At 62.8% G+C, this 57671-nt stretch carries 40 protein-coding genes, 1 tRNA gene and 1 riboswitch (2 of these 42 running past the window's edge); of the genes, 15 read left to right on the plus strand and 26 right to left on the minus strand.

The window, feature by feature from the left end:
- The 4 genes from PCS43_RS04630 to PCS43_RS04645 form a co-directional block, all read right to left on the minus strand.
- A protein-coding gene (locus PCS43_RS04630) for a M20 family metallopeptidase (protein ID WP_054188093.1) crosses the window boundary here: on the minus strand, nt 1–307 show its start. It extends 788 nt beyond the left edge of the window; 307 of the gene's 1095 nt are visible here — the first part of the coding sequence; the start codon lies at nt 305–307; its stop codon lies off the left edge, out of view.
- A gap of 143 nt (nt 308–450) precedes the next feature.
- Nucleotides 451–1308, minus strand: a complete 858-nt coding sequence (locus PCS43_RS04635) for a tryptophan 2,3-dioxygenase (protein ID WP_003945883.1) — start codon at nt 1306–1308, stop codon at nt 451–453.
- Between the two features lie 14 nt (nt 1309–1322).
- The gene (locus tag PCS43_RS04640) at nt 1323–2603 is read right to left on the minus strand and encodes an MFS transporter (protein ID WP_007734373.1); all 1281 of its coding nucleotides are present in this window, start codon (nt 2601–2603) and stop codon (nt 1323–1325) included.
- Nucleotides 2604–2811: 208 nt separating this feature from the next.
- Nucleotides 2812–3657 carry a M55 family metallopeptidase gene (locus PCS43_RS04645; protein WP_007734371.1) on the minus strand — a complete coding sequence of 282 codons (846 nt, stop codon included), beginning with the start codon at nt 3655–3657 and terminating at the stop codon, nt 2812–2814.
- A 203-nt stretch (nt 3658–3860) separates the two neighbouring features.
- On the opposite strand from PCS43_RS04645, the gene PCS43_RS04650 reads away from it, so the two are divergent.
- The gene (locus PCS43_RS04650; protein WP_209911431.1) at nt 3861–5336 is read left to right on the plus strand and encodes an amidohydrolase family protein; all 1476 of its coding nucleotides are present in this window, start codon (nt 3861–3863) and stop codon (nt 5334–5336) included.
- A gap of 47 nt (nt 5337–5383) precedes the next feature.
- Entirely contained in the window at nt 5384–6694 is a 1311-nt protein-coding gene (locus PCS43_RS04655) for an alanine racemase (protein WP_209911428.1), read from the plus strand.
- A gap of 25 nt (nt 6695–6719) precedes the next feature.
- On the opposite strand, the gene PCS43_RS04660 is transcribed toward PCS43_RS04655, so the two are convergent.
- Nucleotides 6720–8171 carry a sensor histidine kinase gene (locus tag PCS43_RS04660; RefSeq protein WP_003945873.1) on the minus strand — a complete coding sequence of 484 codons (1452 nt, stop codon included), beginning with the start codon at nt 8169–8171 and terminating at the stop codon, nt 6720–6722.
- On the minus strand, nt 8168–8884 hold the full coding sequence (locus PCS43_RS04665) for a response regulator transcription factor (RefSeq protein ID WP_007734368.1): 717 nt from the start codon (nt 8882–8884) through the stop codon (nt 8168–8170). Before PCS43_RS04665 ends, PCS43_RS04660 begins: the two co-directional genes overlap by 4 nt.
- A 167-nt stretch (nt 8885–9051) precedes the next feature.
- Here PCS43_RS04665 and PCS43_RS04670 point away from each other — a divergent pair, with 167 nt between their 5' ends.
- The 5 genes from PCS43_RS04670 to PCS43_RS04690 all read left to right on the plus strand — a co-directional run bounded on the left by PCS43_RS04670 (nt 9052) and on the right by PCS43_RS04690 (nt 13105).
- Nucleotides 9052–9270: a hypothetical protein gene (locus tag PCS43_RS04670; RefSeq protein ID WP_198531520.1), complete on the plus strand. Its 219-nt coding sequence runs from the start codon at nt 9052–9054 to the stop codon at nt 9268–9270.
- Nucleotides 9257–10528, plus strand: a complete 1272-nt coding sequence (locus tag PCS43_RS04675; RefSeq protein ID WP_042920408.1) for a hypothetical protein — start codon at nt 9257–9259, stop codon at nt 10526–10528. Before PCS43_RS04670 ends, PCS43_RS04675 begins: the two co-directional genes overlap by 14 nt.
- A 43-nt stretch (nt 10529–10571) precedes the next feature.
- Nucleotides 10572–10637: riboswitch (guanidine-III (ykkC-III) riboswitch) on the plus strand.
- A 14-nt stretch (nt 10638–10651) separates the two neighbouring features.
- Nucleotides 10652–10966 carry a DMT family transporter gene (locus PCS43_RS04680; RefSeq protein WP_007734365.1) on the plus strand — a complete coding sequence of 105 codons (315 nt, stop codon included), beginning with the start codon at nt 10652–10654 and terminating at the stop codon, nt 10964–10966.
- A 47-nt stretch (nt 10967–11013) separates the two neighbouring features.
- Nucleotides 11014–11829 carry an ABC transporter gene (locus PCS43_RS04685; protein ID WP_158170179.1) on the plus strand — a complete coding sequence of 272 codons (816 nt, stop codon included), beginning with the start codon at nt 11014–11016 and terminating at the stop codon, nt 11827–11829.
- 478 nt (nt 11830–12307) lie between these two features.
- On the plus strand, nt 12308–13105 hold the full coding sequence (locus PCS43_RS04690; protein ID WP_003945473.1) for a GAF and ANTAR domain-containing protein: 798 nt from the start codon (nt 12308–12310) through the stop codon (nt 13103–13105).
- Between the two features lie 70 nt (nt 13106–13175).
- Here PCS43_RS04690 and PCS43_RS04695 read toward each other — a convergent pair.
- Nucleotides 13176–13247, minus strand: a tRNA-Thr gene (locus PCS43_RS04695).
- 122 nt (nt 13248–13369) lie between these two features.
- Here PCS43_RS04695 and PCS43_RS04700 point away from each other — a divergent pair.
- Nucleotides 13370–14797 carry a threonine/serine ThrE exporter family protein gene (locus PCS43_RS04700; RefSeq protein ID WP_007734361.1) on the plus strand — a complete coding sequence of 476 codons (1428 nt, stop codon included), beginning with the start codon at nt 13370–13372 and terminating at the stop codon, nt 14795–14797.
- 91 nt (nt 14798–14888) lie between these two features.
- Here the strand turns inward: PCS43_RS04700 and PCS43_RS04705 are convergent, their stop codons facing one another.
- The 4 genes from PCS43_RS04705 to PCS43_RS04720 form a co-directional block, all read right to left on the minus strand.
- A complete protein-coding gene (locus tag PCS43_RS04705) occupies nt 14889–15137 on the minus strand; it encodes an MbtH family protein (RefSeq protein WP_003945538.1) in 249 nt (82 codons plus the stop codon).
- On the minus strand, nt 15134–16480 hold the full coding sequence (locus tag PCS43_RS04710; RefSeq protein WP_007734359.1) for a lysine N(6)-hydroxylase/L-ornithine N(5)-oxygenase family protein: 1347 nt from the start codon (nt 16478–16480) through the stop codon (nt 15134–15136). Before PCS43_RS04710 ends, PCS43_RS04705 begins: the two co-directional genes overlap by 4 nt.
- A gap of 150 nt (nt 16481–16630) precedes the next feature.
- Nucleotides 16631–33340 carry a non-ribosomal peptide synthetase gene (locus tag PCS43_RS04715; protein ID WP_209911425.1) on the minus strand — a complete coding sequence of 5570 codons (16710 nt, stop codon included), beginning with the start codon at nt 33338–33340 and terminating at the stop codon, nt 16631–16633.
- A gap of 85 nt (nt 33341–33425) precedes the next feature.
- On the minus strand, nt 33426–34010 hold the full coding sequence (locus PCS43_RS04720) for a class I SAM-dependent methyltransferase (RefSeq protein WP_003945672.1): 585 nt from the start codon (nt 34008–34010) through the stop codon (nt 33426–33428).
- Between the two features lie 142 nt (nt 34011–34152).
- Here PCS43_RS04720 and PCS43_RS04725 point away from each other — a divergent pair, with 142 nt between their 5' ends.
- The 3 genes from PCS43_RS04725 to PCS43_RS04735 all read left to right on the plus strand — a co-directional run bounded on the left by PCS43_RS04725 (nt 34153) and on the right by PCS43_RS04735 (nt 37174).
- The gene (locus tag PCS43_RS04725; RefSeq protein ID WP_128637857.1) at nt 34153–36300 is read left to right on the plus strand and encodes an MMPL family transporter; all 2148 of its coding nucleotides are present in this window, start codon (nt 34153–34155) and stop codon (nt 36298–36300) included.
- A gap of 103 nt (nt 36301–36403) precedes the next feature.
- Nucleotides 36404–36814 (plus strand): DUF302 domain-containing protein, encoded by a 411-nt coding sequence (locus tag PCS43_RS04730; protein ID WP_125050330.1) that lies wholly within the window; start codon nt 36404–36406, stop codon nt 36812–36814.
- Nucleotides 36815–36904: 90 nt separating this feature from the next.
- Nucleotides 36905–37174 (plus strand): metal-sensitive transcriptional regulator, encoded by a 270-nt coding sequence (locus PCS43_RS04735; RefSeq protein ID WP_007734349.1) that lies wholly within the window; start codon nt 36905–36907, stop codon nt 37172–37174.
- Between the two features lie 60 nt (nt 37175–37234).
- Here PCS43_RS04735 and PCS43_RS04740 read toward each other — a convergent pair whose 3' ends face one another.
- Nucleotides 37235–38038 carry an alpha/beta fold hydrolase gene (locus PCS43_RS04740; protein WP_003945829.1) on the minus strand — a complete coding sequence of 268 codons (804 nt, stop codon included), beginning with the start codon at nt 38036–38038 and terminating at the stop codon, nt 37235–37237.
- A gap of 110 nt (nt 38039–38148) precedes the next feature.
- Between PCS43_RS04740 and PCS43_RS04745 the strand changes: the two genes are divergently transcribed.
- A complete protein-coding gene (locus PCS43_RS04745) occupies nt 38149–39084 on the plus strand; it encodes a methionyl-tRNA formyltransferase (protein ID WP_007734348.1) in 936 nt (311 codons plus the stop codon).
- Between the two features lie 44 nt (nt 39085–39128).
- Here PCS43_RS04745 and PCS43_RS04750 read toward each other — a convergent pair whose 3' ends face one another.
- A complete protein-coding gene (locus tag PCS43_RS04750; protein ID WP_374192588.1) occupies nt 39129–40916 on the minus strand; it encodes an ABC transporter ATP-binding protein in 1788 nt (595 codons plus the stop codon).
- Nucleotides 40917–40927: 11 nt separating this feature from the next.
- Nucleotides 40928–42682, minus strand: a complete 1755-nt coding sequence (locus PCS43_RS04755; protein WP_161120925.1) for an ABC transporter ATP-binding protein — start codon at nt 42680–42682, stop codon at nt 40928–40930.
- Between the two features lie 156 nt (nt 42683–42838).
- Here PCS43_RS04755 and PCS43_RS04760 point away from each other — a divergent pair, with 156 nt between their 5' ends.
- Nucleotides 42839–43012, plus strand: coding sequence for a hypothetical protein (locus PCS43_RS04760; protein ID WP_164490548.1), 174 nt, complete (start codon nt 42839–42841; stop codon nt 43010–43012).
- 103 nt (nt 43013–43115) lie between these two features.
- Nucleotides 43116–44579 (plus strand): alpha,alpha-trehalose-phosphate synthase (UDP-forming), encoded by a 1464-nt coding sequence (locus PCS43_RS04765; RefSeq protein WP_085989962.1) that lies wholly within the window; start codon nt 43116–43118, stop codon nt 44577–44579.
- A gap of 88 nt (nt 44580–44667) precedes the next feature.
- Here PCS43_RS04765 and PCS43_RS04770 read toward each other — a convergent pair whose 3' ends face one another.
- The 12 genes from PCS43_RS04770 to PCS43_RS04825 all read right to left on the minus strand — a co-directional run bounded on the left by PCS43_RS04770 (nt 44668) and on the right by PCS43_RS04825 (nt 56611).
- The gene (locus PCS43_RS04770) at nt 44668–45216 is read right to left on the minus strand and encodes a twin-arginine translocation pathway signal (protein ID WP_209911421.1); all 549 of its coding nucleotides are present in this window, start codon (nt 45214–45216) and stop codon (nt 44668–44670) included.
- Entirely contained in the window at nt 45213–46001 is a 789-nt protein-coding gene (locus tag PCS43_RS04775; RefSeq protein WP_209911418.1) for a hypothetical protein, read from the minus strand. The genes PCS43_RS04770 and PCS43_RS04775 overlap by 4 nt, the downstream gene beginning before the upstream one ends.
- Nucleotides 46001–47395 carry an MCE family protein gene (locus tag PCS43_RS04780; RefSeq protein WP_019747002.1) on the minus strand — a complete coding sequence of 465 codons (1395 nt, stop codon included), beginning with the start codon at nt 47393–47395 and terminating at the stop codon, nt 46001–46003. The genes PCS43_RS04775 and PCS43_RS04780 overlap by 1 nt, the downstream gene beginning before the upstream one ends.
- Nucleotides 47392–48639 carry an MCE family protein gene (locus tag PCS43_RS04785; protein ID WP_007734342.1) on the minus strand — a complete coding sequence of 416 codons (1248 nt, stop codon included), beginning with the start codon at nt 48637–48639 and terminating at the stop codon, nt 47392–47394. The genes PCS43_RS04780 and PCS43_RS04785 overlap by 4 nt, the downstream gene beginning before the upstream one ends.
- Entirely contained in the window at nt 48639–49943 is a 1305-nt protein-coding gene (locus PCS43_RS04790; RefSeq protein ID WP_007734341.1) for an MCE family protein, read from the minus strand. The genes PCS43_RS04785 and PCS43_RS04790 overlap by 1 nt, the downstream gene beginning before the upstream one ends.
- Nucleotides 49940–50998 carry an MCE family protein gene (locus PCS43_RS04795; protein ID WP_021342936.1) on the minus strand — a complete coding sequence of 353 codons (1059 nt, stop codon included), beginning with the start codon at nt 50996–50998 and terminating at the stop codon, nt 49940–49942. Before PCS43_RS04795 ends, PCS43_RS04790 begins: the two co-directional genes overlap by 4 nt.
- Entirely contained in the window at nt 50995–52014 is a 1020-nt protein-coding gene (locus PCS43_RS04800; protein WP_007734337.1) for an MCE family protein, read from the minus strand. The genes PCS43_RS04795 and PCS43_RS04800 overlap by 4 nt, the downstream gene beginning before the upstream one ends.
- Nucleotides 52014–53198: an MCE family protein gene (locus PCS43_RS04805; RefSeq protein ID WP_042449518.1), complete on the minus strand. Its 1185-nt coding sequence runs from the start codon at nt 53196–53198 to the stop codon at nt 52014–52016. The genes PCS43_RS04800 and PCS43_RS04805 overlap by 1 nt, the downstream gene beginning before the upstream one ends.
- Nucleotides 53199–53209: 11 nt before the next feature.
- A complete protein-coding gene (locus PCS43_RS04810) occupies nt 53210–54061 on the minus strand; it encodes an MlaE family ABC transporter permease (protein ID WP_003945759.1) in 852 nt (283 codons plus the stop codon).
- A gap of 64 nt (nt 54062–54125) precedes the next feature.
- Complete coding sequence (locus PCS43_RS04815) at nt 54126–54890, minus strand: MlaE family ABC transporter permease (protein ID WP_209911416.1); 765 nt, start codon at nt 54888–54890, stop codon at nt 54126–54128.
- Between the two features lie 502 nt (nt 54891–55392).
- Nucleotides 55393–56310, minus strand: coding sequence for a 3-oxoacyl-ACP reductase (locus PCS43_RS04820; RefSeq protein ID WP_007734334.1), 918 nt, complete (start codon nt 56308–56310; stop codon nt 55393–55395).
- 109 nt (nt 56311–56419) lie between these two features.
- Entirely contained in the window at nt 56420–56611 is a 192-nt protein-coding gene (locus PCS43_RS04825; RefSeq protein WP_007734330.1) for a ferredoxin, read from the minus strand.
- 265 nt (nt 56612–56876) lie between these two features.
- On the opposite strand from PCS43_RS04825, the gene PCS43_RS04830 reads away from it, so the two are divergent.
- Nucleotides 56877–57671: the 5' portion of an acyl-CoA dehydrogenase family protein gene (locus tag PCS43_RS04830; protein ID WP_003945878.1), read on the plus strand. The gene runs 387 nt beyond the window's last position; the window shows 795 of its 1182 coding nt (coding positions 1–795); the start codon lies at nt 56877–56879; its stop codon lies off the right edge, out of view.

The raw sequence follows: 57671 nt of genomic DNA on the forward strand, positions 1-57671 counted from the left end.
CCTTCATGTCGAAGACTCCGGGTCCGGTGGCGATGTTGTCGGTGACAGACCAGGGCAACTCCGCGAGCGTTCCGAGCGGCCAGACGGTGTCGAAATGGCCCAGGAGCATCACCTTCGGCTCCGCGCCGAACGACCAACGCAAGTGCTGGCGCCCGTCGATGCGGATACGTTCGGGGGTGCTTCCGAGGTGGCGTTCGCCGATTTCGGCCACCACGTCCGCACATGCATCGACTGCGCCGAGATCGGAACTGGGCGACTCGGCGGTTACCAACGCCGCCAGGTCTGCCACCATTGATTTCTTGTCCACTCCGACGCTCTCCTGTCACCGACTTGCAACTTCGCAGTCAAGCTTGGTCGAAGCGACCCTGTCGGATCTTGTCCAAGACTCCTGTCCTTCGGGCTCGGATTCGTCGTGTGTCACGAACAGCTGGGTGTCATCAAGCAGGTGTGTCAGGTACCGATCTCTGTTCGGGCGGCAAACAGCTCGGGAAAGAAGCTCAACTCCAGCGCACGTTGCAGGAAGCCGGCACCACCACTCGAACCGCCGGTCCCCTTCTTCATGCCGATCACCCGCAGCACGGTCCGAAGGTGCCGGAACCGCCACAGCTGAAAGCTCTCCTCGAGGTCGACCAACTCCTCGAACGCCTCGTACGCCGTCCAGTGCTGTTCGACGTTCTCGTAGATTGCCTTGACCAGCGGAATCAGCTCGTCGTTTCGCACGTAGGGCGCGCTGACGTCTCGTTCGAGAGCCGACGCCGGAACGTCGTACCCCTGCCTGGACAGGTACCGCCAGAACTCGTCGTACAGTGTCGGCTCCCCGAGCAGGGTCTCCAACAATCGATGGGCGGACGGATCCGATTCGAACACCTTCAGCATGCCCGCGTTCTTGTTTCCGAGCACGAATTCCACGGCGCGGTACTGGTACGACTGGAACCCCGATGAGTTGCCGAGAACGCCCCTGAACTCCGCATACTCCGCCGGCGTCAGTGTCGCCAACACCGACCACTGCTCGGTCAAGGTGGCCTGAATATGTTTGACACGTGCGATCCGCTTGAACGCAACCCGAATATCGTCGGCAGCGATCGCTGCTCTGGCCGCCCGAATCTCGTGGAGAAACAGCTTGAGCCACAACTCGCTGGTCTGGTGCTGAATGATGAACAAGAGTTCGTCGTGGTGTTCCGGCTCGCTCACCGGGTGCTGCGAATCCAGGAGGGTGTCGAGTCCGAGGTAGGCCCCGTAACTCATCTTCCCGGAAAAATCGGTGACGACGTCGTCTTCGATCTTTCGTGTGCCGTCCGTTGCCGACATCTTCGGTCTCCTTGTCAGAATTTCGCCGGGGTCTGAGGAACGATCATGGCCACCAATGCGGCAGCGCTCGTCGCTCCGACCAGGACTCCGAATGCAGCCATGTACGAGAACTGGTCCACCATCCATCCCATCACGAGCGGGGTGATGAAACCGGCGAACTGACCACAACCGTTGATCAAACCCATTCCGGAACCGAGGAATTCGGCCGGAAGTGCCCGCAACGGCATCGCGAAGATCGACATCGAACACAGACCGCTGATGCCTAGAGCCAACGTCTCGTAGAACGTGAACATCGCGACGGTGTCAGCGGTGGTCATCAGGAACAAAAGGACTGCCGACGTGGCCATACACGGAACCAGAAGGATCCTGGCCCGGTCGTGGAAGTACTTGTCCACCAACCGCCCGCCCACAATCGTGGCCAGCGCCGTGACGATGAAGGGGATTGCGGCAAAGATTCCCGTGTCGATCAGCGAGAGTCCCTTGTCGTTGAGCAGATAACTCGGCACCCAGGTCATCAGCCCGTACGCGGACATGTTGGCCAGGCAGAACAGAATCGCGAACTTCCACACCGACGCGGACTTGAACACCGCGGCGCGAGAGTGCTCGCTCGCCAGAGGTTGCAAGGCTGCCTCGGGATCTTCCGAGATTTCCGTGTCCAGCGGTGCGGGCAGCACCAACCACACCACCGTGCCGATCACTGCGCCGACGATCGCCACCAGCCAGAACGCGTCACGCCACCCCACGGCCATGAGGACCGGCGCGATGATCAGCGGTGCGATGCCGGGGCCGAGGTTGTTGGCGCCGAGCATGAAACCCATCGCGGTCGCCCTGGTTTTCGGACGCGTCCGCTCAGCCAAAGCCTTGAACGACGCCGCTGGAAAGAGCCCCTGGCTGATGCCGAACATCGCACGCATGACCATCAGCGAGACGAGACCCCACGCGAACCCTGTCAACGCTGTGAACACCGACCACAGGATCAAAGCAACGATCAACAGGGGCCTGGGTCCGAAGCGGTCGGCCAACATTCCGCCGGGGACCTGCCCGAGCATGTAGAAGATCGCGAATACCGAGACCACGCCACCCAACTGCGTACTGCTGAGCGAGAATTCGTCGCCGATCATCGGAAGCGCAAGCCCGATCATGACGCGATCCACCATGTCGATCAACCAGATGGTACTGAGCAGCCCCACCGTAACGGTGGTCGTACGACGAATCGACTTGTTGTCCATCATTTTTCGAACCGAACCGTCGCTCGCCCGCGACGGCGCTTCCACTGTGACGCGTTCCGCCTTCATCAAGCCTCCCGAATTGTCTTGTGCCGCATGGACTGAAACATTGAAAAGACTGATGAAGTGTGACAGCGAACACGTTTACCGCATTGGTCCGTTTCACCAATAGCCGAAGCAACGTTTGGTCGGTCGGAACATGTTCTGCCCCAAGAGATGACAAATGCCGCCGACACACAAGGCGTCGACGGCATTTCGCGATGGAGTCGCTACTTCATCACGTGCGATTGGCGACTGCCACGATCGTCGAGACGCCTGCGGCTGCAAGCCGGGCATTGACAGTGATCAGACCGAGAATGTCGTCGACGCTGCCGAGTGTGTGCGAAATCGTACGATCCGAAATCCGTCGCGAGCCGGGAACAGCCTCGGCGAGTTCAGCTCCCGTGGTGGTGGGGTGAACGATCTCGAGGGTCCATTCGTCACGCAGCTCGACCGGCTTCAGTGTGTCGGCCTTACGCACTGCGCGCTCGGCTCCTGCTCGGATCTGCTCGCACGCCAGCGACGGCGGCAGCGAATTGGTTGCCGACCATCCATGTGCCTTCTTGACCTCGACGGTCTCGGTTGTCGGCGAGGCCGCGTCGACCAAGCCGCAGATGATGTCGTCACCCGTCACCAGGCCGACGGGAACGCCCTGGGTGGCAGCGTAGAGGGTGTTGACGTCGGTCTCCGAGACGGACTTGCCGTCGAGGCGGACGTCGGCGAACAAGCTCGAGAACGTGTGCGCCAGGACGCCGGGCCCACCGGCTGGTGCGTGATAGCCGACAAACAGAGCGACGTCGTGATCGGACGTCAGTCCCTCCGCCATGCACTGCATCTTCGGTGTTCCGAAGATCAGACGCGCCCGTGGATCCAGGTCGGCGTGAAGCAGATTGTCCATCGTTCCGTGGCTGTCGTTGACCAGGACGCTCGTCGCACCGGCGTCGAACGCACCGGCGATCGCGGCATTGGTCTCGGCGGTCATGAGCATCTGCGCACGGTGGTAGCCGCCACCGCCGCGGATCGTCTGATCGAGCGTCGCGATACCCGCGATACCCTCCATGTCCACCGAAATATAGACGTGCATTCCTGTCCTCCATCGATCTCAATCGGCTGAATTGATAACTTCGCTTTCACCTTCACACTCGAGCGCATCCGTTTCTTGTCCGCTCGAACGGTGAGTCGGCCTCCATTTGGGACGTTCACACCAGAATCCGATACCCGAGCCGTGAAACCATCGGGACATTCGCCGGGCCAGGCGGTTCGACCAACGACAGGAGTGCAGCGCTGATGCAGGTCCACGACATCGTGTTCACCGGCGGCCGTGTCGTCGATCCCGCATCGGGGACCGACGAGGTTCGGGGCATCGCGATCACCGACGGCAAGGTCTCGGCGTGGGGTCGCGACGCGATCGAAGCCCGGCAGACGATCGACGTGACCGGTCAGGTCATCTGCCCCGGATTCATCGACCTGCACAGCCACGGACAGGAAATCGCCGAGCAGCGACTTCAGGCATTGGACGGAGTCACGACGGCCCTCGAACTGGAAGCCGGCGTCATTCCTGTTGCAAAGGCATATGCCCGGGCCGGCGCCGAGGGCCGCCCGATCAACTACGGCTACGCGACGTCGTGGGCGCACGCCCGAATGATCGAACTCTCAGGGGCCGATCCCGACGGCGACATCAGAACGCTCCTGCACCATCTCGGTTCCCCGAGCTGGCAGGGCGAGCCCACCGCCTCCCAGCGCGCCCACATTCTCGAACTCCTCGAAAACGATCTGGCCGCAGGCGCTCTCGGCATCGGCGTGGTGGTCGGGTACGCGCCGAAATCCGATCCGGTGGAGTACCTACAGGTGGCGGATCTCGCGGCCCGAGCCAGCGTTCCCACCTATACCCATGCGCGCCCTCTCATCTCGGCCGATCCGTCGAGCCCGGTGGATGGTGCCGTCGAAATCGCCCGTGCAGCAGCCGAAACCGGCGCACACATGCACTACTGCCACGTCAACAGCACCTCGGGAATGCACGTCGACCACGCGCTGTCGGTGGTGGCGCAGGTTCAGGCAGCCGGATCGCGCGTCACGACGGAGGCGTATCCGTACGGTTCCGGGTCGACGGCCGTCGGAGCTGCGTTTCTCGATCCCGACAAGCTGCACCTGATGAATCTGACACCACGGTCGCTGACATTCGTACCCACCGGTGAACGTATCGCGGACCGCAAGCAGCTGGAACATCTTCGGGCCACCGACCCCGGTGGGTTGGTGCTGGTGGAGTTCCTCGACGAGAACGACACCGTGCAGCGCGAATTCCTCGAACGGGCGATGACTTTCGATCGCGCCGCCATCGCGAGCGACGCGATGCCACTGACCTGGCCCGGCCGTTCGCCTGCCGACTCATTGCAGTGGCCACTGCCGGAGAAGGCACTCGGCCACCCCCGCGGCGCCGGCACCTATGCACGTGCGATTCGTACGCTGTACCGCGAGCGTCGGCTGCTGTCGCTGTCGGAGATCATCGCGCGCTGCTCGTTGATCCCTGCGCAGATTCTGGAGGAGTCGGTTCCCTCGATGGCGACGAAAGGCCGGATCAGCCCCGGTAGCGACGCGGACATCCTCGTTTTCGACCCCGAGCGAATCACCGACAACGCCACGTACATCGACGGCACCCGCCCCTCCACCGGTATCAGCCGCGTGCTGGTCGGCGGAGTACCCGTCGTCGAAGACGGTGTCGTGGTCCAGGACGCGTTGCCTGGTCGCCCGGTACGCCGCTCGTAGCCGGATCTCATTCTGACCTGCATAGTTCTGACAGAAAGTCACCACACATGAACACATCGTCTGCAATCAACGGCACAATCGATGCCATGACGGATTTCGCGAACCCCCCGATCGGTTGGCAGCACAAGGCCTTCGGCACCGACCTCGAAGGTCGCGACGGTTCCGACCTCGAGCCGCTGGGGATCTCGGCACTCGACGGCAACCTCCTGCTACCCGTGATGACACTCAACCGTGCAGCGATCGCGCACAATGTCGACCTCATGGCGCAGTTCTGCTCCGACCACGATGTGGATCTGGCGCCTCACGCGAAGACCACGATGAGCCCCGAACTGGTTCGACGGCAACTCGACGCCGGGGCTTGGGCGATGACGGCGGCAACCGTTGCGCAGGCACGCATTCTGCGTGAGTTCGGTGTGGACACCATCATCATCGCCAGCCAGGTTCTCGATCCCGCCGGTATTCGGTGGATCTGCGACGCCCAGGCCACCGACCCCGATTTCTTCGTCACCACCCTCGTGGACTCGGTCGAGAGCGTCCGCCTGATGGAACAGTTGATCGCGAAAGTCTCACCGGCCAGCCGTATCCGGGTTCTCGTCGAACTCGGCTACGACAGCGGACGCGCGGGCGCTCGCACTGTCGAGCAAGCACTCGACGTCGCACGCGCAGCATCGCAGGCACCTTCGTTGATACTCACCGGAGTCGAGGGGTTCGAGGGCATGATGCCCGGAGCCTCGGTAGCAGCCCGCCGTATCTCCGTCGATTCGTATCTCAAATCCGCGCGGGTTTTCACGGAAATCTGTGTGGCCGAGAACCTGTTCGAGAACAACTCCGCAAAGGCTCCCCAGCCACTGGTCACTTTCGGCGGCAGTGCGTTTCACGATCTGGTTGTACGCGAGCTGGCCGGCCGATGGGCACTCGACAACGGTGTACTCATCGTGCTGCGCAGCGGTTGCTACATCACTCACGATCACGGTCTCTATGCCGAAACTTCGCCGTGGGCTGACGGTCCGCGAACTCTGCAGGGAGCCGCAGAGGTCTGGGGCGTAGTGCTCTCCATACCTGAACCCGGACGGGTGATCCTGGGCTTCGGCCGCCGCGATGTCGGTTCCGACGCAGGCTTTCCCATAGTCCTGTGGCGCCGACGCGACGGATCCAACCGATCAGCGCGAGAGCTGACGATCACCGCACTCAACGACCAGCACGCGTACGTCGACGTTCCGGATGACTTCGACGTGAAGGTCGGCGATCTGCTCGGTTGCGGAATCTCGCATCCCTGCACCACATTCGACAAGTGGTCACTGATTCCCGAGGTCGATTCGGATTACCGCGTCGTCGGCACGGTGCACACCTACTTCTGAGGGGACCGGTTGCGGCAATCCGGCGTCAGTCGTCCTTCGGGTCACGCGGCAATTCGACGCGGAACGTCGTCCCCTGCCCGAGGGAGGTCTCGACGCTGACGGTTCCGTCGTGCGCTGCAACCAAAGCCGAAACGATGGACAGGCCGAGACCGGCGCCCCCGGTCTCACGGGTGCGAGAGGTGTCGGCGCGGTAGAAACGCTCGAAGATCCGCGCGGCATCCTCGTCACTCAAACCCTGACCGGTATCCGAAACCTCGACCACCGCGGAGTTCTCGGTCGTACCGACACGAACGGTGACCTGCGCATCCGGCGGCGTGTGTTTGATCGCGTTGCCCACCAGATTGGCAACTACCTGACGCAGTCTGGCCTCGTCACCATGCACTTCGGGCAGGCCTGGGCCGCCGGTCATCTGAAGTTCGACAGTTCGATCCGGTGCGATCGCTCGTGCCGCCTGTACCGAATCCGCCGCAACTGCAAGCAGATCCACAGGCTTGTTCTCGAGTGGACGCTGTTCGTCGAGTCTTGCCAGCATGAGCAGATCTTCGACCAGAAGTCCCATCCTCGACGCCTCGCCCTCGATCCGGTTCATCAGCGTTTCCGTATCAGTCATGGCGCCTTGGCGATACAACTCGGCGAACCCACGAATAGTCGTCAAGGGTGTGCGCAACTCGTGGCTCGCGTCGCCGACAAACCTACGCATCTTCTCCTCGGAACGCCGGGCCGATTCCTCCGAAGCCTCGGTCGCGGCAAATGCGTGCTGAATCTGCGCGAGCATTCCGTTGAGCGCCACGGACAGTCGACCGACCTCGGTGCGGTCATCGCGTTCCGGAACACGTCGATGAAGGTCGCCGGCGGCAATGGCAGCGGCAGTTTCCTCCACCTCGACCAGCGGACGGAGGCTCCGACGAACCACGAAATACGCTGCGCCGCCGAGGATCAGCAGGACAACCAGGCCGATGCCGAGTTGCAGGCCGACCAAGTCGTCGACGGTCTGCTCGTTATCCGTCAGTCGCACACCGATAGTCGTGGTCGTGCCGTCGCGGACCGTCGTGAGAACCCGCCAGTTCACGTCCGAACCGTCGCTCGATCCGACGGTGATCGGGCCGTTGGTGGAATCTTTCGACAGGTCGGGTTCGGTCGTCGTCGACTTGTCGTTCAGGATGATCACCCGTCCGTCCGGGGTCACGGTCCGAACGAAGAAGGGGCTGGGTGGGCGGGTGCCCGGGCCGACGTCACTGGGCGGCTGCAGATCTCTGCTGTGCGGCTTTGCCCAACCGTCGACCGCTTCGTACAGCGTTTTGTCGGTTCGCTGGGTCAGTGAATTCTCGAGAGCAGAAGTGACCGCTACACCCGACGCCAACAGACCCAGCGCGGCCAACACCAGCAAGGCCGCAACCAGGGTGAAGCGCAGCGGCAGTGAATGGAGACGGAAACGACCCCGCTTCGGAAGCTGATCGTTTTCCGCGGCGGCGATCATTGCCGCGGTTCACGCATCACGTAGCCGACCCCACGCAATGTGTGAATCAGCGGTGTCTCCCCCGTGTCCACCTTGCGCCGCAGGTAGGAAACGTAGGACTCGACAACTCCGACCTCCCCACCGAAGTCGTAATTCCAGACGTGGTCGAGAATCCGCGGTTTGCTGAGAACCGTCCCGGCGTTGACCATGAAGTATCGGAGCAGTGTGAACTCGGTGGGCGAGAGTGCAACCAACTCGCCCTTCTTCCAGACCTCGCGGGTGTCGTCGTCGAGTTCGATGTCGGCGAACTTCACCCGCGGCGACTGCTCCGGCGCGACCCCGCGACCGGCGCGGCGCAGGATGACCCGCAACCGCGTCACGACTTCTTCGAGGCTGAACGGCTTGGTCACGTAGTCGTCCGCGCCGAGGGTCAGGCCGCTGATCTTGTCGTCGAGCGAATCCTTCGCCGTCAGAAACAGGACGGGCGCGTCCACACCGTCGGCGCGCAGGCGCCGAAGCAGACCGAAGCCGTCCATCCCGGGCATCATGACGTCGAGAACGATCGCGTCGGGACGGAATGTCCGTGCGACGTCCAGGCCTTGGGCGCCGCTCGAAGCAGTTGCCACCTCGAAACCCTGGAATCGGAGGCTCACGGAGAGCAACTCCACGATGGTGGGTTCGTCGTCGACAACGAGGATGCGGGCTTCGGGGGTCTTGTCGGTCACGAGAACCATCTTCTCCCCTGCCACTGGATTCCCGCTGTATGTTCCCTGGGAGCTTCCTGTGAACGGCCGGGTGCAGGTGAAAAGCTGACAGCAGGATCCCGGCAAGGATCCAGGCTTCGATCGGCTGGCAAGGCACACGTGACATCAGCGGATTCAGCTACTTCAACGCACTGTCGATGGAGACTGCATTCGCGGACGCTGCGGTGTGGGTCGCCGACGCAGTTCAGACAAATTTGGCCGGCTACGACTTCGTTCAGTGGCCGAGTCGAGGACGCCATCTGCTGGTTCCTCGACTTCGAGACAGGGAACCGGTGTGGATGGATCCGCACGGCGATGTGACGATAAGTCGTATCGGCGAGTTGTGCAAGAATTCGACGAATTATGCAGCAACGTAGCCCAGTTCAAATCGCTCAGCTCTACGGTCCTGTGGCGTCCGCGCTGGTCGGCGGTGTGGTGGCCGCGTACGCAGTGGCCGAGTCCCGAGTTGACGACTTCTCCTTCTCCGACGCCGGCGTTATCTCGGTGGTGATCACGCCGCAGTGGGCGGGAGCAACTGCCGCGGTGGTTGCGGCCGTCGGCGTAGCGCTACTGCATCGCTGGGGACGTGGCGGTCTCGCGAGTGTCTTCGCTGTAGTCGGCGCCCTCGCCATCGCGCTACCTGCATTCGTCCCCGTCTCCGCCCAGATTTCGGTGACTCTGAACGCAATCGGAGCAGGCGCTTTCCTCGCGGCAGCGGCATTTCCGACGAAGGGTCACCGCGGAGCACAAACCGCTCTCGGACTCGGCGTAACCACGACGACCCTGTACTTCGGCGCAGCGGACTTATGGCGCGATCGCGTCCCCAGGTGGTCGCTCACACTTCCGGGCGATTCCTACCCCGTGCCGTCCACGGTTCCCGTCTGGATTCTGCTCGCCGCAACTCTTCTCGTGGGTGGAGTCGCCGCACTCGCACGACCGAATCAGGAGCCGGGCGACATCGACGCACGCCTGGTGAAGCTGGGAGTTGTTCTGCCCCTGGTATTCACGGCTCTCTATGTGTGGTTGGGCTCGACGACATCACCTGGGTCATGGGTGATCGCGGTGGTATCGGCGGTTGCCGTTACCGTCGCACTGGCTTGGCGGTTGCCGCCACACGACGGTCGTTTCGTACTCGTCGGACTGGCAGTCAGCGCGGTTTCGGTCAGCTCGATTTCCTTTCCATCCGACTGGACCTGGGCGATGCCCGCGGGAGCTGCTGCCCTGGCGTTGGGCGTCGTCGTCGGCTGGAGAAGACCGATGCCGCAACTCGGGCTGGGACTCCTTGCCGTGACTGCACTCTCGGGATTGCTGGATGCCGCCCCGACCACGGTTGCCTACGTCCTCATCCTCCCGCTTGCGCTGGGACTGGCCGTCACGTCATGCATGCCTGTTGCCGTCGAAGCAGTCTCAAGCGGGGCGATGCTGCCCGTCGCTTTCACGTTGTTCTCGGTTTCACCGACCTTCTTGGACCCGGGCTCGCGGGAATTCGGGTGGTCTACCGGTGTGCTCGTCGAACACGGACCGGCCGCCGTGAACACGCCGATTCCTCTGACTGTTCTCGCTGCGACGGCGACGATCGTGGTGTCCGTGTCGACCATCCATCTGAAGAGAGTTCGAACGGCGGTGGTGACCTAAATCGCCAGCTGATCGGGTCGGAACGCAGAATTCTGTTGCTATGGTTGGGTGGTCAACGACGACATCCGGACGAGCGCACCGTACCCGGCCAGCGAAAAGACGGTGCCTTGGGAGTTGTTCACCATGGCATGGATCGTGCTCGTCATTTCCGGACTTTTCGAAGCTGTCTGGGCTACCGCACTCGGTAAGTCCGACGGATTCAGCAAGATGTCGCCCACCATCGTCTTCGTCCTCGGCCTGATCGTCAGTATGGCCGGCCTCGCGTATGCAATGCGTACCCTTCCCATCGGGACTTCCTACGCGATCTGGGTCGGCATCGGCGCCGCCCTGACCGTGGGATATGCGATGATCACCGGCGCGGAGTCCACGTCGATCGTCAAGATACTGCTGATCCTGGGCATCGTCGGCTGTGTCGTCGGTCTGAAGGTCCTTCACTGACCGGCGATCCTGGTGAGTGTTTGTGTGTTACCGGTTACAGTTAACGCATGAAACTGCTGGAGATGCTCACGCTTCCCCTACGCGCGGGCATTGCAGCCGCAGAGATCAGTTTGGGAATCGCCGAGCTGACGGTCACGACAGTTCGTATCGCCGTCGGTAATACCGGCGCCGTGACGGCGGGTGCTGCCGGCTTGGCAAGCCCCCGCGGACCCATGCAGATAATCCAGCAGTTGTCATCACTCACCGCTGACGATCGGCCCATCGGGCAGGCCTTGGCCCCCGGTGGGCCACTCGATCGACTTCTCTCTCCCGGCGGTCCGGTCGACAAACTGACTGCACCCGACGGCACTCTCGAACGACTACTCGCTCCCGGCGGACCACTCGAAAGACTTCTTGCCCCCGGCGGACCGCTGGATAGGGTGCTCGCCGAGAACGGCGCATTGGAACGCTTGCTCGCGCCGGACGGTCTCCTCGACCGAATGATGGCGGAGGACGGTCCGCTGGAACGCCTGACAGCGCAAGACGGTGCCGTCGAACGCCTGACTGCCAAGGACGGTGTCATCGATCGCGCACTGGCCGAGAACGGCATCCTCGAAACACTCCTGGCAGAGAACGGCGCCTTCGAACGGCTCATCGCCGAAGGCGGCCCGCTTGACCAGATCGTTGCACTGTCCGACACCTTGACTTCCCTCGCCCCCAACCTCGAGCGGATGAGCGCGAGCATCGAGGTCCTTCAGGAAACCGTCGGAATCCTCAGCGCTGCAGTCGGTCCACTCGGAGAACTTGCCGGCAAACTTCCCAATCGGTGGCTCAAGAGCAAGAGCGACCGCCCAGGGCCGGACCTTCCGATCGAATCGGCATAACAAACGGTTACTCGCCGATTACGCGGTCAGTTGTTGATCACGATGTTGAGGTTGATGATGATTCCGCCGAAAGTCAGGATCGTGTTGGCCAAGCCAACGGTCATTCCACTGTTCAGAGCCGCGATCAGTCCGTTCATCGTCGTATCCCCTTCACTGTCTACGGGTTACGCGTACAAGATTGTGCGCTGGCGCTGACAATAGGCCAAGTTCGTGACCTGCGCGCCATTGCGGAGAAAACTTGTACCCCGGTCGCAGTTTCCACGTTAACTGTTGCAGGACAACATAATTCCAAGATCGGCGCACTACCCGCTAACGGCCGAATCAAACATCACGATTGGGCATACGCAGACCACTTCACATAACCGTCCGCCCCATCAGACACTTGTCCACCGAAACAGAGTGCACAACAGTTAGTCCGGTGCAACAATGAGACGAATCGGACATGCCTGCGACGTGATGGGGAAGGGTGGTTGAGACAATGACGGCGCCGCGCATCGCCAGAGGACACCGCGGCCCCACCGGGGGCCGAAATTCCGCGTCGCAGGACAGCCTGGACGCCGCCTCGGACGCCCTGCAATCGCTGTACGCGCACCTCGATCCACATGCCCAGGCCGAGCAATTTCTCGAACAAGTCTGCAGGCATGCCGTCGATCTCATCGCCGACGCCGACATGGCCGGAATTACCATCGGCGGTTCGGACACGACATTCCGAACCGTCGCCGCCACCCACCAACTTGTTCGCACCGTCGACTCGATCCAATTCCGACTGGACTACGGACCGAGTGTGACGTCGTCACGCACGGGAACCGTTGTCCGCGCACATGCCAGCGAAGCCCACAGCCGGTGGCCTCAATTCGCAAGCGCGGCAAAGGCAGTCGGCGCCGTCAGCTTCTTGTCCATGCCACTGCCTGGCCGGGAACGCCCGCTCGGAACCCTCAATCTCTACAGCCACGACCTCCGAGGTTTCACCGGCGCCGACGTGGCATTGCTCCAACTGTTCGCCGTGACCTCGGCCTACGCGCTGCACAGCTCGCAGCGCCTCGACATCGCCAGAAAGCACGCGATGGACCTCGAGCGAGCACTCGAATCGCGAGGCGTCATCGAACAGGCCAAGGGCATCATCATGGGCACCCACCACGTCGACGCCGACCGAGCCTTCCGCATTCTCATCCAGGACTCGCAGCGCAGCAACGTCAAACTGCGAGTGATCGCCCAGCAGTACATCGACGGCGCGATCGACCCGCGCCAGGCTACGAACAAGCCCGAGACCAACTGAACCGGGCGCCTATCGGCACCTCAGCAAATACAGAGGCACCCACCACGTTGGTGAGTGCCTCCTCTTTCGGAGCCTCCTGTCGGGATTGAACCGACGACCTTTCGCTTACAAGGCGAGTGCTCTACCACTGAGCTAAGGAGGCGAAGACCGACGCGTTGCCGCGACTGACTTTGCGGAGCCATCATATCCAAGCCGTCACGGTGGCCGCGCGCGGGTCACGTTAGATAGCGTGGGCCCCATGCGCAACTCCCACTCCGCCCCCTGATGGCGAAATTCACCGAAGTACTCACACGCCTGACGGGAAACCGGCAAGCCACCGTCGACACGGTCACGTCGGCTCCCGCACCGCTTCAACCGATCGACCTGACAGACGACGCCGTCGTCGCAGAGGTCCTGGACCTCGCGGTTCGGGTGGGCGAAGTCCTCCTCGCATCCGGAACCGCGGCCATGGACACCGCTGAGCAGGTGCAGTTCATCGCCGCCACGTACGGCCTTGCCCAGTGTGACGTCGACGTCACTTACAACTCGATTGTGCTCTCTGCCTATCGCGGCCCGACGCGACCGCCGGCGAGCACGATGCGCATCGTCCACTACCGCTCGATGGACTTCACGCGGCTGGCGGCCGTCGACCGTCTGACACGTCGTATCCGCCGTGAGGCGATCACACCGGACCAAGCGCACGACGCGCTCACAGCCATCACGACGGCGCCGCACCCGTACAACCGATGGACCGCGACCATGGCCTGGGCTGCGATGGCGGCTTCGGTCTCCGTCCTGCTCGGCGGCGGGTTCCTCGTTGCCACAGTCGCGTTTCTGACGACGATGGTCATCGATCGAGTCAACCGCGTACTGAACCGGTTCGGATTACCGTTCTTCTTCCAGCAGGTTGTCGGTGGTCTCATCGCGGCTGCGCCCGCCGCCACGCTCTATACATTTCAGGACCAGCTGGGGATCAGTATCCGGCCGTCGTTGGTCATCGCGGCCGGAGTGGTCGTTCTACTGTCCGGGCTGTCGTTGGTGGGCTCGGTCCAGGACGCGATCATGGGTGCACCCATTACAGCTGTCGCGCGATTCTTCGAAGTGGTGATGATGACGGGCGGCATCATCGCGGGCGTCGCAATCTCGTTGCGAATGACCGGGATGTTGGGTTCGACGCTTCCACCGATCAATGTGGAAGTCTCCACCATCACGCAGTTGCCGATCCTCATGCTCTCCGGTGCGTGTGCGTCGGTGTTCTACGCGCTCGCCTGCTACGCCGAGCGGCGTGCACTCACCGCGGCGTTCCTGGGCGGTGCGGCAGGCAGTGGTGTGTCGATCTTCGTGCAGACACTCGACGTCGGTCCCGTGATCGCCGCCGCAATCGCCGCAACCGTGGTCGGTCTTGCCGGTGGTTTGATGGCTCGCCGCGCACTGACGCCTCCGCTGGTTGTCGCGGTCGCAGGCATCACTCCGCTGCTCCCCGGTCTGTCGCTGTACCGAGGCCTGTACGCGCTGCTCAACGACCAGGTACTGATCGGGTTGACTGCCTTGCTGTCGGCGTTCGGTATCGGCTGTGCCCTGGCCGCGGGCGTCACGCTCGGCGAATGGGGAGCGCGCACGCTGCGTCGTCCACGGATTCTGATGCGCGTGGACTCGCTACGTCGCCCGATGGTCCGCAAGCGCAGGCGTCGAGTTCCCGTCACCGAGAAGTAGGCGTCGTTCAAGCAGAAAGAGCTGGGCACCTGACGGTGCCCAGCTCTTTTCTGTTCACTCGGGGTCTCGGGGGTTCCGAGCGGTGAGAGAATCAGCTCTCGACTGCGTGCTTTCCACCGGCAGCCTGATCGGCTTCCATGGCCTCACGCAGGCTCTTCGGACGCATGTCGGTCCAGTTGGCCTCGACGTATTCGAGGCACGCCTTGCGGCTGTCTTCACCGAACACCACTCGCCAGCCGGCGGGGACCTCGGAAAACGTGGGCCACAGCGAGTGCTGGTCCTCGTCGTTCACCAGCACGTAGAAGCGGCCGTCTTCGTCATCGAAAGGGTTAGTGCTCATCTCGCCTCACTCGTTACGTACGTGTCTTGTGCGCCCAGACTAGCAAGCGCACCAGTTCGGTTCTGGTGGCTCAGCACCGACGCCAGAATCTCCCCCGCCCGCACTGCCACGTTCGACAGCAGCGACGACGTCAATCCGTGAGTCTGTTCTGTCCCACCCTGCAGATAGATACCGCCTGTCACGTCCTCCGTTACAGCCAGTCGATAATCCCGACTGACGTTACGCGGAACGGACGAATCCGGCACGAGTTCACCCAACAAATCGTCCAGAGGTGCCGGGGTGAAACCCGTGGCCAGAATGAGTGCGTCGCACGCCAGCGTGTCGGTCAAGCCGTCGAGATTGCTACGGACAGCCAGTTCGATGCCGGATTCGGTCTCCACGGCACTCGTGATCTCCGAGGCCCGACGCATGAACAGTCGCCGCGGCCCACGAACCATCTCCTGATATTCGGTGGCATACAGCTTGTTGATCAGTTCGATGTCGACGACCGAGTAATTGGTACTGCGGTGCAGATCGAGCAGTCGGCGTCGTTCCGCGGCGTCTGCACCGTGCAGCTGATCGACGGCTTCGGGATCGAAGATGCGGTTCGCGTACGGGCTGTCGTCTGCCGGGCTGTAGCCGTAACGGGCAAAAACACTGTGAACTTCGGCGTTCGGGTAGTTCGCGTGCAGGTAGTCCACGATCTCCGCGGCACTCTGGCCGGCGCCGAGAACGACGAACCGGTTGTGTACGGGCTCCGGCATTGCTTCGAGATGGAAGAGGAACTGGTGATTGTGGAAGCACCGCGACGAAGGCGTCGCCCACTCCGGGATCCGCTCTTTCAGGCCGGCTCCGACAACGATGTTGCGCGCGATCACCGTTTCACCGTCGGCGGTGCGAACCGCAAAGCGATCGACAACGCCGTCGGAGTTCTTGATGCCCTCGACCCCGTCGACGGTTGTACCGAACTGCACGTCCGCGTCGACTCGTCGAGCTGCCCAGCACAGGTAGTCGTTGAATTCGTGGCGCGTGGGGAAGAAGGTCTGGTGGTTGACGAAGTCGACCAGTCGACCCTGCTCGAACAGATACGAGAAGAAGCTGTATCCGCTCTGTGGATTCCGGAACGTCACCAGGTCCTTCGGAAACGCGATCTGCATGGTGGCACCGTCGAGCAGCATCCCGGGATGCCACGCGAACTGAGACTGCTTTTCGAAGAACCGCGCGTTCACCCGATCAACGGCCGCACAATTTGCATTGTGTTCTTCGACAGCAATGGCCAACGCGAGGTTGGCCGGACCGAACCCGACGCCGACGATGTCGACAATGGCAGGTTCGGCGCTGGAGTCTCTTGGTGATTCACTCATTACAGGTAGTCCATCCCCGACGGAACGACCTGGTACGGCCGCCAATCGATGTCCCGAAGTAAGTAGCAAAGGCTACCCTTAATGAGGTGAGGGTATCAACACTGTGAGCCCCCGTATAGCGGTCGACCCCACGGAGCGATGCGACGTATGTCATAGTTTCGCCCCCTCGCTCGCGTCATCCCCTTCGGCGGCGACTGCAGCCTCGATCACGTCGACCAACTGACCTGCCCATACGCGGACTGCACCCGCATCGACGCGGTCGGCACGGAACCCGAGAGTTGCAAAGACAGGCCCATCGCCCACCGGCTCGTAAAAACTCAACGTCACATCCGCATGGGGCACTCCCACCGGAATCGGTACGAGAGAACCGAAGTCGCCGAGCCCGTCCAAATCCGCCTGCTGGTGATGGATCACCATCACCTGAGGTCTCATGGACGCCGGATTACCCAGCGCCTGCTCGACATACACATATGAGACATCCTGATTGTTCAGCGCCTCCAGATTTCTTTCCCTCACTCGGCCCAGCAATTCTGCAAACGTCGGACTACCGGACGTATCCGTGCGCAGGAGAACAACATTGAAGAAGGACCCGATCATCGGTTCGAGACGAGGATCCGACCTGCCCGCAACCAATGAACCGATGGGAAGATCAGTACCCGCGCCGGCCTTCGTGAGAACGCTGGCCAGTGCGGCCTGCAGGACCATGAACATACTCGTGCCGGTGCGCGCAGCCAGGGCGTCGATTCCGGCGTGCAGACCCGCGTCGATGTCGACGGCGATCACGTCACCTCGAGGCTCCGAGTCACCTTCCGGCAACGGAAGATTCACACTGGTCGGTATTCCGTCGAGCGCATCCCGCCAATATGCAAGTTGCTTCGACGCTCGGCTGTCGACGTCTCGGGGGTCTCCCAACAGCTCGTCCGACCACACGGTGTAATCGGCGTACGTCAATGCAAGCTCGTCCCAAACCGGTTGATCTCCCTGCGACCGGGCTGCATAAGCAGAGACCAGATCTCCCAACAGCGGCACTACTGACCACTCGTCGACGGCGATGTAGTGCATGACGAGAAGCATTGTCCTAGAGCCGTCTTCACCGAGCACCAGATGAACCCGCAACGGTGATTGCTCACGCAGATCCATCGGAAGTTGAGCCAGTTCGAACACCACTCGACCCACATCGCCGGCGCCGACATCGACCACATCGACAGTCGGACGCACCGATTCTCTTGCCACGACGATGCCGTCGACCTCGACGAAGGTGGTCCGCAGGGGTTCGTGCCGCGAAGTCACATCGTCCAAGGCGTGCCCGAGAATCTCCGGATCGATCTTCGATTTCAGGGTCAGCGCCAGAGCGTGGCTTGCTTGCGGTTGCGCGCCGGACGCGCGGAACAACTCCCATTGACGACGTTGCGGCGCAGACAGACCCATCGTCTCGGGACGTTTCACCGCCGGCGCCAGGATCGGACGCCCACCTTCCGAACGCGCGACGACGGCCGCCAACTCCGCAACACTCGGCGCGTCGAATACGTCTCGAATACTGACGTCCACACCGAACGCTTCCCGAATGCGACCGACCAGTTTCATCGAAGCCATCGAATGGCCGCCGAGTTCGAAGAAACTGTCGTGGACTCCGACGCTCGGTAGCTGCAGGATTTCCGCGAACGCAGCCGCAACCGTGGACTCCACTGCCGTGCGAGGAGCAACATCACCCGCCAGCTCCGACCAGTCCGGAGTGGGCAACGACTTGCGGTCGAGCTTTCCGTTGGGCGTCAACGGCAGCGGACCGTCAAGGGCGACAACCATGGTCGGAACCATGTAGTCGGGCAACGACAGTGCCGCGAGGTTCCGCACTGCCGTCGTGTCGACGACGACACCGGGTTCCGGTGACACGTAACCGACCAGGCGCGTGATTTCGCCCTGCCGATCCGCGACGACCGTTGCCTGCTTCACCGAAGGATGGGCACTGAGAGCTCCGATGATTTCGCCCAACTCGATTCGGAAACCGCGGATCTTGACCTGATCGTCGACGCGGCCGAGGAAGTCGATGTTCCCGTCAGTGCGCCACCGCGCGCGGTCCCCGGTGCGATACATGCGATCGCCCGCGGTGAAGGGATCGGCGATGAATCTCTGCGCCGTCAGATCGAATCGGCCCAGATAGCCTCTCGCCAGGCCGCGTCCCGCGATGTACAGCTCGCCGGATACTCCCGGCGGAACCGGACGGAGTTGATCGTCGAGCACGTACGCCTGTTCGTTGGGGTCAGGGATTCCGATGGGCACGGGACCGTTCCAACCGGGTTCCGCCTGCCACAGTGTGTTGTTCACCGTGGCTTCGGTGAGTCCGTACGCGGCAAGCAAATTCAGCCGCTCCGCCCATCGCCCGATCAGCTCCGGTGGCACCGTCTCGGTTCCGACCAACACGGTGCAGCCCTGCGGCACTTCACATCCTGCCGGCAGAGCGGCCAGCAACGAGGGAGGGATGATCGCGTGGGTGACACGATTGCTCGTCATGAAATCGGTCAGCGCCGGACCGGCAACTCGTGCATTCTGCGGCACGATCACCAGGGTGCTGCTCGTGCACAGTGCCATCGCCAGCTCGAATACCGCGACGTCGAAGCCGACCGAAGCGAACTGCATCACCACCGAACCCGGTACCAGTCGCATCCGAACCTCGGCTGTGGCAACAAGACTCGGAATACCGTCATGGGAGAGGACGGCTCCCTTCGGCTTGCCGGTCGATCCCGAGGTGTAGATGACATAGGCAGCGTGGCTGACGCCAACTGGTGGCCGGGGAGTTTCGACGATCACTGCCTCGTCCAGTTCCGCACGGATCAGCGGATCGTCCAGGAGGATTCGCTCGACGCCGACCACATCCTCGATCCGCGAGCTTTCCTCCGCAGTGGACAGAAGTACCGAGGCGCGGGAATCGGTGAGCATGTATGCGATGCGTTCGCTCGGGTGACTCAAATCCAGGGGTAGATACGCGGCCCCCAGCTTGAGCACCGCGAGGACCGACGCGACCATTTCCACCGAGCGCGGGACGGCAAGCCCCACCACGTCTTCGACCGACACTCCGCGGCGATACAGCACGCCGGCGATCCGATCACACTGCTCGGAGAGTTCGCGGTACGTGGCCTGCCCCGCCTCGTCGCGCACCGCAATCGCCTCGGGCGTAGCAACGACTCCACGCGCGAAAGCGTCGTAGAACGTCTCTTCCGGCACGTCGACGGCGGTGTCGTTGAACGAGGTGACAACTTGCTCGAGTTCGCCTGGCAAGAAGATGTCGATGTCGCCGATCTCGATGTCGGCCGATTCCACGACTGCCGCGATCACCGATTCCAATCGGTTCGAAATCCGCTGTGCTGTTTCGCGATCGAAGAGGTCGCTGCCGTATTCGAGTCGGACGTCGATGCAGCCTTCGTCGCCGAGGTACTCGGTGAAGTTGAACACCAGATCGAACTTGGCTGTGTACTCCTCGAGTTCGAACGGATCCCCTCCCATCTCCTCCCGGCTGTGATAGCCGACCATGACCTGGAACAGCGGATTACGTGCCAAAGTACGCGACGGATTGAGGCGCTCCACCACCGTTTCGAAGGGAACGTCAGCGTTGGCGAAGGCCTCGAGATCTCCCTCGCGAACGCGATCCACCAACTCCCGGAACGTCGGGTTACCCGACGTATCCGTGCGCAGCACAATCGTATTGACGAAGAAGCCGACCAGTTCGTCGAGTCCCTGCTCACTACGTCCGGCGACGGGAGCGCCGAGGGGAAGGTCCTCACCCGCTCCGAGCGCAGTCAGCAACGCCGCCGACGCCGCGTGCAGAACCATGAACATCGAACTCTGGCTCTCGCGCGCCAGATCTCGCAGTGCAGCAGTTGTCTCCACGCCCAACCGTGTCACCACTGCACCACCGGAGAAACTCGGTCTGGCCGGTCGACTCCGGTCGGCGGGAAGCAGCAGTTCTTCGGGGGCTCCGTCCAAACTCTTCGCCCAGAAGTCCAACTGCGTGCTCAGGATGCTCGACGGATCGTCGGGGCTGCCCAACAATTCCCGTTGCCACAGAGTGTAATCCGCGTACTGAACCGGAAGCGGTTCGAAAATTGGATCTTCGCCCTGGATCCGAGAGGAGTATGCAGACATCAGATCGCGCAGGAATGGCCGATCGGACCATTCGTCCGTCGTGATGTGATGCAGGACGATCACGACCACTACGGCACCGTCCACCTCGGCACCGTCCACCCGGATCAGACGTGCGCGGATCGGAATCTCGTCAGACAGGTCGAACGGACGACCCACTGCCACGGCAATTTCACCGGCGACACCGGATTCGTCTCGATGAACTGTCTCGACCGGAATCGTCGCCGATTCGAGAATTATCTGCTCCGGCGATCCGTCCACCAACCGGAACACCGTACGCAGGGATTCGTGTCGTTCCACGACGTCGCCGAGCGCCGCGGCGAAGACGTCCGCGTCCAGTGCGCCGTCCAAACGGAGCACGATCGGGAAATTGTAGGCCGCGGAGTTCTCCTCCATCTGTCCGATCAGCCACAATCGCTGTTGAGCGGCAGAAAGAGGAAGGTGGTCCGGCCGCGGCTTCGCTACCAGTACCGGTCGCGTCGATCCCTGCTCGGCCGCAATACGTTCCGCGAGTTCCGCGACGGTCGGCGCTTCGAAGAGATCACGCATGGTCAGACTGTTCGGAATGGCGATCCGAGCTCGACTGATCAGCTTGGTGGCCAGAAGCGAGTGCCCACCGAGGTCGAAGAAGTTGTCGTCGACCCCGATATCGCCCACATCGAGTACGTCGGAGAAGAGGTCGCAGAGGACCTCTTCCGTGTGGTTACGCGGTGCGATCGACTCCCCACTCCGCTCCCCCAGCACCGAATCAGCGGTGGGCAGTGCCTTGACGTCGAGCTTGCCGTTGACGGTCATCGGTAGCGTCTCCACCTCGATCACCACGGCCGGAACCATGTAGTCGGGTAGGAGAACTCGCGCCTGCGCGCGGTAGTCGTGCCCGGCGCCGAGTCGCACGGGCGTCACGTAGCCGACGAGCCTCTTGACTCCACCTGCCCCGACGTCGACCACCACTGCCGCTTGCCGCACATGTTCGTCGGATTCGAGAACGGAGACGATTTCGCTCGGCTCGATGCGGTGACCTCTGATCTTCACCTGATCGTCGGTGCGGCCGAGGAAGTCCAGGTTGCCGTCACCGCGTCGCCGCACGAGATCCCCGGTGCGGTACATACGTTCTCCGGTCCCAGCCGGATCTGCGACGAAGCGCTCGGACGTGAGCGCGAAGCGTCCGAGGTAGCCGCGAGCCAAACCGGCTCCGGCAATGTACAGTTCGCCGGCAACTCCATCGGGGACCGGACGCAGCCAGCCGTCGAGAATATGCGCGGCGGTGTTCCAGATCGGTTTGCCGACGGTCGGGGTGTCACTGTCGAACGTTCCGCCACCGAGCGTGTTGATCGTGTATTCCGTCGGACCGTAGAGGTTGTACCCCACGGTTCCCTCGGTGTCGCGCAGCCTGTTCCACACCGAATCCGGAACGGCTTCACCGCCGAGCAGGACCAACGGCGGGCGGTGGTGTCCCACACCGTCGTCGAGAAGCCCGCTGTCGATCAGGTGCGTCGCGTAGGTCGGTGTCACGTTGACGACGTCGATGTCCAGTGCGTCGCAGTATGCAACGAGTGCCTCGGCATCACGACGCAGATCCTCGTCGCAAATGTGCACCTCGTGGCCTTCCACGAGCCACAGAAGTTCCTCCCACGACATGTCGAAGGCGAAGGACACGGTGTGCGCGATCCGCAGGCGCCGGCCCGCCGCGGCGATCACGGGTTCGAAAATCGCCTCGCGGTGGTTGAACTGCATGTTCGTCAAGCCACGGTAACCGGTGACCACGCCCTTGGGCTTGCCGGTCGAACCGGAGGTGTAGATGACGTACGCGGGGTGGTCGAGTCGATGCGGTGCCCCCGGAGCGAATGCTCCGAGTTCCGACGCGGAGAGCGCCCGCGCCGAGATCGTCAGTCTCCTTGCTGCTGTATCGGGTTCGTCGATCACGATAGTGCGGACGTCGGCACCTTCGAACCTCCCTGAGGCCGAAACGGTTGTCAGCAACACGACAGGATCCGCGTCGTCGATCATCACGGCCAACCGTTCGGCCGGATGGTCGAGTTCGAGGGGTAGGTAGGCAGCACCCGTGCGCAATACCGCGAAGAGCGCGACGACCATGTCCACCGAACGTGGTAGGCCAAGAGCGACAATCTTTTCCGGGCCGGCGCCGCAATTGATCAGCAACCGCGCCATCCGGTTGATCTCGCCGTCGAGATCGGCGTAGGTCATCCGGCGCTTCCCGAACACGAGTGCCGTGTCGTTCGGTTGCGCCGACGCGACTTCTTCGAACAGGTCGGCAATGGTGCGCTCCGGCAACTCCCGGATCTGCGTCTGCTGCGCTACTGCGGGAACCGGAGACGCAACAACCGATCCCGTCATGTCCTGCGACCAACTCTGCAGCAGGTCGACGAAGTGACCCAGTAGGTCCTCGGCCCGGCGCGCGGTCACCAGACGCGGATGGAACTCGAACTTGACGTTGACGGTGGCACCCGGTGTGACCACGACGGTCAGCGGATAGTGCGTGTGATCGATACTGTCGCTTCCACTCACGTCGTGAGCGGCGTTGAGCGCGTGGACTTGCTTCTCGTCCACGAAGTTCTGCAGGACCATCAGCACGTCGAAGAGTTGACGATGCTCGGAAACACGCTGGATCGATGCCAAACCGAGGTAGTCGAACGGCATCAGCGAAAGTCGATCCGCCTGTGTCCGACGAAGAAGTTCCTCGACGCTCTCGTTCGGATCCAGTTGCAGCCGAACGGGAACGGTGTTGAGGAACATGCCCACCACGGTGTCGATTCCCGGTACCTCCGGCGGCCGTCCGGCAACCGTGGAGCCGAAGACGACGTCCTGTCGACCGGTGGCCGACGCCAGCACGAGAGCCAGCGCTGCATTCAGTACCGTGTTGAACGTGACGCCGGACGCGGCAGCGCGCTCACGCAACGCACGCGAAAGCGTTTCCGACAGAACCGCATCGCGGCGATCCGGAAGCTGAACTTCGACGCCGGGCGCAGGCTCGGCAACAAGCGTCGGCTCCTCGAGTCCTGCGAGCGCTCCGCGCCACCCCTCGTCGGCGGCTGCACCGTCGCGATCGGCCAACCAGGCGAGGTATGTCTCGAACGACCCCTCGGGTTCGCCGAATGCGCTGTCGTCGCCGCCGGTATCGTAAAGCGCCAGAAGCTGACTGACGACAAGGCCGTTGGACCAGCCGTCCCACAGCAGGAACTGCCTGTTGATCACCAGACGATCCTGGCCGCCGGGCAGATGCAGCACACTCATACGCCACAGCGGCGGCGCGGTCAGGTCGAATGGCGTCACTCGGTCTTGGGCGGCGACGGCCTCGGCACGCTCACGAGCAACCGAGTCGTCGAGTTCACGGAGATCGTGGACGACGACCGGAACATCGAGTCCAGCGCTGAAGAACTGCACCGGCTCGTTCAGCCCTTCGCTCACGAAACCCGCTCGCAACGTGGGATTTCGTCGTTGAAGTGTCCGGGCGGCCGCAGCCAACCTGTCGACATCGAGGGTGTGCCCGAAGTCCATCGAGAACTGTGCCGTGTAGATGTCCCCACCACTGCTGCTGTCGCTGCTGCCCGCGTAGCCGGCTTGGAAGTACAGGCCTTCCTGCAACGGTGAGAGTGGGAGGATGCTGCTGACACCTGCCGGACTCGCATCGGCTATCGCGTCGATCTCGGTCTGACTCAGGTCGAGCAACGTCACATCGGACGGGGTCAGAATGGGAGACCCGGCGTGACGCGCGGCCGCAGCCGCCAGATCGCCGAGCGCCGAAACCCAGCCGTCGGAGAGTGACTGCGCATCCTCCTCGGACAAATCTTCACTTGCCCAGGCAAAGTCGGCGCGGAGCCCCGAATCCTCGCTGACGACATTCACGATCAGCCGGTACGGGCCTCCCATGTCTGCGTCGGGATCGGTGGACAAGGCTTCGGATTCCGCTGCCAAGGACCATGCTGTCGATCCAGCTGTCGTCGTACGTCCGAGATAGTTGAACAGGATCTGAGATTCGGAGCGCCCCGACAATGTCGATGCCGTGCGGGCATTCACGTATCGCAGCATCCCGTAGCCGATACCGCCGTCCGGAGCCGCCCGCAGGCTCTCCTTCACCTCGCGTAGCGTGTCCACCGGGTCGATTCCGCCGTGCAGCCGCATCGGGGCAATCGTGGTGAACCAGCCGACTGTTCGCGACAGATCGATGCCCGCCACCAACTCCTCGCGGCCGTGCCTTTCCAGATCGACCAGCAGTTCGTGCTCACTGCGGCCGGTGGAGCGACGCCAGCGATCGACCGACATCGTCAGCGCTGCCAACAGAACATCCGTTCCCTCGGCACCCACCATTGCCGCAACCGATCCAAGTGCTGCCTCGGAGATTGCTCCGTCCACCGTGACCGTGCGCCTCGAGCCTCCGGAAACGACGGCATCGCCCGCGGCGTCGGGGATCAACTGCGCGCCCGGAGCGGTCACGGTCAGCCAGTGATCGAGTTCGGCGAATCGATGAGCACTGTATGCGTGTTCGGCCACCGTACGGGAGAAGGTACGCAGCGAAGTTCCGACGGCATCCAGTGCGGCGGGCTCTCCGGCTTCGACTGCCACCCAGGCCATCGCGAGATCCTCGAGCAGGGTTCCCCAGGAAACCCCGTCCACGACCAGGTGGTGCGCGACTATCGCGAGTCTGCCCAGACTCTCAGCGCCGCAATCGAACCAGACCACCGAGACCATCCGCCCTGCAGACGGATCCAATCGACTGGTCGCAGTTTCAGAGTGCTCAGTGACGAGTCTTCGCAACTCGGCGTCATCCAGTCCCCGAGCATCAACGCGTTCGACCAGGTTCGCTGCCCGGACACTACCGGGTTCCTCGATCCGCGCCGACCACATCCCGCGGTCATGTCGGATCAAGGTTTGGCGAAGTCCGTCGTGGTGATCGAGCACGGCCTGCAATGCGCCGGTGATCGAACCGAGAGATGTTGCCGGAGAGTGGATCAGAACTGCCTGGTTGAAGCGGTCGGTACCACCCGTCCATTCGGACAAGCGGTGAACCACCGGCAGCGGAACCAGCTCACCCACGCCGATGTCGGCCGTGACGGTGGCATCCGAGGTGGCGACATCACCCACCGCTGCAGCGATCGCAGCGGGAGTGCGCAATTCGAAGATCTGACGCGGGGTCAGCACTACCGAATCACGACGAGCCAGGTTGACCAGTCGGATCGCCAGGATACTGTCGCCGCCGAGAGTGAAGAAGTCATCGCGCACCCCGACTCGAGGCAGTCCGAGAACCGTCGCGAAATGCCCGGCGAGGAGGTCTGCAACGCCCGAGGAAACCACTCCCGTCAAGTCGCCCACCTGTGCCGCAAAATCCGGTGCAGGTAGTGCTTTTCGGTCGAGCTTGCCACTCGGGCTCAGCGGCAGCGACTCGAGCCGCACGAAGGCACTTGGCACCATGAACTCCGGTAGCACTGACAACAACTGAGCTCGAACCGCAACATCATCAGCATCTCCGACCAGGTAGGCGACCACCTGTGCGCGGTTGCTCGGACCGTCGGTTCGGACGATCACGGCACTTGCCGTGACTCCGGGGCACAGCGCCAATTGCGCGTCGATTTCGCCGAGTTCGATTCGGAATCCACGAACCTTCACCTGCTCGTCGGCACGGCCGAGGTACTCGAGAACGCCGTCGGCATTCCACCGCACGATGTCACCGGTCCGGTACATCCGCGAGCCGCCGTCGCTGTACGGATTCGCCACGAATCGTTCGGAGGTCAATCCCCCACGTCCGTGGTAACCACGCGCCAGTTGTGGCCCTGCCAGATAGAGCTCACCGGTGGCACCGGCCGGGACGTTCTGCAGGTAGGGATCGAGAACCAACAGGCCGGTGTTGGCGGCAGGTGCGCCGATCGGGACGCTGACGGCGTCTGCCGGAGTTTCCTGCACCGACGGCTGCCAACTGACGTCGACGGCGGCCTCGGTGGGGCCGTAGAGGTTGTCCACCAGAGTATTCGGCAGGATCTCGGCGACCTTGCGTGCAACGTGAACGGGCAGTGCCTCACCGCTGCAGTTGACGATCTCGAGCGAAGAGCACAGTGCTGCTTTCGGCTCCGCGAGAAACACGTCGAGCATCGACGGAACAAAATGCACGCGGGTCACGGAATGTTCGACGATGACGTCGGCCAGATAGCCAGGGTCCTTGTGCCCGTCCGGCTCGGCCATCACGAGAGTTGCCCCCGCCAGGAACGGCCAGAAGAATTCGGGAACGGAGACGTCGAAACTCGACGGGGTCTTCTGCAGCATCCGGTCGGAGACGTCCATCGGACGTATCTGCTGTGCCCAGAGCAATCGGTTGACCACACCCTCGTGGTTGACCACAACGCCTTTGGGGCGACCGGTCGAACCCGAAGTGTAGATCATGTACGCGGCATCCGCGGGCGTTCCTGGGACACTCAGCGGATCGGCGGGGAACTGCGCCGACTCCGATACCGTCACCCGCGGAACCGAACCCGAATCGAGTGAAGAGTCTTCCGACACCACGACGCACACAGGATCGGCGTCACCCAGCATGTACGTCAGCCGCTCCGCCGGGTAGCCGGTGTCGAGGGGAACGTATGCTCCCCCGGCCTTTCCGATGCCGAGTATCGCGACTATCAGATCAAGAGAGCGAGGCAAGGCAACCGCTACCAACGATTCGCGTCCGACGCCACGTTCGCGCAGCAGATGCGCAAAACGATCAGCGCGAGAGTGAAGTTCGGCGTAGGTCAACGACTCTTCACGGAAGATCACTGCGGTGGCTTCGGGCGTACGCCCGGCTTGATCCTTCAGCAGCTCGGTCAGCGTTGCGCGCGGCCGATCCAAGGCCGTGCCGACGCTTCCCGGCTGTGCAGGTGCCAGCGCGATCCGGCCGATGACCTGATCGAGATCGCGCGAGAGCTCGGTGAGTACGACTGCGAGAGTTTCGGCCAGCGACGCAGCGGCATCGCCGTCCACCTGAGCAGCGTCGTACTTGAGCTCCAACGCCAATCGATCGCCGGGGACGACGATCAGGGTCAGCGGGTAGGCCGGTCGCTCGTCGAATCGAATTCCCGTCAGTCGCACCGAGTTCGTCGGATCAGCGATTGCCGTGTCACCGAGTGGATAGTTCTCGAACACGACGAGTGATTCGAAGTCCTGCTCCAGTCCGCCGGTCCGTCGCAGTTCGGGTAACCCCAGGTACTGATGGTCGAGTAGTTCCGATTGTTCCCTCTGCCAACGGGAAAGCGCTTGCGCGGCTGTCTCTGCCGGATCGAACCGCAACCGAGCCGGCACGGTGTTGATGAACAAGCCCACCATGGACTCGATGCCGGGCAGGTCTCCACCGCGTCCCGATACGGTCGATCCGAACAGCACCTCTGTTCGGCCGGTCATTCGGCCGAGCACCAGCCCCCAGGCGCCGTGCACGAGCGTACTCAGCGTCAGGCCATGGGAGCGTCCGTTGATCGCCAGTGCGCGAGTATCACTGTCGGACAGCTCGACTCGGGTGGCACAGACGCCGCTGCTGCCCGCGCTCGGCGCGGGAAGTTCGACCGCGGGCCCGGGAGAGTTCAGCGCTTCTCTCCACACCGCTGCCGAGGCCTCGTGATCGTGGCGGGCCAACCATTCGAGATAGCTGCGGTACGGCGCCGGAGTCGGGAGCACCGCGCCGGAGTCGCCAACGCTGTACGACGCCATCAGCTCCCGCAGCATCACCGGAACCGACCATCCGTCTGCGACCGCATGGTGAATCGACTGCAGCAGAAGGTACTTCTCCGAAGAGGCACGGACAAGCGTGTAACGGACGAGCGGCGGTTGCGCCAGGTCGAACCCGCGCGCGCGGTCGGCGGAAAGCAGTTCATCGACATCGGCGCCGGCCACCTCGACTACCGCCATCTCCACGACAGCGCTCGGGTGCACCACCTGCACGACCCGGCCGTCACCCAGGACCGAGAATCCGGTGCGCAGCGCCTCATGCCGATCGACGACGGATTGCAGCGCGCGGTGCAGCGCCGCACTGTCCACGGCTCCGGTCAGTTCCACAACCTGTTGCACGACATACTGATCGGCCCCCGGATCGGCAAACGCCGAATGGAAGTAGATCCCTTCCTGCAGCGGAGTGAGTGGGAGAATCTCTTCAGCCTTCGGTAACCCGTCCACGTCTGCCTGAGCGAGCGCCACCAGAGGGTAGTCCGAGGGTGTGGCTCCGCCGAAGGCTGCGAGCCCGGACACGGCCTCGAGCGAGTCCAGCCACAACCGCGCAAACTTGTCGATATCGCTACGCAGGAAGATGTTCGACGCCCAGGTCAGGGTGGCTCGCAGGCGTGGTCCACCGGCGGCGTCCTCGGCTACGACGTCGACAGACAACGCGTGACCCATCGGCATGGACGGATCGGCAGCACCGTCCATCGACACCGGGAACCAGTCCCCCTCCGCTGCGGCAGTGCGTCCCAGATAGTTGAGCACCACCTCCGGCGCTGCGAAACTACGCAACTGATCCGAGCCGCCGAGGTATCGCAATGCTCCGTACCCGAAGCCGGCGTTCGGGACCCGTCGAAGTTGCTCCTTGACGCTCTTGAGAACCCCCGCCAACTCGCCGCTCGCGTCGAGATCGGGAGCGGCTGTGCCGATCTCGAGCGCCACCGGAAACACTGTGGTGAACCATCCGACGGTACGAGTCAGGTCGACGTGCGCATCGCCGTCACCGCGAACGATGTCCTCGTCGCGTCCGTGCCCCTCCAGATCGATCGTCACCGATCCGGCACCGCTCCAACGGGTCAGCGCCACGGCAAGTGCGGTGACCAGCACTTCGCTCACATCGGCTCCGAACGCCCGTGGGACACTGCCCAACAGCTGATCTGCAAGTTCTGGAGGTAGGGTGATCGACCGCGCCGCAGCGGTGCGCGCGAGGTCAACTGCCGGGTCGAGTGCCCGACGGCCGAGAGATGCCCGTTGTGCGGACGTCACCGAGTCCCAGAACTCGATTTCCGAGTCCAGTCGCCCGGCTCCGACCGCCTCCGAGACGAGTTCGGCGTACCTTCGCACCGACGTGCCGACCGGAGCGAGTGCGGGTTCGTCGCCATTCATCGCTGCGATGCCGGCGCGCGCGAGGTCCTCGAGGATGATGCGCCACGAGACGCCGTCGACCACCGCGTGGTGGATGACCAGCAACAGCCGTCCGGGACCGGTCACAGGGCGGAACAGAACAGCGCTGACCATCGTGCCGTCGGCTGGATTCAGACGGCCGACAGCTCGCTCGGTCTCGGCGACGATCAACGGTCCGCATTCTTCGAGCGGTGCCGGTAGTGCACGGGTCTCGAAGACCACAGCCGCTTCGTTTGTCTCCGGAACAAGCAGCGTTCCTTCGGAAGTCAACGTCCCACGAAGTGCATCGTGGCGCGCCACCAGGGCGTCGAGCGCCGACTCGGCGTGCTCGGAGGTCAAAGCTGACGGGGTCTGAATCAGCGCACGCTGGTGGAAGGTTCGTACTGCGTCCGACACTCCGAGAACCTTGGCGGCAATCGGCGTCGTGGCTACGTGGCCGATCGGTTGGTCCGCGTGGTCGACGATCTCAGCCACTCGGGAGGACTGGGCACGCGCCATAGCCTCGGCGGTGCGCAGTTGGAACACCTCGCGAGGACTGATCGACAAACCGGCAGCACGAGCCGCGGTCACGAGTGAGATCGCGACGATGCTGTCGCCGCCCAGTGCAAAGAAGTCGTCGGTAACGCCGACCGAATCGAGGCCGACTGCCGACGCAATCAACGTGCAGAACTGTTGTTCGACTTCGTTTCTCGCAGCGACATGTGCACTCAGTTCGGCGAGATCGGGCTCGGGTAGCGCGCGACGGTCGAGTTTGCCGTTTGCCGTGAGCGGAAACTTGTCGAGGACGGTGACGGTGGTCGGGACCATGTAGTCGGGCAGCTTGCTCGCAGCCCACTCGCGAAGCTCACGTGAGTCGATCGCGAGGTTCGTCCCCGACGCTGCGCTCACGTAGGCGGCGAGATACTTTGCACCTGTTGGTGCTTGGCGCACCAGAACTGCCACGTGACGCACTGCGGGGTGCGAAATCACGGCGGCTTCGACATCCTCGAGTTCCAGGCGCATGCCGCGGATCTTCACCTGATTGTCCGTGCGTCCGAGGAAGTCGAGGGTGCCGTCGGCGGTCCATCTGGCCAAGTCACCGGTGCGATACATGCGGGATCCGGCCAGATCACCTGAGACGAAGGGATCCGCGACAAAACGAGATGCGGTCAGTGCCGAAGCACCCACGTATCCGCGTCCCAGCAGGAAGCCCGCGGCGTAGAGTTCGCCGCCGGTGCCGATCGGAACCGGCTGCAAGTCGCCGTCCAACACGTACAGACGAGTGTTGGGGTTCGGGCGACCGATGGATGTGGCGATTCGTTCCGCGTCCTCGCGGTAGATCACATGGGAGACACCGATGGTCGCTTCGGCCGGGCCGTAGCCGTGATACAGCGTCGTGGACAGTTGATCGCGGAACCGATCGAAGAGTTCAGGCGTGAGAACCTCACCGCCGCACCACACGTGCTTCAACGAATCGAGCTGATCGGTCCCGTTCGCCAGATCCAGAAGGATGTCGAGCATCGACGAGACCAGGTAGACGAAAGTGACCGATTCTCCGGCGATCAGGTCGAGCAGGTATTGCGGGTCGCGTTCCCCCTCGGGCTTCGCGATCACCAATCGACCGCCGGAGACGAGCGGGAGCAGGATCTCGTTGATCGAGATGTCGAACGAGAGTGGGGCTTTGAACAAGGAGGCATCGCCGGACCCGAACCCGAGAATCCGCTCCCGCTGCCACAGCAACCTTGCGCAGATTGCCTCGTGGCGGATCATGGCGCCCTTCGGACGTCCGGTCGAACCGGACGTGAAGATGACGTATGCGAGTTGGGCACCGTGACTACGAATGTCGGAGGTCATCGTCTCGGACAGGTCCGAGGGCCCGTCCTCGTACGCCCACGCGGAGAGATCGACCGGAACGGAGTCGTCTACACCGTCCGAGGTGAGCACCAGTGTGGCGCCCGCGTCGGCAAGTACCGATTCGCGGCGTTCGGCAGGCCATGACGGATCCAGGGGCACGAAGGCACCACCGGCACACATGACGGCCAACAACCCCACCACCATCTCGGCGGATCTCGGAAGCCCGATCGCCACAACGGTTTCGGTCGCGACACCGCGAGAGATCAAGTGCGCGGCGAGCTGTGATACCCGACTTTCGAGTTCGCCGTACGTCAGCCGGACGTCCCCGTCGACCACGGCGACAACGCTCCGATCGACAGAGAAGCTGCTGCGCAACAAATCCGGCACCGTCGTGACGGGCTGCGGCTCTGCGGTGTCGTTCCACCCGTGGAGCACGAGTTCTCTCTCCGCGAGCGACATGGGGTCGAGTGCCGAGATCGGAAGCTGCGGCTCTGCTACGAATCGATCGAGGAACTGTTCGATTCTGGCGGTGTGATCGGCCAACTCCCTGTCGAATCCGGCCGGGGCGCGGACGTCGATCTCGATCGGTTCCCCGTCCTGACCACCGCGCACACTCAGATCCAGGTCACTGACTCGACCGGTTACCGAATTACGCACGCGCACCGGGCATCCGCCGAAGGTGAGTGTGTGTTCGAACATCATCGAGTTGATGCCGGGGCCGAAGACCTGACGGTCGGGATCGATCGCCCGAATGTCGCGAGCGAGATCCTCACCTCGGTACCGCCCGTGCTTGAGAATCGAGACCAGGGCGGTGTCGAGACGAGTTGCCAACTGGCCGATGGTTTCCGAGCGTTCTACCCGAATACTCAGCGGCAAAATCGTCGACGCCATCGAAGGAGTGCGACGCATGTCGCGCCCCACCCGAGCGGCCATCGGTACCGAGACGACAACGTCGTGCTGTCCCGTGGTTCGTGCGATGTACGCGATCAGCACGGCCATGGGGAGACGAGTTCGTCGAATCCCGGCGTCGGCCGCATAGCGGTAGAGCTGTGCCGCGCGATCAGCGTCGAGCGTGAGTATCGCCGAGATCGGCGGCAGCGAATCATCCACCTGCCCATGCAGAATACGCGTCGCTTCCGGTCCCGATTCAACGCGTTCGACCCAGTACTGACGGTCGGTCTGGAATCGCGGAGAGTTCCGGTAATCCAGATCGGCTGCAACCACGGCGTCGAGTGACCACTGCGGCGCGGCAGTCCCGAGATTCGGATCGTCGTATCGCTCGGCGACGTCGGCGACGATGAGCGAGATGCCGTACCCGTCGATCACGCTGTGGTGATAGCGCTGATACCAGATGACTCGGTCGTCAGCGGTCAGCAGAAGCACCTGGCGGAACAGCAGATCGTCCGGACCGAAGACCCGAGCCATGTCGGTGTCCATCCACGACTGCGCAGTCGAATCGGGATCCGCCTCGGCCCGAAGGTCGAGAATTTCCACGTCCCAGCGCGCATCCGGAATCGGCACCTGGATCAGCTGGTTGTCGGCATCGACCTCGAAGTGCACGAACAGCGCTTCGACGCGTCCGACGCTGGCCTCGATCGACGCTGCCGCGCGCTCGACGTCGATCGTGCCGTCGACCTCGACGACAAGTCCGATGTTGTAGACCGGACTGCTCGGATCCACGTTCTGAGCAACCCACACCTCACGCTGAGCGGCCGTCGCCGGGAGCGCTGCGTCCAGATCGGCACCGCCCGATACCGCCGGGTGAGCTACCTGAGAGTGGTCAGACATCAAGAATCCGATCATCGTCGTTCATGCTCATCGAACGACGAACACCCTCGCAAGTTTAGGGTAGGCTACCCAGGAACGTGAAGGTGCGCTCCCGCCCTGGTCAGACCTGTTCCCACGGACCGAATTCGAGCAAAACGTCAATTGCTGTCTTACCGTCTTGCGGCCGAACGACATGTTCGAGGGCATAGACCCTCGATCCCTCCGCAGCGCGAGCGAGATCGGAAATACCGGGCAGAATGGTCGGTTCGGGTGGACCGCCCACACCACGATGGAAGTTCTCGATGGAATGCCCCAAATAGAGGACCCGTCCGCCGGGCGTCAGCCACTCCCCGACGCGCTTCAAGGTTGCGGCCAGATGGTCGACCTCGAGGTGAAGAAAGCTGACCAACACCAGGTCGACCAGCCCTTCCGGCTGCCACTCGGTCGCGTCGCCGACCTGCCAGTCGACAGCCTTGTCCCCGTCACTCGCCCGTGCCAGATCGATCGCCACCGACGAGTAGTCGACCGCAGTCACCGACCAACCTTGCCCAGCCATCCACCGCGCGTGACGGCCGTCGCCGCAGGCCAGATCGATCGCGGTGCCCGGTCTCAGATCGGAAATTCTTGTTGCGACGGTTCCCGCCGGGTCGACTCCCCATGGCTCCGTCACCGCTCGGTATCGCTCGTCCCAGTCGCGTGCGTCCATGATTGCTCTCCCATATCCGTTTCACCGTTTCAGATCGGACGGTGCCCCCAGCAGCATAGAGAACCCTCGAATGTGACAGATCGATACCCCTGGGGGTATACAGTGACGGACAGGAATACCCCCACCCGTATCAGGAGTGAAGATGTCAGCGACCAGAACAGTCACCGCGGACCCACCCACCCGAGCCGACGGCATACTTGCGCGTCTCGGTCGATCGATGGCGACTCACACCCGCCTCGTCGTCGGCGTCTGGTTGATCGCGTTGATCGCACTCGGCGCCGCAGCACCCAGCGTGTTCACCTCTCTGGCCGGCGCGGGTTGGCAGGCAAACGGATCCGAATCCGTGCAAGTTCGCGAGTTGGCCGAGCAGCATTTCGGTGGAAATTCCTCCGCCGCAGTACAGGTGGTCGTTCACTCGGATTCTCTACCCATCACGGATCCGTCGATGCAGCAAACCCTGGCCGCGGCAACGGAAATCTTTTCCGCGGACCCTCGCTTCGGCGAAGTGATCGCCCCGCAGCCCGGTATGACCATCAGCCCGGACGGACATACCGGCATCATGGTCGCGGGCGCCAACGCGAGTACCGACGAGATGGTCAGCGCGGTAGACGAACTCGGCAAGAAGCTCACGGGCTTGTCCACCGACACGATCGAGGTGTACCCGACGGGTGCGTCGGCGTTGTGGAGCGATTTCAACAAGGCCAATCACGAAGCCATGATCAAAGCCGAAATGATGTCGTGGCCCGTCACTCTCGCGATCATGGTGTTGGCCTTCGGCTCCCTGGTTGCCGCGGGTCTACCACTACTGCTGACGCTTGCGGGCCTGGTCGCTTCGGCGGGTGGGCTTGTAATCCTCAACGAGATCACGCCGATTTCCGTGTGGGCCATGAACTTCGCGATGATGTTCGCTCTCGCGCTGGGCATCGACTACGCACTCTTCCTCGTCGCCAGGTTCCGGGATGCATTGCGAGCCGATCCGGATCCAAGGGCCGCCGTGGCTCAAACCATGGACACCGCCGGCAAGGCTGTGGTCCTTTCCGGCCTCACAGTTCTGGTCAGTTTGTCTGCGGTTCTCATCGTTCCAGCCCCGGCCGTACGCACGATGGCTGTCGGAATCATGCTCGCTGTGATCTTCGTTCTCGCCGCAACACTCACCCTGTTGCCTGCCGTGCTCGGCAGGATCGGCGCGAAGGTCAACGGCGGTTCTCTACCGTATGCAAAGCGCCAGCAGCACCGCTCCCCGATGTTCGCAGGTTGGGCATCATTGCTGCACAAGCACCCGTGGCCATTCGGCTTCGGCGCCTTACTCATCCTGATCGCACTCGTTGTTCCGGTCTTCGGACTGAAGGTGGCAATGCCCTCCATCGCCGTGGTTCCCGAGGACGCCCCGGTTCGCCAGGGCTATGAACTGGTGCAGCAGCAATTCGGGGACGGCGCCCCGGGGATGTTGCAGATCGTCACGTCCGCCGACGATGCAGCCGACACCTCACGTCTTACCATGAGCGTTGACGGCGTGGCCATGGTCACCCCAGCGCAACAAGCTGCCGACGGGTCCGATCTTGTTATGCTGCAAGCAGTTCCCACCGTCGACCCGTCAGATCCTGCGATGGAAACCATCCTCGCCGACCTTCGGTCGCAACTGCCGGAATCGGCGCTCGTCGGCGGCGCTCCGGCCGAAAATCTCGACCTTCAGCAGGCACTCGACGACTACCTTCCCATCGTCGTGGTCGTGATTCTGACGCTCGGATTCCTGTTGCTGCTGATCGCCCTCCAGGCGCCTTTGATCGCCTTGATCGGCACGCTGGTCAGCCTGCTGTCCACTGGGGCCGCATTCGGAATCGCGAAGCTGATCTTCCAGGACGGTCACGGAGCAGGCCTACTCGGCTTCACCCCCCAGGGTTTCCTCAACGGGTGGGGTCCGGTCTTCTTCTTCGCCATGATCTTTGCGATCGCGATGGACTACACCGTGTTCCTGCTTTCGAGTGCCAAGGAGCACTACGAACGCACAGGCGACCCCGCGATCGCACACATCGACGGCCTCGCGCATTCAGGTCGGGTCATTGCGGCGGCAGCAGCGGTGATGGTTGCGGTCTTCTTCACTTTTGCGCTCGCAGATCCCTTGCCACCCAAGGAAATGGGCATCATTCTCGGCGTAGCTGTCCTCCTGGACGCAGTGCTCGTCCGCTTGGTACTGCTGCCCGTTCTCCTACGCCTCACCGGCCGGGCAGCCTGGTGGGCGCCGGCATGGCTGCGTCGCGTCCTGCCGAACATCAGCTTCTCGCATGGCTGATCGTGTACCCGACATCACTGTCCTACTGATACCCCCAGGGGTATAATGGGGACAAGAGAAATCAAAGCCGGCGACAGTGACAGCCCACGACGAGGAGTGCGCAATGACAACACCCACAGAACCGATAGCGATCGCAACCAAGGTCACCGGAACCTTCGACGACGTCGTCACCCGCACGCGTGGCGCTCTCGCCGAGCAGGGCTTCGGCATCCTGACCGAGATCGACATGCAGGCAACACTCAAGGCGAAGCTGGACGAGGACATGGAAAAGTACCTGATCCTGGGTGCCTGTAACCCGCCGTTGGCCCATCGGGCAGTTTCGGTGGATCGTCAGATCGGCCTCCTGCTGCCGTGCAACGTCGTCGTCCGCGAAGATACGACTACCGAGAATTCGTTCTTCGTCGAAGCGATGAACCCTGCTCTCATGGTTCATCTTTCCGGCGAACCCGGCCTCGAGTCCGTGGCAGCCGACGCAGCCGTCAAGTTGCGCGCGGCCGTCGACTCGCTGATCTGACACCGCAGTCGGATCAAACACTGAATCAAGCAGTGACATGCCCCCAGGGGTACCCTTGACCGCAGCACGAACACTCGAGAAGGGGCCACCATGACCGGCGACGAAGAGAGCATTGCGCTCGTATTGAACAGACTGCGTCGTGCCCACGGCCAACTTGCCGGGGTCATCTCGATGATCGAGAACGGCCGCGACTGCAAGGACGTCGTCACGCAACTCGCCGCCGTGTCCAAGGCGCTGGACCGAGCAGGGTTCAAGATCGTCGCTTCCGGGCTGCGTGAATGCCTGAGCGGTGACAGCGCGGAAGGTCAGGAACCGATGACCGAGGCCGAACTCGAGAAGCTGTTCCTGGCACTGGCCTGAAACATGAGAAGGGCCTGACCTGCAGTTAGCAGGTCAGGCCCTTTCTCGCGTGCGAAAGAACTACTTCGCCAGGAAGTCGATCAGCACCTTGTTCACGGCCTCCGGACGCTCGAGGTAGCCGTAGTGCCCGGCGTCGGGAATCTCTTCGTACGACGCCGTCGCGATGCAGTCCGCCACCTCGCGGGAGAGGTAGGGCGGGATCATGCGGTCGTCGGCGAAAGCGACGGACAGGCACGGGCGCATGATCGACTTGTACGCACCCCGTCGATCGAAGGCGCGGTCCATACCGAGCTGTGCGCGAACACCCGGTGACGTTGCGCCGCCGGTGAACTCGAAGATATCCATCCAGTCGCGCGCCGAGTGATCGTCTGCCAGCGTGGCCGGCGAAAGGTTCATCACCGCGGTCACTGCGGCACGGTACTTGGCCGGCAGAGCGACGCCACTGTCGAACAACTGGCGCTCACCCTCGGTCAGGACCTGCTGGAAATGATCCATCCGGGCGTGACCGGCGAGGAACACTGCTTTGCGAACCAGATCGGGCCTGGCGAGCGTCAGTTCCTGCGCCACCCGGGCGCCCATCGAGGTTCCGATGACATGGGCCGGACCGCCACCGAGGTGCTCGATCAGTCCGGCGGTGTCTGCGACCATGTCGGGCATCGTGATGCCGCCGAGGCTCTCGCCGGACGGTGCGATTCCGCGGTTGTCGAAGGTGCAGACTCGGTAGCCGGCGGCCACTAGTGCCGGGGTCTGGTGCAGATCCCAGACGCGGCCGGGGCTGCCGGTCCCCATGATGAGCACCACCAGATCTCCATCACCCTTGACCTGGTAATTGATGGGGATTCCGTTGATTGTGGCGACCGTCATGTCAGCCTTCCTCCTCGTACGTGTGATCAACAATTTTGGTTGGATAGCCTAAGCTGATGGGCGGTCGTGTGACCGCAACCCCAGCCCATGCTCGTCCAGGAGGACCCCCGTTGAGAGTCGCTACGCTCGGATACCAAACCTGGGGCCACCGTACCCTGCAGGCCTTGATCGACTCCGATCACGAGGTCGTGCTGGCAATCACACACCCGAAGAGCGAACACGTCTACGAACAGATGTGGGCGGACTCGGTTGCAGATCTGGCGGCCGAGAACGGTGTACCCGTTCACGTGGCGAACAAGCCTGACGACGCCTTCAAAGCCGCGCTGGCCGAAGCAGCTCCCGACATCATCGTCGCCAACAACTGGCGTACCTGGTTGCCTGCGGAGGTCTTCGACGCACCCAAGTACGGCACCCTCAACATCCACGATTCGCTGCTGCCCAAGTACACGGGATTCTCCCCGCTCATCTGGGCTCTGATCAACGGCGAAGAAGAAGTCGGGCTCACGGCGCACCTGATGGACGAGGAACTCGATGCGGGCGACATCGTGCTGCAGCGTTCGACGACGGTCGGCCCGACCGACACCGTCACCGATCTGTTCCACCGCACGATCGACATGATCGGCCCCATCACACTCGACGCCCTGGATCTGATCGCGTCCGGCCGTACCGACTGGACGCCGCAGGACCGATCGCAGGCCACGTTCTTCCACAAGCGCGCACCGCAGGACAGCCACGTCGACTGGTCCTGGCCCGCCGAGGTCATCGAGCGTTTCGTCCGGGCACAGTCCGATCCGTACCCCAACGCTTTCGCCGAGTTCAAGGGCCAGCGCATCCGCATCCTGAAGGCGTCCGTCTCACGCGGGCACTACGGCGGAACCCCCGGCCGAGTGTTCATCCAGGAAGACGACGGCATGGTGATCGTCGCGGGCCCCGACGCGTGGTCGGGCAAGAACAAGGGACTGCGGATCGAGCGCGTCCGACTCGACGACGGCAGCGAGTACACCGCCGCCGAGTTCTTCCCCCACGGCGGCGGGTACCTCACCTGATCGCCGGATCAGACCCCCTCAGTACAAAATCCAGTACAAACCCCTCAGTCGCGACCTTCCCAGGCCGCCCACAGTTGTGCGTAACGCCCGCCCGCGGACACCAGTTCGCGGTGCGGGCCTTCTTCTACGATCTGTCCGTGTTCGAGCACGATCACTCGGTCGGCGCCCGCAGCCTGCGTAAGCCGGTGTGCGACAACCAGAGTGGTGCGTCCCTCCGTAGCGGCGTCGGCAGTCGCTTCCAGTTCCCGCGCTCCGGCGCTGCCCGCCTCCGCTGTTGCCTCGTCCAGTACGGCGACGGCGGGATCGGCCAACACCAGTCTCGCCAAAGCCAACTGCTGCGCCTGCGCCGCTGTCATCTCGTGCCCGCCTTCGCCGACGACGGTCAGCATTCCCTCGTCGAGAGCCTCCACCCACTCGTACGCGCCGACCGTACGCAGTGCCGCGGCAACGTCCTCGTCCGAGGATTCGGGAGCCGCCAATCTCAGATCCTCGATCAGAGGTCCGGCAAAGACATGAACCTCCTGACTCACGATCGCGATGTGGCGTCGTAGGTCATCGAGGTCGGCAAGCGGGACACCGCCGATCGACACCCGGCCCGACGTCGGAGTGATCGAACCGGCAGCGATCGCCGCGAGCGTCGTCTTTCCGGCTCCGGTCGAACCGACGAGCGCCACGCGTTCCCCCGCTCGCAGTGTGAGGCTCACTCCGTGGAGAACCTCATGACCACCGTCGTAGCTGTGCCGAATGTCATCCAGACGCAGCGAACCGTCGGCCGGAACGGAACCTGCATCCGTCGAAGGCTCCGTTTCCTCGATCTCGACGACGCCGACCAGTCGCGCGAGGCTGGCGCCGGCCGACTGCACTTCGTCGAAGGTGTAGAGCAGTGAGCCGATCGGGTTGAACAGGCGGTGGAACAGCAGCGCAGCAGTCGTCGTCTGGCCGACTGTCACGACGTCCTCACGGACCAGCAGGAATCCGACGACGAGAATCATGGACAGGCCCACGAATTCGGCGCGGTTACCTCGACCGGCGAACCTCGTGAACAGGCCGAACACTCCGACTGCCAGATCGCGCGCTTTTGCCGACGCCGCATCGATCTGCCCGAGGTGTTCCTTCTCGAGGCTGTACGCACGGACCGTCTTCGCACCCTGGAGACTGCTGATCAGCGCTTGTGAACGAGCGCCCATCGCTACCCGCTCGGCTGCGTAAACGGGAGCCGAGCGTGGCAGGTACCACTTGAGCGCCAGCGCGTACATCGGCAGCGCGACCATTCCGGCCAGACCGAGTCGCCAGTCGAGTCCGAGCATGGTCACCATGCTCAGAGCCACGAGCAGAACCGCCGCGATCATGCCGGGAACCACGTCGGACACGGCCTTGGCGATCACCGACACGTCGTCGCCGACGCGCGAGAGCAGATCGCCCTTACCGACCTTCTCGACGGTCTGGATCGGCAGTCGCAGTGCCCGGTCCACGGTCCGCTCTCGCAGATCCGCCAGGATCGTCTCACCGAGCCGCTCGATCAGATAGGCAGCCACACCGGTGAACACACCGCCCACGATTGCGGCAGCGGCGATGATCACGACCACCCCGACGATCGTCGACGTGGGCGCGTTCTCCCGGACCCGGTCGACCAGGACACCGAAGACGTAAATCGGCACCAGGGCCATCGCCGACGCCGAAGCCGCGACGATCAGGACCAGCAGGCTCTGCATCCGGTGTTCGGCCAACGCCGCCCGCAACCACCTCCAGGTCTGGCGACCACTCGCGATCGGCAACAACTCGCGCTCTGTCACCTTCTCGGCGTTCTCCCCGGCCGGCATTTCGGTTGTCATGTCCGTGGCCGTCACCGCAGCACCGCTCCTCGGTAGTTCGCGTCGCCGCGAGAGAGTTCGGAATGTGTGCCGATCGAGGCGATCACTCCGTCGTTCAACACGATCACCCGATCCGTCACGGCCAGCAAGGCGGGGCTGCTGGTGATCAATACCGTCGTGTGGATGCCACTGGCACCCTCGTGCCGCAGTTCTGCGATTCCTTCGGCGATCGACGCCTCGGTCACCGCGTCCACCGCCGTCGTCGGATCGTGCAGGACCATCACGGGTGCCTGTGCCACCAAGGCGCGCGCGAGGGCGACGCGTTGCCGCTGGCCTCCCGACAAACTGGCGCCCCGATCGGTCACTTCGAGGTCGAGACCGTCCGGATGTGCATCGACGACATCCGCCGCTGCCGACGCCACCAGAGCGCTCTGGATGTCGAGAGCAGCGCCATCACCGGCGCCCGCGGTGACGTTCGACGCAAGCGACCCGGAAAACAGATCGGTGATGTGCGGCTCCACCAACACCGTCCGACGTGCCAATCGCAAGTCCATGTCGGACAGGCTGATTCCGCCAACCCTCACCACTCCGCGATACGCGTCCTGCGCCAGCTGACCGGACAGGACCGCGACAAGGGCGTCGGCGTCCTGCGGCTGGTAAGCCACGACGCCCAGCAGTTCTCCGGCAGGCAGATGCAGATCGATGCCCTTGAGCGATTTGTACTCGACTCCGTCGAGAGTCAGGTCGGTGCCTTCGAGTTCGGTCTGCGAACCCGCGCCACGCAGTGGCTCCGCGTCCAAGACCAGTGCCAGTCGATCCGACGACGCTCGCGCCACCGCGAAGTATCCGGGAATGGACGCAAGCAAGCCGAGCGGTTCGATGATGAACTGCGCAAGCCCCACCACGGTGATCAGTTCACCGACCGTGATCCGGCCCTGCAACGCGAAGTATCCCGCGAAGCCCGCAACACCGACCGCGAGCAACGCACTGACGGTCGCGGCAACGCCGGTGTAGATACCGGTCGCCTTGGCCGTGCCGATCGTCGATGCGAGCGCTTGACGGCTGACCGTGCGGTAGCGCGCCGACGCGGTCTTCTCGCCGCCGACACCGCGCAGCGGACGCAATCCGCTGACCAGATCCGTAGCCATCGCCGACGCCCGAGCGATCGACGCCTGCTGACCGGTGGCCCTCGACGTGATGAGAGGCGCCGCCAATTGCAGCAGACCGAGAATGACCGGCGTTCCGATCAGAACGGCCAGCCCCAGCCAGAGGTCGATCCACACCAACGCCACCGCCGACGCCACCGCAGCTGTCAGGGCCGCAGCGGCGCGCGGGACGATGTCCGCGATCCACGAAGTCTGCTCGGCATCGGATGTCGAGACTGTCAGCAATTCACCCGAACGCAGATCGGTGCGCACCCCACGCGGATCGAGGACGCGGTGCGCCACCTCGAGCCGGAGGCGATGAGCCTCCTGCTGCATCGCGGTGACGATGAAGCGTGCGCCGAAGCGCCAGGCGGCCGTCAGAACGAGAAAGAGAGCCGCGAGACCGACGATGGAGACGATCAGGGCCGTGGTGTCCGAAGTCTCCACCGCACGGTCGATGATCACACCGATGGAGATCGGCACCGCCGTCTCGGTCAGTTGGTGCAGACAGACCAGAACCGTGCCGATGGCGAGCGGACCACGGTTACGGACGAGGACACGTCGCAAAATCGCAGCACCGCTGTGATTGCCACTATCCGGCTCGTCCGAGTCGACGGTCACACTCGAGGGGGTCGAACTCATGGAACTCCAAGCATCGATGGAAGCGATAAAGTTGAGTACAGAGATAAGTAAGTCGACCCTAATACATGAGCAACTAGCGTCGACACGCCCAGTTCTCATAGAGTCGCGAGTAAGAACCATTGCTTGCGCCGTGCAGGCAAGCACGAGAGGAACATGATGGCTGAGAACACGACCGTCGAAACCGAGATCGCGGACGAGGACCTCGAGCCCGTAGCGGACGAAACTGCTCGTCAGGCACAGCGCGTCGTCGCTGCCTACGCGGAAGATGCCGACGAGTGCAGGATGCTGCTCTCGATGCTCGGTATCTCCCCCGCCGCCAAGCTCGACTGAATCTTTCCCTCACCGACCGAGAAGGAACCACGTGCCTGTCAGTCCGGATTCGACCAGTTCAACCCTTTCTGACAGCGCACCTGCTTCTTCGACCGGTGAAGCCGTGTCCGGTCAGGCTGAGTTCGTTGTCGTAGCGAACCGCCTGCCCGTCGACTTGGAACGGCTTCCCGACGGCACCACCCGCTGGAAGCGAAGCCCCGGCGGACTGGTCACCGCTCTCGAGCCGATCCTGCGCAGCAATCAGGGCGCGTGGGTGGGCTGGGCGGGGGTGGCGGACGCCGAGCTCGACCCCATCGTCGAAGACGGACTCGAGCTCTACCCCGTGCCGCTGAGCGCCGAGGAGATCAACGAGTACTACGAGGGATTCTCCAACGCCACCCTCTGGCCGCTCTATCACGACGTCATCGTCAAACCCGAGTACCACCGCGAATGGTGGAACGCCTACGTCGAGGTGAACCGGCGATTCGCCGAAGCCACCTCCAAGGCAGCGGCACAGGGCGCGACAGTCTGGATCCAGGACTACCAGCTGCAGTTGGTACCGAAGATGCTGCGGATGCTGCGCCCCGACCTGACCATCGGCTTCTTCCTGCACATTCCGTTTCCCCCGGTCGAGCTGTTCATGCAGATGCCGTGGCGCACCGAGATCGTCGAAGGCCTCCTCGGCGCCGACCTCATCGGCTTCCACCTTCCGGGTGGCGCACAGAACTTCCTGTACCTGGCCAGACGCCTTGCCGGGCAACAGACTTCACGTGGAACCGTCGGCGTCCGCTCCAAACTCGGTGTGGTGCAAGTAGGTTTCCGTAGCGTCCGCGTCGGCGCCTTCCCTATCTCCATCGACTCCGGCAAGCTCGACGAGCTCTCGCGCACCAAGGCAATTCGAGACCGCGCCAAGCAGATTCGCAAAGAACTCGGAAACCCCAAGCACATCATGCTGGGCGTCGACCGCCTCGACTACACCAAAGGCATCGACGTCAGGCTCGCTGCGCTCCACGAACTTCTCATGGAGAAGCGCATCGATCCCGCCGACACCGTCATGGTGCAGTTGGCGACCCCGAGCCGCGAACGCGTCGAAAGCTACGTACAGATGCGCGGAGACATCGAGCAGAAGGTCTCCCGGATCAACGGCGAGTTCAGCGAAGTCGGCCGCCCCGTCGTCCATTACATCCATCGGCCGATCCCACGCGACGAACTGGTCGCGTTCTTCGTCGCCGCCGATCTCATGCTCGTCACGCCGCTGCGTGACGGCATGAACCTCGTCGCGAAGGAATACGTCGCCTGCCGCAGTGATCTGGGTGGTGCATTGCTGCTCAGCGAATTCACCGGTGCCGCAGCAGAACTCCGCCAGGCATTCCTGTGCAATCCTCACGACCTCGACGACGTCAAGGATTCGATGGAGAAGGCCCTCAATCAACCGCGCGAGGACGGCCGGCGCCACATGCGTGCGCTACGTCGTCAGGTCCTGACGCACGACGTCGACCGCTGGGCGCGCTCGTTCCTCGACGCGCTCGCACACGGCGGTGCCGCAGGCCCGGCGCTGATCGCCCCGGCCGAAGCACAAGACCACTGAGGACAGTGCACAAAGGCTGAGGCCGCGGAGAGTGAATCTCCGCGGCCCCAGCCTCTTTCGTACCCGACTCCAGCCTTCGTGTGTTTGATCAGAAGGGTTGGACGTTGTTCACGAGCCAACGCCCGTCCTGCTTCTCCAGACTCATCTTCACGCGACTGCCACTGGCAACGGCTTCGGGCGATTCCGAAGACGTCGTGATCTGATTGAGGAACAGCATCGTCGTCGCGCTGTCTGCCTCGGCGTCGAGAACCGCGGCACCCTGGACGACTACCTGAACGGTCAGCGACTTTTCCTTGGCTCCCGGAATGATCACCGATTCGATCAGGTTGGTGAACGTGCCCTGGAAATCGCCCGTCAAACCGTCTGTGGCCGCGTGCAACTGCTGATCGACGTTGTTGTAGTCATACTGGAACATCGCAACCGCCTGATCGGAAGAGGCCTGTGCCACTTCGTCTCTGGTCTGATCGATCGCTGCGGTGTCACGCGTTCCGTCCGGACCGAAGTAGAGATACGCCGACACTGCCGCCAACGCGATGGCCACTGCACTGATGACGCACAGGATGATGGCGAGCGGTGCGGCGCGCTTCGGCTTCGGCGAAACTTGCTTGGACGTCTCGGGGTTCACTTCTGGGGTCATGGCACAAACTCCACATTCGAGGCAAGCAACTGCCCGTCGACGCCGCACATGGTGATTCGGAGTCGGTAGTTGCGTTCGGCGGGCGCTTCGTCGCCGTTCTTCTGCATCGCGCGCACCGCGACCAATGAAGTCCCGCAATCGCCGTCGGATTTCTCGAACCCGGCCTCGAGCACCTCGCCGTCGGTTTGAACTCCGGCCTGCCCGAGGACGTTGACAAACGAATCCTTGCGTCCGTCGAACTGCGACTTGAACTCGTCGGTGGTGCCGGCGAGAAACTTGTCGAGGTCGGCAGCCGCTGTATCCGCGTGCAGTGTCGTCAGATTCAGTGCGGTGGTCCGGGCACCGGCCACGTAGCGGGCTCGGTCCTCGTCGGCATTGGACGCCTTGTTCCGGTCGACGAGAAGAAACACCGTCAAGGCCGCAAGAGCAACAGCGATCACCGAAGCAACGGCGATCCCGACTACCAACCCGGCCTTGGGCTTCGAACGAACAGGGGTGTCCACAGCAGTTTCTGCGGGGGTTTCGGCGGTACCGGTCGGCTCGGCCTTGGTCGCGACCTGATCACCGCTGACGACCTTCTCAGGTGGAGTATCGGGCTTGCCCAAAGCAACTGGCGCCGCCGCCTTCTGCTCATCTGGCTTCTGCTCAGCCGACTTCTGTTCGGCCGACTTCTTTTCGGTGGGCACTACTACCGCGGCAGCGTCTGCATCCGCACCCGTGGGTCCGGCGCTGCGAGACGCGCGACGGCGCACCCGCTGCCCGGCCTGTGGATCTTCGTCTGTCATCAACCCTGCTGACCCTTCATGAACTGTTCGAGACTGACGTCGCCGCCACCGAGATTCGGTTGCGAGTACGTCCTTCCGTCCGGCCCGATGTACGTGCCTGTAATCGGATCGTACCGACGAGCCGAGACCGAAGGCGTCGACGTGTACGAGCTCGGGGTCGCGGTAATCGGTTCCGGAGGCCCGGATTGCGGGTTCGTGCCCATCGGTACGTAGCCGGAACGGCACTGTTCGACCGTCGGCGCACGACGTCCCGGATACTCCTCGCAGGGAAGGTTTCTCGCGCCGCGCACGGCGATCGGCGAATCCTGGGCAACCTGGCAGAAGAGATCCGACGGCGTCTCGATCGGTGATTCGTCCTTCGGACTGCGCCACTGCTCTGCGGGCAGGAATCCTGTAGTGCACGGCGGCGGGTCGTTGACCTCCATGTGGAAGTCCACCAGTGCACCATCCGCAGCCGGGCCGGAGCCTGCCACCGTGACCAGCGCTGCGGCCAGCGGCGGGTAGATGACCAGAATCTGCTCGATCGCGTTGTTGTAGATCACGCCGACCTGTCCGACGGACACGAGGTTCGCCAGAAGAATCGGCAATGTCGGCTGCATGTCTTGCAGAAGAGCATTCGCCTCCGCCGCTGCCGCCGGCCCCTTCTGGATGACGGCACGCAGATCAGGGTCGCTGGCTCGGAGCTGATCGGTGAACGTCACCAGATTGCTTGTCCAGGAACGGATGGCATCGCTGCTGACCACCTGAGTGTCCAGGAGTGGACCGGCCTGCTCGATCAGGGTCTTGGTCGCGTCGGAGTTGTTGTTCGCCTCCTCGACGAACAGCCGAGCCGAGTCGATCAGCTTCTGCAGATCCGGGCCGGCACCGTTGAACGCCTTGAAGGATTCGTCGATGACGGTCTTGAGCTTGGTGTCGGAAATGCTCTGCAGCAACAGATCTGCCTGATCGAGCATCGCGCCGACATCTTGGGGAATGCTGGTTCGGTCTTCGGGAATCACCGATCCGTTTTCCAGATGCCCGTCGACCACGATCGCTCCGGAGCTGTCGGTGTGCGGAATCAGATCGACGAACTGCTCGCCGATCGCCGACACACTCTTGACCGCAGCGTCGACGTCCGAGGGCACCTTGACGCCGCTCTCGAGAGACAGTCGCGCATTCACGCCCGTTTCCGACAACTCCACCGCGTTCACGACGCCGATGGTCTGACCGCGGTAGGTGACGTTCGAGTTCTTGTACAGCCCACCGGTGGCGGGCAATTCGACAGTGACGTCGTAACGGCCGATACCGACCATCGCCGGAACACGCACGTACTGAGTGGCCATCACGATCAAACCGACAACCGTCAAGACGGCGAAGATGGTGAGCTGGATACGGACGAACTTTGTGAGCATCATGGTGCCGGTGCCCCCTGAGGAAGTCCTGGAATGTTGATCGGCGGAAGTCCCGGAATCTGAATGGTATTCGGATCCGCTGCCGGGGCCTGCGCAGCGGGAGCCTGTCCGGCGGGAGCTTGTGCCGGCGGTGCGGCAGGCTTGAGCGGATCGCTCAACGGGTTGCCTGTCTGTCCGGCGAGCCCCGCCTGCTTACCCAACACGCCTTCTGGTCCGGAGAGTGTTCCGGCCAACGGAGTTCCGGTGAGGAAGTTCGCGTCGAGTCGGGGCAGCGAGATGTCGATGGTCATCGCCAGGTTGGCATAGTCACCGCGGATGACGTTGTCGATTCCGTTCTGTGGGAACGGGAACGTCAAGAGGACTCCGAGAACCTGAGTGAGAGCGTTACCCGAATCCGCCAAGGCCTTCAGAGTCGGCGAAAGAGCCCGAACGTTGGTCGCGAAATCGTCGCCGCTCTCCTGGATGACGCGACTGGCCACCTCGCTGAGACCACCGAGGGAGGTCAACGCGTTGGTGATGTCCTGACGCTGAGCGACAAGAATCTCGAGTGCCGGCGGAATACCCTCGAGCGCTTTGTTCAAGGTGTCGTGCTGTGCCTGGACGGTCGAGGACAGTCGATCGAGTCCTTCCATCGCCGAAACGATGTCGCCTCGTTGCTTGTCCAGACTTCCGACCAGCTGATCGAGCTGAGGCAGGAGGTCTCGAACGGAATCTTCACGCCCACCGAGAGCGGCGTTGAGTTCCTTCGTGATGTCCTGAACCTGAGCGAGACCGCCGCCGTTGAGAACAACCGACAGCGACGACAGCGTCTGTTCCGTCGTCGGGTAAGCGCCCGCTCGCTCGATCGGAATCAGGTCACCGGCTTCGAGTCGGCCCTCGGGCTCTTCTCCAACCGGCGGCGCCAACTCGATGTGCTGAGAGCCGAGCAAGCTGGTCTGACCGATTTTTGCCGTCGCGTTGGCCGGCAACTGAACCTCGGGATTCAGCGACACCGTCACCAGAGCGTGCCAGCCTTGAACCTCGATGTTCGAAACGCTTCCCACTGCCACGTCATCCACCCGGACGGGCGAATTCTGCGACAGCGTAGTCACGTTCGGCATCTCGATCTGAACCTCGTATGCGCCTTCGCCCCGGCCTTGAGTGCCTGGCATCGGCACCGAGTTGAGACCGTTCCATTCACAACCGCTGGCGCCGAGAGCCACTGCCGTGGCCAACACCGCAACCGTGGTCTTGCGAGCTACCCGCATCAGTTCCCTCCGCCCATGTTGAAGAGTTCGGCGAGATCCTTGGGAACACTCGTCATGGGAGCACCTGACATCGGTCCTGCGACGGTTTCCGGCTGATTCTGACTTGCCGCTTCCAATCCCGGCTCGGTGTAGACGATCTGATCCGGGAAAGCCTGCACGCCCGCGACCGGGTTGAACAGGAATCCGGGGTAGTTGCCGATCATGGTGCTGAGCACCGGCCCGAGGTACTGCTTACACAGGTCGGCACTGTTCTGGGAGTTACCACTCTCGATACCTTCGATGGAACCACAGATCCACTGGATCGGATTCTTGAAGTTACTCAGTGCAATTGCGCCGGTCATACTGCCCTGAGCCGGCTTGTAGATCTGATAGAAGTTGGCAAGCGACGTCGGTCCGGAGTGCAGAACCTGCTCGATCTCCGGGCGCTTGTCAGTCAGTACCTGAGTGGCATCGGCGAGACGCGCAACCGATTCGCTCAGTCCCTCGCTGTTGTCCTTGACGAACCGCTGGACGTCGCCGACGGCCAGGTCGAGATCACTGAGGGCGGTACCCAACTCGTCGGAGCTGCTTGCGAGAACGCTTGTCACCGAAGCGAGGTGACCGCTGAACTGCACGATCTGCTCGTTACTCGAGGACAACGCAGTGACAAACGCCTGCAGGTTCCGAATGGTGGAGAACAAATCGGTCCGGCCTTCGGACAGCGTGTGCATCGTGGCCGAGAGTTCGCGCAGCGTCGACCGAATCGACTCACCGTTACCGTCGAGGTTCGTTCCCACGGTGTCGATGAATCGACCGAGGGAACCCTGATCGTCCAGACCCTCCGGTCCGAGTGCGTCCGACAGTTTGGTCAGTTCGGTCTTGATCTCGTCCCACTCCACCGGAACGGCGGTGCGCTCGATCGGGATCTCGCCGCCGTTGGGCATCTGTTCCCCGCCGGAGTACACGGGGGTCAATTGCACGAAACGTGCGGACACGAGGCTTTGAGCAACGATGAGCGCCTTGGCATCTGCCGGAACGTCGACGCTCGAATCGATCTTCATCTCGACGTAGGTGTCCCGATCACGCGGTTCGATCTTGGTCACCTTGCCGACGTTGACACCGAGCACTCGCACGACATCGCCCTCGTAGAGACCGGTGGTCGAGACGAAGTGCGCGGAGATCTTGGTCTTGCCCAGGCCAGGGATGAAGAGGTAGGCCGCACCGGCGACGAGCAGAGCGACCAGCACACCCGCTCCGATCAGCACCCACTTCTTGCGTGGGTTGGTGGAGCCCTGTGGATCCTGTGAAGTCATGGTCTCGGTCATTCTCCCGGCCCCCTGATCGTCGGTGGAATACCGGGGAAGAAGTCTTCCAGGTCGCCCGGAACCTGCTCGGGCGCGACGCTGGTGTCCACCAGGGTCTTCCACCAGTTGCTCGGCAGAATGTTGATGATGAAGGCGTCGAAGAACGGGCCGCTGGCCACGGTCTCACCGAGCGCGGTGATGTACGGTCCGAGTCCGTCGAGCGCTCCCGCGATGTTGTCCTTGTTCTGCTGGAGAACCTCGGCGACCGAATTCAGCTTCTCGAGGGTCGGCCCCATCTGGGCCTCGTTCTCCTGCACCAGCGCTGACAGTTGACGTGAGACTGCGCCGGTGTTGACGATCAGTTCGCTGATCGCGTCACGCCGCAAGCTCAGTTCGGCAAACAACTTGTTGCCGTCGACCAGCAACGAATCGATCTGACCGCTTCTGTCGGAAAGGATCTTGGTGACATCTTCGGCCCGCGAGAGCAATTGGAGCAGGCTCTCGTCGCGTGAGTTGATGCTCTGCGAAAGCCGCGTCATTCCGTCCAATGCGGTGCGAAGTTCTGGCGGAGTATCGGCCAGGGTGTCCGAGATCGCGTTGAGCGAATCGTTGATCTGTTCCGTGTCGAGTTCGGACACCGTTGTCCCGAGGTCACCCAGAGCGTCGTTGAGCGAGTACGGGGAGTTGGTGCGCTCGATAGGAATCGGCGTGTCCGTCCGCAGCAGTCCGGATCCTTCCGGCCGCACCGCTAACGACTTTCGGCCGAGAACCGTGTTGGTCTTGATATCGGCCGCTGTCTGCTCGCCCAGGGCGACGCCGTCCTGAACGGTGAAGGTGACCAGTACCTTCTGGTCGTCGAGTTCGACGTCGCTGACCTTGCCGACATTCACGCCGGCCATGGTCACGTTGTCGCCGGCGACCAAGCCGCCGGCATCTTGGAAGTACGCCGAGTAGCGAATGCCGCCGTTGATGAACTGGAGTTGATCGTATTGAAGCGTGGCACCGACGGTTGCCACCGCCAGGACGAGACCGATGACACCGATCTGTACCGGATTACGTTCACGGGTAGGGGTCATGAGACTTTTGCGCACCTTCCCGTGTCCTGGACTGCCGTGGGCAAGATGATCGTCGTTCCGTCAGGTCCGGAGAACTTGAAAGTGTTGGCGCACAGATAGAACTGGAAGAACGCTCCGTACGTGCCCACTCGGATCAGCTTCCGGTAGTCGGACGGCAGACGATCGAGAGCGGTGTTGATGTCGTCCTTGCCCAGGTCCAGCTGCGTCATCGTTCGGTTGGTCTCCCCGATCAGCGTCTGGATGTCCGGACGTGTCGCCTGCAGCAACGACGCGAGATCTCCCGTGGCACCGGCGATCTCGGTGATCGAATTACCGATCGGGCCACTGTCCTTCGCCAATCCACTGACCAACTGCTGGAGCTGATCGATCGTGGTGGAGAACTGATCGCCCTTGTCGTTGATGGTGCCGAGTACATCGTTGAGATTGGTGATGACGTCCCCGATCAGCTGGTCTCGGTCCGCCAACGTGCTGGTGAACGAACTGGTGTTTCCCAGCAACGAAACCAGCGTTCCGCCCTGGCCCTGGAGTACCTGCAGCAGGGCCCCGGAGAGGTCGTTGACCTGCTGCGGGTCGAGCGAACGAAGCAGCGGCTTGAATCCGCCGAGCAGCAGATCCAGATCGAGAGCGGGCGACGTCTGATCGACCGGAATGGATCCTCCCGACGGAAGCGTCTCGGTGGAACCGGCGCCCTCGAGCAGTTCCATGTAGCGATCGCCCACCAGGTTCTCGTAGCGCACAGTCGCTTTGGTGCTCTTCATCAGCGAGTACTTGGTGTCGACGTCGAACTCGACCTCGGCCTGGTTGGAGTCACCGATGGACACTCCGGTGACCGACCCGACCGGAACACCGGCGATGCGGACCTTGTCGCCGGACTTGAGTCCCGAGACGTCCGAGAAGGTGGCGTGAAATCCGTTGCTGCTGCTGAAGCGCACCTGACTGAAGACGATCGCCAGTCCGGCGAAGATGACCGCCATGACGACGGTGAAAATCAGCAGCTTGACCGTGGTCGGTCTCATCACTTCCCGTCTTCCTGCTCGTAGGAGTCACCGAAGAGATACTGGAAAATGGTCGGCACGGTAACGCGCAGTTCGGTGTTGGGAACGAAGGGCACGTTGCCGGTGTTGGTGACTGCGAACGGTGCATGCCCGTCGACCTTCGGATCGAATTCGGGCAGACCATAACAATTGGGTCCGCCGGAGGCCGCGACCTTGGGGAGAGATTGCGGATTCTGGTACGCCTCGGCGCCGTACATGAAGCTCGCACTCAGCATCAGCGCCGCTTTGTCCCCGGTGCCTGCCAGTGGCTCGAACTTGATCCGGCCGTCGTTCAACCCGACGATGAAGCACGTCAGACCTGACGAGTACTTGTCGAGCAGGGTCGTCGTCGCGGTCAGAGTGTCGAGGGCGGTGGTCAGGTTCTGCTCGTTGTCGGTCAACAACGCGTTGCCGGTGTCCGCGAGGCCGGTGACGTTGAGCAACAGCAAGTCGAGGTTTGCCTGCTCGGCCACGATCGATCCGCTTGTCGCGGTGGCATTGTCGAGAATGCGCATCAGATCCGGTGCCACGTCGGCGTACAGATTGGTGACATCGGCGGCGCCGACCAAGTCTTCCTGGAGCTGCGGCAGAACCGGATTCATCTTCTTCAGATAGGTGTCACCGAGCTCGAGAACCTCACCCAGCGACTCGCCGCGCCCGTTGAGTGCGGTGGAGATCGCGCCGAGTGTGGCGTTGAGCTTTTCCGGTTCGATCTTCGCGAGTACGTCCGAAAGATGTTCGAAGACACTGTTGAACTCGACGGTGACGCTGTCCGAAGCGATGACAGCACCCTCCTGGATCGGCTGGGTCGACGGATCGTCGGGGATCACGATGTTGACGTACTTCGCACCGAACACCGTGGTGGTCTTGATCTCCACCCGGGCATTCGACGGAATCTTCGACATCTGGCCCGGGTCCATCGCCAACTTCAGGTTTGCCTGGTCCCCGTCGAGGGAGATCGATTCGACGCGGCCGACCTGCACTCCGCGCAACTTCACCTTGGCATTGGGTTCCATGACGAGGCCGGCACGCGTGGACGTCACGGTGATGGGCGTGCTCTTGGTGAACCCACCCGAGAACATGGTGAGAGCAACGGCGACGATCGCCACGAGTCCGAGGACCAGGCCGGCTGCGGCCAACTTCTTGTGCCATCTGGGTACGGTCATCGCTTGCCCGCCTATCCCGACAGGTTGAAGTTGCCGGACCCGCCGTAGATGGCGAGTGAGATGAGCAGGGTGACCGTGACGACCGCGATCAACGAGGCGCGCACTGCGTTACCCACCGCGACACCGACGCCGACCGGGCCACCGGTTGCGTTGAAGCCGTAGTAGGTGTGGATGAGCATGACGGCCAGCGCCATGACTATCGCCTGGGCGAACGACCACAGTATGTCCGTGGGTATCAGGAAGGTCGTGAAGTAGTGGTCGTACACGCCGCCGGACTGGTTGTAGAGGAACACCGTCGCAAAGCGGCTGGCGACGAACGACGCGATGACCGCCAGTGAGTACAGCGGGATGATCGCGATCATGCCGGCCATGACGCGGGTGCTGACCAGATACGGAATCGACGGGATCGCCATCGTCTCCAGCGCGTCGATCTCTTCGGAGACGCGCATCGCACCGAGCTGCGCGGTGGAGCCGGCGCCGATGGTCGCGGCGAGGCCGATTCCGGCGATGACCGGCGCTGCGATGCGAACGTTGATGAAGGCGGCGAAGAAGCCCGTCAGTGCTTCGACGCCGATGTTGCCCAGCGAGCTGTAGCCCTGAACGGCGATGGTGCCACCGGTGAACAGTGTCAGGAATCCGACGATCACGACGGTGCCACCGATGACGGCGAGCGCACCGGTGCCCATGCTGATCTCGGCGATCAGTCGCAGAGTTTCACGTGGATAGCGCATCAGCGCCTTGGGAGCGTGACCGAGAGCCTTCGCGAAGAACAGCGCTTGATCACCGATGCTGTCGATACTGCGAGAGATCGAGCCGATCTGTCGACGTGTGCGCGGGAAGCGTCCCGCTGCGGCCAACGCCATCAGATCTCCTCCCGTCTGTCGTTTGTCGTTCTGTCCACTTCGATCTCTCCGACTGCCGTGGGCCTCATCCGGCCGTCAACTTGATACCGATGGTCGTGATGAGCACGTTGACGACGAAGAGCGCCATGAATGCGAACACGACGGTCTGGTTGACCGCGTCACCGACGCTCTTGGCGCCGCCTTTGACGTTGAGTCCGAGGTAGGCCGCAACCAGGCCGGCGATCATGCCGAACAGCCCTGCTTTGACCATGGAGAGCATGAGCTCACCGAATCCGGTGAGCAGTGTGATGCCGTTGACGAAGGCGCCGGGGTTCACGTCCTGGATGAACACGGAGAAGACGAAACCGCCGAGGATGCCGATGGTGCAGACCAGTCCGTTGAGGAGCAGCGCCACACCTGTCGACGCGAGCACTCGGGGAACGACCAACCGGTGGATGGGATTGATCCCGAGCACCTTCATGGCGTCGATCTCTTCGCGGATGGTTCGGGCCGAAAGATCCGCGCAGATGGCGGTTGCGCCGGCGCCGGCGACGATCAGCACGGTGACGATGGGGCCGACCTGCGTGACGGTGCCGAGGGCAGCTCCGGCACCACTGAGGTCGGCTGCACCGATCTCGCGCAAGAGAATGTTGATGGTGAAGCTGACCAGCACAGTGAACGGCATTGCGACCAGCACCGTCGGCACCATCGAGACTCGGGCCACGAACCAGGCCTGATCGATGAACTCTTGCCGCTGGAAAGGGCGGGAGAAGACTGCCCTCAAGGTTTGGGCGGACATCTGAAAGAAGCCACCGACCGCTCGTAATGGCACCTCGACGAGGTCTACCATTCGCCCTCCTCGTCCTTGGTTGCCGCAGTACTGTCTGTTCTCATAGTCCAGCCCCCGACAGCTTGTGACTCAGGTCATATTAACTAGAACGTGTTCACCTGTCAAAAACAAGTGTCCAACTCTGAGGAGTAGCCTCACTGCGCCGATCCGAAACCGGAAGATCGGAGACATGGGAAGCATCCCTTTTCGATGTGATTTTCGCCGAAATATCCTGGAAATTAATACTTTTGAATGATCGGCGCCTTTCGGCGCCAGGTTCGCAATTCAGCCATGCGAGAGCCTTGACTGGGCACGCCGATCGAATATCGCATCGTTCGCAGGAATGCAAAATTGGAACACAGTCCAGTTTTTTCGAGACCGTTGGTCTCGTTACAGAACGCAGGCAAACTGCCGCGCCCACCGACTCGTGAACACGCTATTTCTACCAGGAAGTGGACACGTAGACCGTCTGAGTGTGAACAACGGTTCTACGTGTCGCGCACCCGAGAATCAGCGCCGTCGATCAGCCCAACGCGCGCAGGGCCGCCGATGCCGAGAACATCTTTGCCGGGTCACGGTCAGCGAAGTAGTCACCCATCACTGCGGACAGCGTTTCCGGCGACCAGGAATCTCCCTCTGCATCGAACCTCTGCTCGACGACGGGCGCCGCCATCAGCGCAACCATCGGTCCGTACACCACGAATACCTGACCGTTGACGGCGTCGGCCGCTGGTGATGCCAGGTACGAGACGAGCGATGCCACATGCTCGGGCGAGAGCGGATCGATGCCGTCGGCCGGCGCGTCACCGAACACACCTTCGGTCATCGACGTCCGTGCCCGCGGGCAGATCGCGTTGGCCCGTACGCCGTAGCGCGAGAGCCCACGTGCGGCCGACAACGTCAGCGCCGTGATTCCGGCTTTTGCAGCGCCGTAGTTGGGCTGCCCTTCCGGTCCGAGAAGGCCCGCCTCCGAAGAAGTGTTGACGATGCGCCCGTACACCGGCGCCCCGGCTTCCTTGGATTTCGCCCGCCAGTAGGCAGCGGCGTTGCGGCACAGGAGGAAATGGCCGCGAAGATGAACTTCGAGTACCAGATCCCAGTCTTCGTCGGACATGTTGAACAGCATCCGGTCGCGTACGACGCCGGCATTGTTGACGACAATATCGACACTGCCGAACTGCCCCTGCGCTGCTTCCATCAGTGCGTCGGCGGTAGAACGCTCACCGACGTTGCCTGCCACGAATTCGACTTTGGCGCCGAGACCGCGGATCTCCTCGAGCGTTGCTTCGACGGCCTCGTTCGGGGCCAGATCGTTGACGACCAACGACGCACCGGCCTTCGCCAGACCGATGGCCTCGAACTTTCCGAGCCCCGATCCGGCACCGGTCACGATGGCGACCTTGCCTTCGAGACTGGTTTCTGGGCTGTTCACAGCATTCATCGAAGCGCTCTCCCGGTTCTCTGCGGTCGTGTGTCGAGTTACCCGGCTCGATTGCCGTGACCCACGAGTTCGCAACTTTAGAACGTGTTCTTGTTTTGGGCAACCATCGTCACGGATGTTCGGTCAGTGCCGCGCGCGGGCACTGAGCGATCGCGGAACGGACATCCTCCCAGCGATCCTCCGGTGGGCGCACAGAACTGATCACGAGCTCCTCGTTGTCGTCGAGGTCGAAAATATCGGGCGCGATCCCGACGCACACACCGTTTGCCTCGCAACGGTCCAGATCAACCCTGACCTCCATGGCGATTCCTCTTCTCTACTCACAACTGCTCACACGAACACGGATACGAAACGAGTGCCGCAGGGCTGTGCCGCACACCGTTCCTGGCGATAACACTAGAACCTGTTTCAGTCGTGTGCAATGATTCGAAAAAGTACCGAGAACGGACGTCGAACGATCCGCCGGAGACGGCGAGGGCGCCCCTTGTCGCCGATGAACGCATCGATAGAACCTGTGTCAATCGAATGGTTGACGCTTTGATTCGTATCTCTATGGAGAGGTAACCATGCACATCACCTACACCCCTGAGCAGCAACAGCTCCAGGAGGAGTTGCGTGCCTACTTCGCACAACTGATGACTCCCGAGCGGCGTGAAGCGCTCGCCGCCACGACGGGTGAGTACGGCGAAGGCAATGTGTACCGCGAAGTCGTCGCGCAGATGGGCCAGGACGGCTGGCTCACCCTGGGTTGGCCGAAAGAGTACGGCGGACAGGAACGCTCCGCGATGGACCAGCTGATCTTCACCGACGAAGCCGCCATCGCCGGTGCGCCGGTGCCGTTCCTGACGATCAATTCGGTAGCGCCGACAATCATGCATTTCGGTACGGACGAGCAGAAGGCCTTCTTCCTGCCCAAGATCTCTCGCGGTGAGCTCCACTTCGCGATCGGCTACTCCGAGCCCGAGGCCGGCACCGACCTGGCCTCTCTGCGCACGTCGGCGGTCCGTGACGGTGACGATTACGTCATCAACGGGCAGAAGATGTGGACCAGCCTGATCCAGTACGCCGACTACGTGTGGTTGGCGTGCCGCACCGATCCGGAAGCCAAGAAGCACAAGGGAATCAGCATGCTGATCGTCCCCACCACGGCAGAAGGCTTCTCCTATACACCGGTTCACACCATGGCCGGCCCCGACACCAGCGCCACCTACTACCAGGACGTACGGGTCCCGGCGTCGTCGATCGTGGGTCAGGAACACGGCGGCTGGGCACTGATCACCAATCAGCTCAACCACGAGCGCGTTGCCCTCACCTCGGCCGGACCGATTCTGACCGCGCAGCGTGAGGTCCGTGAGTGGGCA

Source organism: Rhodococcus sp. C-2 (genome assembly GCF_027854095.1).
Classification (GTDB): domain Bacteria; phylum Actinomycetota; class Actinomycetes; order Mycobacteriales; family Mycobacteriaceae; genus Rhodococcus_F; species Rhodococcus_F qingshengii.

Coding starts and splice junctions, on each gene's coding strand:
- PCS43_RS04820 (WP_007734334.1), bottom strand. CDS start 56,310: ATGAATGCTGTGAACAGCCCAGAAACCAGTCTCGAAGGCAAGGTCGCC.
- PCS43_RS04650 (WP_209911431.1), top strand. CDS start 3,861: ATGCAGGTCCACGACATCGTGTTCACCGGCGGCCGTGTCGTCGATCCC.
- PCS43_RS04675 (WP_042920408.1), top strand. CDS start 9,257: ATGCAGCAACGTAGCCCAGTTCAAATCGCTCAGCTCTACGGTCCTGTG.
- PCS43_RS04740 (WP_003945829.1), bottom strand. CDS start 38,038: ATGACGGTCGCCACAATCAACGGAATCCCCATCAATTACCAGGTCAAG.
- PCS43_RS04770 (WP_209911421.1), bottom strand. CDS start 45,216: ATGACCCCAGAAGTGAACCCCGAGACGTCCAAGCAAGTTTCGCCGAAG.
- PCS43_RS04825 (WP_007734330.1), bottom strand. CDS start 56,611: ATGGAGGTCAGGGTTGATCTGGACCGTTGCGAGGCAAACGGTGTGTGC.
- PCS43_RS04780 (WP_019747002.1), bottom strand. CDS start 47,395: ATGATGCTCACAAAGTTCGTCCGTATCCAGCTCACCATCTTCGCCGTC.
- PCS43_RS04790 (WP_007734341.1), bottom strand. CDS start 49,943: ATGACCGAGACCATGACTTCACAGGATCCACAGGGCTCCACCAACCCA.
- PCS43_RS04815 (WP_209911416.1), bottom strand. CDS start 54,890: ATGGTAGACCTCGTCGAGGTGCCATTACGAGCGGTCGGTGGCTTCTTT.
- PCS43_RS04725 (WP_128637857.1), top strand. CDS start 34,153: ATGTCAGCGACCAGAACAGTCACCGCGGACCCACCCACCCGAGCCGAC.
- PCS43_RS04760 (WP_164490548.1), top strand. CDS start 42,839: ATGGCTGAGAACACGACCGTCGAAACCGAGATCGCGGACGAGGACCTC.
- PCS43_RS04645 (WP_007734371.1), bottom strand. CDS start 3,657: ATGCACGTCTATATTTCGGTGGACATGGAGGGTATCGCGGGTATCGCG.
- PCS43_RS04810 (WP_003945759.1), bottom strand. CDS start 54,061: ATGGCGTTGGCCGCAGCGGGACGCTTCCCGCGCACACGTCGACAGATC.
- PCS43_RS04670 (WP_198531520.1), top strand. CDS start 9,052: ATGGAGACTGCATTCGCGGACGCTGCGGTGTGGGTCGCCGACGCAGTT.
- PCS43_RS04735 (WP_007734349.1), top strand. CDS start 36,905: ATGACCGGCGACGAAGAGAGCATTGCGCTCGTATTGAACAGACTGCGT.
- PCS43_RS04660 (WP_003945873.1), bottom strand. CDS start 8,171: ATGATCGCCGCCGCGGAAAACGATCAGCTTCCGAAGCGGGGTCGTTTC.
- PCS43_RS04805 (WP_042449518.1), bottom strand. CDS start 53,198: ATGACCGTACCCAGATGGCACAAGAAGTTGGCCGCAGCCGGCCTGGTC.
- PCS43_RS04690 (WP_003945473.1), top strand. CDS start 12,308: ATGACGGCGCCGCGCATCGCCAGAGGACACCGCGGCCCCACCGGGGGC.
- PCS43_RS04720 (WP_003945672.1), bottom strand. CDS start 34,010: ATGGACGCACGCGACTGGGACGAGCGATACCGAGCGGTGACGGAGCCA.
- PCS43_RS04705 (WP_003945538.1), bottom strand. CDS start 15,137: ATGAGCACTAACCCTTTCGATGACGAAGACGGCCGCTTCTACGTGCTG.
- PCS43_RS04755 (WP_161120925.1), bottom strand. CDS start 42,682: ATGAGTTCGACCCCCTCGAGTGTGACCGTCGACTCGGACGAGCCGGAT.
- PCS43_RS04785 (WP_007734342.1), bottom strand. CDS start 48,639: ATGCGGGTAGCTCGCAAGACCACGGTTGCGGTGTTGGCCACGGCAGTG.
- PCS43_RS04730 (WP_125050330.1), top strand. CDS start 36,404: ATGACAACACCCACAGAACCGATAGCGATCGCAACCAAGGTCACCGGA.
- PCS43_RS04665 (WP_007734368.1), bottom strand. CDS start 8,884: ATGGTTCTCGTGACCGACAAGACCCCCGAAGCCCGCATCCTCGTTGTC.
- PCS43_RS04715 (WP_209911425.1), bottom strand. CDS start 33,340: ATGATCGGATTCTTGATGTCTGACCACTCTCAGGTAGCTCACCCGGCG.
- PCS43_RS04775 (WP_209911418.1), bottom strand. CDS start 46,001: ATGACAGACGAAGATCCACAGGCCGGGCAGCGGGTGCGCCGTCGCGCG.
- PCS43_RS04635 (WP_003945883.1), bottom strand. CDS start 1,308: ATGTCGGCAACGGACGGCACACGAAAGATCGAAGACGACGTCGTCACC.
- PCS43_RS04710 (WP_007734359.1), bottom strand. CDS start 16,480: ATGAGTGAATCACCAAGAGACTCCAGCGCCGAACCTGCCATTGTCGAC.
- PCS43_RS04750 (WP_374192588.1), bottom strand. CDS start 40,916: ATGACAACCGAAATGCCGGCCGGGGAGAACGCCGAGAAGGTGACAGAG.
- PCS43_RS04700 (WP_007734361.1), top strand. CDS start 13,370: ATGGCGAAATTCACCGAAGTACTCACACGCCTGACGGGAAACCGGCAA.
- PCS43_RS04655 (WP_209911428.1), top strand. CDS start 5,384: ATGAACACATCGTCTGCAATCAACGGCACAATCGATGCCATGACGGAT.
- PCS43_RS04640 (WP_007734373.1), bottom strand. CDS start 2,603: ATGAAGGCGGAACGCGTCACAGTGGAAGCGCCGTCGCGGGCGAGCGAC.
- PCS43_RS04795 (WP_021342936.1), bottom strand. CDS start 50,998: ATGACCCCTACCCGTGAACGTAATCCGGTACAGATCGGTGTCATCGGT.
- PCS43_RS04800 (WP_007734337.1), bottom strand. CDS start 52,014: ATGAGACCGACCACGGTCAAGCTGCTGATTTTCACCGTCGTCATGGCG.
- PCS43_RS04680 (WP_007734365.1), top strand. CDS start 10,652: ATGGCATGGATCGTGCTCGTCATTTCCGGACTTTTCGAAGCTGTCTGG.
- PCS43_RS04685 (WP_158170179.1), top strand. CDS start 11,014: ATGAAACTGCTGGAGATGCTCACGCTTCCCCTACGCGCGGGCATTGCA.